The organism is Corallincola holothuriorum, assembly GCF_003336225.1.
Classification (GTDB): Bacteria; Pseudomonadota; Gammaproteobacteria; order Enterobacterales; family Neiellaceae; genus Corallincola; species Corallincola holothuriorum.
The window spans coordinates 57,672-113,532 of sequence record NZ_QPID01000007.1 but is presented as its reverse complement, the minus strand read 5'-3'; the positions used below and the strand labels follow the sequence as shown (position 1 = coordinate 113,532).

Below are 55,861 nucleotides of genomic sequence, written 5' to 3'. Positions count from 1 at the left end.
TCTTGGCAGAAGAGACGTTCGGTGGTCTTGGCTTCTCAGTGGTCAGCTTTTGCTACATGGCGGTCGCTTTTTGGTTGTTAAGGCGGTTTGCCGCAGAGCAACAGTCTACTGCCGCTGGTATTTGTGGCGCCTTTATCGTGGTGGTGACGCCGATGGTTTTTTATGGTTTGCAGCAAGCTCTAGGCTTGTGGCCAGACCATACGCTTTATCGTGAACATCAGTGGTCGACAGAGTGGCTTTTTCTTTCTTTGTCACTCTCAGCTTTGGTGATGGGGCTGGTGTTGGTATGGCGCTTTCGTTATCCATTTGTGGTCATGCCCATGACCGTGACGCTATGGTATTCGTTGGTGTATTTGGCGATTGTAAGTTCCGATAACTCAAATGATTGGGACTTCCGAGTACTGGCTTCATTATGGGCTGGTTTGATAATGCTGTTGCTGGCACTCGTCATAGATATCAAGAACCGCTCTCATCAGGATTACTCTTTCTGGTTGTATATGTTGGGCACCATTTCGTTTTGGTTGGGGCTCACCGCGCTCGGAGATGGGGAGCAGTGGGAGACCGTCACCTACCTGCTGATAAACTTAAGTATGATGGTGGTTGGTATAGTGTTGATGAGGCGTATCTTTGTTGTTTGTGGTGCGTTGGGGTGTTGCTTATATCTCGGGCATTTGGCCAGCGATGTATTTCAAGACAGTTGGCTTTTTCCGCTGGCATTAACTGGATTAGGGGGTTGTGTGGTTTACCTGGGGATCCTTTGGCAAAAACATGAAGCGGGAGTTATCGATTATTGTTGGCAGCACTTGCCTAACACGGTGACGAAATATTTAAGCCACTTACGACAGTGATAAAACAACTTTGGTTGGCAGGCCGCAGTTGTGGGAAGCGCAACTTCACAGCGCTACGCTGGTTGGGTAAATTAGACGGATAATGTCAGCCAAGTATTAGTTGAGCGATGTAATGACGAAGTATAAGAAAGGAGGGCCTTCCTCCGAGACTGTTCAAGAATCGGACGCGTTAGCAAAAGCGACCCAAAGGCCCGGACAAACCAAAGAACAGACAAAATTGATTGCTCAAGGGATCCAAAAAGGGATCGAGCTCTATAAGAAGCAACATAAAGCCAAGTTGAGAGAGCAGGACAAACGTAAGAAAAGGGCCAAACGCAGTGACGCCTCGGCCGACCAGGCAGATAGTGCAAGCCCAGATGAGGCTAAGTCAGGGTACCGTCAACACCCGCTACCTTGGATATTACTGTCGCTGTCTTGGTTAAGTATGGGCGCTTATCTGTTTCATTCGTTGGGAGCTAATGGATGAAGCATGCAACACAAGCGTTATTGGTTTCGGGCGTGGTTTTGCCTGGCTTGGCACAAGTGCAGCTCGGTAAGCCGATCCGTGGATACGTAGTAATGACGTTGGTGGTGGTGCTGGTGACAGCCGTGTGTATCAATGCGGTGTCATTGGCATTAGAAGCGCTGGAGCCTTTTACCCGTACAGGCATCATGCCGGATATGCAGCTGATCACCGAGTCGGTACGGCAGGCGATCTACGCCCCCGAAGAGGCTTGGATGAGCTGGGCATTGTGGCTGCTGCTGGCCTGCTGGATATTTGCTGCAGTTGATGGCTACCTGTTAGGGCGAGCGAAAGATAAACAACTGGCGCAGGGGGAGAAGGGATGACGGATACCGTCGCTGCGCACCCTCAGACAGGAGTTATTACCAAGGCCGTTGAGCATTGGCTGCAGCAGGTGGTTATTGGGCTTAACCTGTGCCCATTTGCTGCCGCGCCAAGTCGTCGTGGAGCTGTGCGGATCCAGGTGACAACAGCCACCTCCCACGCTGGGCTCTCGGACGCCTTGCTCGATGAGATGATCTTGCTGGATGAGTCTCCGGTGGAGCAGTTAGAAACGTCGCTTCTGGTTATCCCGGAGATGCTGCAACGTTTTGATGAATACAATCAATATCTGGATCTTGCTGAAGGTTTACTTGAACAATATGATCGTGACGGCATTTATCAGATCGCCAGCTTCCATCCTGATTACTGCTTTGCCGGCGCAGCCCCTGATGATGCCGAAAACCTCACCAACCGCGCACCGTATCCGATCTTACATCTGATCCGCGAAGAACAGATGGAAAGGGTGTTGCGTCACTATCCCAACCCCGAGCAGATCCCAGAGCGTAATATCCGTTGTGTCAGTGATCTCACAGAGCAGCAGAAGCGTGAGTTGTTTGCTTATCTCTACTAGCTCATGGTCGTTGTGTTGCTAACTATTTAAGCGTTGGCTAATTCCATCCCTGGTGCACCATTTTTTGACATGGGTACTAACTTGTCATTGGCGAGTTCCGCTATGCTGCGTGCAATCGTGAGCATCTGGCTCATATAGGAACTGCACAACTGCGGATGGAGAGGCCCTTGAAGAAGCTAAAAAATGAACAACAGTTGGTGAAGCTTGCTTTGAAGGTTGGCCAGAATTATGCGGTCAATCGCGGCTTTTCAGATTTTCCAGAAACGGCGCACGCGAAGGAAAAAATCGAGTGTATCTATCGCCTGTTAGTATCCGATGGCTTGGTGACGCCACTTCCTGAAGACCAAGAAGATGCCCAGTCTTTGCGTCATCGATTGGCCGTTTGGGTGATGAAAAAACTACCGCCAGAGCACCCCCTGCTGCAGTAATGCCAATTTTAATTTGATGATCAAGCCAACGACTTTAAGGACGACCATGGCATATTCAGACTGCTTTAATGACTTAATCCGGGAATTCTCCGAATTACCGCAAGTGGATGCTATTTTACTGGCGGGCTCCCGTGGCGCGGAGCGTGCGGATCCCGATTCAGATTATGATGTGTACGTTTACCTCAATCGCGCTCTGCCGGTAGAGCAACGTAAGGCGATTACCGATCGTCATTGTCAGATGATGGAGCTAAACAATCAGTTCTGGGAAACAGAAGATGATGGCGTGCTCAATGACGGCGTCGAGATCGAGCTTATATATCGCGGCCTGGAGTGGCTGGAAGGCGAGCTAAGTCGCGTGGTTGAACTTCATCAGGTCGGTGTTGGCTACACCACCTGTTTCTGGGCCAATTTACTCGATTCAAAGATCCTGTTTGATCGCACCGGTAAGGCGACTGAGTTACAGTCGCGTTTTAACGTGCCATACCCGCCACTGTTAAAGCAGGCTATTGTCGACAAGTGCTTTCCATTGATGAAAGCGCAGATCCCTGCTTACTATCATCAGTTGAAAAAAGCGCTGAAACGAGAAGACAGGATCAGTGTCAATCATCGTATCGCCGAGATGTTAGCTGCCTATTTTGACATGTTGTTTGCGGTCAATGAGATCCCCCACCCCGGCGAGAAGCGCATGTTGTCACTGCTGTTAGCCAAGGGGAACAAGTTCCCTGTCGGTCTACAAGATGATTTGCAGCAGTTGTTGGAAGGTGCAGCCACGGGAGGCGAGGAGCTACTCGCTGTGGTTGAGCGAATGACTATCGCGTTGCAAACCTTGTTAGAACAAGAAGGGTTGAAATAACTCGTAGCGCTGAGACGCCTTACTTTATGCGATAAGTCGCTCTCGCAATCAGCCCGACCATCTAGGCCGGGCTTTTTTGTTGTTGGTGTTTGCTGTGAACGCGAGAACTGCGTGACCAAAGCACAAACTTGTTGCTGCGTTTGAGCCGTCAACCCAAAGCCAATAAAAAAAGCTACCGTCGGCGTTGAGTTTCGTCTAACTTAAATCGTAACGGAATCGACCTAAGACACTTCTTTGGCAATCTTATGAAGATATTGCCAATGGGTTTGGGGAGCTGGCATGTACGGACAATGTTTATGTGGTGCTATTGCGTTTGAGGTGTCGTCGCCCACCAAGTGGAGCGCACATTGCCATTGTAGCCGCTGTCGTCAGGCGCATGGCGCAGCCTTTGTGACCTGGTTTGGCGTATCTGCGCAGCAAGTTAAGTTGATGCATGAAGACAATACGCTGCGTTGGTTTGATTCTTCCGAAAATGCCCAGCGCGGCTTCTGTAGTACCTGCGGTAGTACACTCTTTTTTCGTTCCGAACGTTGGCCCGGTGAGTTACACATCGCTCTGGCGGCAATGCAAGAGCCGATAGACCGCCCGGTCAGCGCCCATGTCTATTTTGATTCTCATGTTCCCTGGCTCACCGATACCGATGCGCTGCCAAAATATGGCGGTGACAGTGGTACTGAGCCCTTATCTCAATCAGAGGAGGAGAGACGCTGATATCACCTGAATAGTTGGTGGTATCAGACAATTCGCGCTAGTCAGTTTTATAACAATGCGATCTTCAACAGGAGGCTCCAGATGACTCGTAATGCCGACCAAGCGACATGCCCGCAGTTGCTTATGCAGTGTCCCTGCTGTGATTACTTTACTCTCGACCAACGTGATCGATATGAGATCTGCCCCGTCTGTTATTGGGAAGATGAACCATTACTTGATGAGCGTGAAGCGTCATCAGCTAATCTGGGAATGGCACTGGCTGATGCACGGATTAATTTTCTTGCCATCGGCGCCTGTTACCCGTCAATGAAAAAACATGTACTAGCGGAAAGCAAACGCAGCATGTTCCAGCATATACAGCGCCCAGTGGTGGTACCCAAAGAGCGATTTAGCAGCTAGCAAAAAGGAGCTTTAATTGGCAAACCTGGACCAACCGAAAGCGCTTCGCCAATACCTATTGGCGAAGCCAGATGTAACCGAGTCATTTCCATTTGGCGATGATGTCGCCGTGTTCAAAGTGCGCAACAAGATGTTTGCTCTGTTTGGCATCGAAGAGGGCGTGGTGAGATTAAATTTGAAATGCGATCCCGACGAAGCCTGCGCATTGCGGGATATCTACCCCTCGGTGATCCCGGGATACCATATGAATAAATGCATATAAACACAAAAACTATTATTTTTATTCGCTACTAATTGAAAAGCATAAAGGTATAAAAATGGACTTTAGTAAACTTCAAAACTACTTACTCAATAAGCCGGAAACAACAGAAGGTTTTCCATTTGGTGATGATGTCCATGTGTTCAAAGTAAAAAATAAGATGTTTGCATTGATTGGCTGGCGTGATGACTTAATGATGATAAATCTAAAATGTGACCCTGACGAAGCCGTGGCATTGAGAGATATTTTCCCCGCAATAACCGCAGGTTATCACATGGACAAAAAGCACTGGGTTTCAGTATATTTTGATGGAACAGTTCCAGATGGTGAGGTTGAACGATTAATTGATAATTCATTTAACCTTGTTGTTAGTAAAATGACAAAGAAAGACCAAGCATCTATCAATATACACTTATGAATAGTGATATTCGAAAAATTTTCGACTAAACACCCTTTTTTAGATAGGTAATTAATAATGCCAGACAGACATAATCTACAAGTAGATGACTCTGACCAAATCTTAGAATTACTTCGCTCATTTAATGCCAAAGTAGAAAGGCTTGAAAGGTCTGGTTTCACTGAGCGGTTTGGTGATAAAACGCCAGAGGTAATTGCCAAGTTTGACCAAGTTCATTTTGAAAACTTGGGGGATGGTAAGTTTAACCTTATGGGGCCTATGACTGCTTGGGTGCCAGATTACAATGAAGATGAAATTGATGCGGTAGTTTTAACTTACCGCATGCTCACACAAAACAATGATAGAGTTTGCTTAAGGCAATTATCCAAAATATATAATGCTCCTTGGTTTCCAGAAGGAGGAACCAAGCAATTCAATGATGCTAGAGAAGAAGTAAATAGATACCTTGATTCTGCGGCAACTGTTGGTATCGAAGATAAGTATTTTTCTATTCGTTCCATTATGGACGTTATTATATACGGCGGCTTAGCGCATTCTAAATTAGACAAAGAGCGAGTCTATAACTCTTGGGTAAATTCTGGCTTTATGGGATTGTTCCAAATTGAATTTGTCGCAGCACTCAAGTTTATGATTGTAATGTTTACGCATTTTAAAAACTTAAACAATGCGACGATTAAAATTGTTGAAGAACACATCGTTGAACATTACCCGGAATAATGTCTCTGTATTCTTTTTTACTCCTTCCTACCTTTACAATTAGGGCATACGGTAGCCCCGCGACAGGATAACTTGCTACAAGACACGGTAGAGCATCTAACGCATTGTTTTAATTGCCCCCACTTATTACAGCGTGGACAATTTCCCATGACTGCCATTACTTTGCTTTCCGTGCTGGTGCTTGGATAGCGTTAAGTTGTGCATCTAGTTCTGAGTTTTTAACTGCATTGATTACGGTAGCAATAACATCGGGTAGATTTTCTTTTTCACTGACAGTGATAGCCGTTTTACCTTTAGCCAGTTCAAGTGATTTGCTACCGTATTTTATTTCTAAAAAATAACTGTCTTTGATTTGATAAAACCAAGGACGAATGCGCTTAGGCACTTTTACTCTGTTTTTGATATGTGTTTCTGGGTCTGTGATGGACTTGAATTTATAAGCGGTAAACTCAACACCTTCTAACAGGCACTTTGCCATTTCCTGCTGTTCGGTAAGTTTCGCGATAAGTTTTTGTTGCCGCTTTTCGATTGGTGAAAGTTTAGTTTTTTCTGGTTTAGCGGTGATTGTGAGTTGGTTAAGTAGTTTTGTCATTTGGCTATACCTATTGTTCATAAAGTGAACACATGGTAAAGCCATGTGTCGAGGGTCGGCAACCTACTCGTTGAATTTTCAGAACATTATTCAAAAAGAAGTATCAAATTGATTTGATACATGGTACTTATAGTCCCTATTAAGTGCCAAATCCTCGCGTATGTGATTATGAATGACGCCCACACTTTAACTATCACTCAAGTATTCGGAATTAAACTTAAAACCCTTCGAAAATCTAGAGGTTTATCTCAACAAGAGTTAGCCAAACTAGCAAATCTAGATAGAAGTTATATCGGTGGTGTCGAGCGAGGAGACAGGAATATAAGCCTTGTAAATATAAGTAATTTGGCTAAGGCACTAAACATTAACATTGACGAATTATTTAAGGATATTTATGGCTAATCTTTCAGACGTATTTAAGTACATTTCTCATTTTAGGCACGCTGGACATCAAGTTGGAAGAAAAGTTGGTGACATGCTCGAAGTCTTAACATACGCAGCAATAGCAAGAGACAACAATATGCTTGCTAGGTTGCATGTTGAACCAAAGTTACACGGCCATTCTGATGCTGGGCATAAAGTAGAATTTATACTGTTGGAAAATGAATCTTTCGATGATGACGGCAACCCAAATGTCATTAATGGTGGTGCGATAACAAACCCAAGTGAGGTTATTAGTTTTATCGAGTGTAAGAAAGTTGGTGTAGAGCAAACTATAAACGGACCGTTCAAAAAGAAATTTAAAAAAAATGGTAGCAACAAGAATTACCTAATGCCATATAACGAAGACTACGTGATATCTTTTGCGCCAAGAGGACAAGAAAAGCATACTTATACCGTAAAATTCTCCAAAGATAATAAAATAAACATTACGAGGTTAGAGCGTCCAGACTTTCTTTTTTCAGAAGAAATAGGTGAAGATCACCGAATCATATTCGCCTTAAGTGATGATTATGAATCAACCGTCATTTCTAACAACAGCAGTCTAAGGATGTATGAACCAACCCTTCACAAATGTAAAATTTTAGAAATTTACGGTTCAACAGATGACAACGTAATTGCGCTTTTAAATGATTGCCTGTCAGGTCCTCAAACTCCAGAAAAAGCCAAGCAATCTTCTTTTGTAGCCTTAGATGTTAGGAAAAAAAGGTTTGATAGTTGCGATAAGCGTGGAGGTGAATCAGAAATGCCTAGCGTTTTAGTAATGACTGAGTTTGCTCACTGGGAAGAGAAAAGCCAAAACATGATTAGAGCATATATTGATATGAATTTTGTCGTTGGTGATTCAATCATTGTAGAGGCGTTTGAATTATTCGAAGAAAGGTTTGGTGCTGATTTTTACAACAAAATAACTAAAGAAAACTTTGAGAAATCTACAGAAGTACGAGAGTTGGCTATTGAAGTAGTAAACCGCCACGATGGATTGATTTTTAGAGATATAGAAGATGGCGAACTCAAAAAGTTCGCCATCCAAAACGATAAGTTTATTGCTACTTCTTAAATACTATAATCCCATCTCTTTTTTCTTCGTGAGCACCGTGATAATCAGCACGGTGCTTATAAGCGTACTTTCCTAAACCGTAGTGAGTTGTTCTGTAGTTTAATTCGTGTAGCGAATACCCAATACTTTCAACAATTTCTATCGTTTTATCCACCACAGGAATTAACTCACCTTTTCTGGTGCAATCTCCAATAACAACAGCAAGATATGCTCCTTTTTCTTGTATTTTATATGTTTCTTCGTAACATTTTTTAAGATGATTAAAGTATTTCTCTGTAATAGACTCATTCGCTGGGTGAGCCTTCATTTCTTGCTTATAAACCTTTTTGTTTCCTTGGCTATATTGCTCTTCGAACACGTCGCCCCAGTAAAACTCTAAACTAAACACTGGAGCATAATTAAAACTATTAAGGTATGGTGGATGACTGATAACTAAGTGACAATGTTTATCATTAAATCGTTCTGGTAAATTGAGATTATCACCTAAAACGGCTTCCGCCTTTGTTTCCTTATTAACACTTTGATTAAACAAATCATGGTCAACGCACATATCACTAACTTTTTTTGAGAAAGCAGAAATCACTTCTCTTTGTTTTTTGTCTTTATTGATATGGGGACGTACTTCACCGTCATATGCTTTGGATACTCTACGAACGATGCCTATGTAAGCCACCAACAAAAAGTCTTTAACATCTGAAGATGGAAGGTTAAAAATAAAAGTTTGAATGACTTTCAAATCTCTAGCGGCTTCGTTTGAAAACCATTTTTGTACAAAGTTATCATCAGGTGCAGTATATAACTCTTTGTTATTTTCAAACCAAGAGATTAAGTCCGATAAGCAAGTTCTAACTTCGCTTGTGCTTATTACGTTTGCTTTCACATTTGAAGCAATCATTGATAACCAACTGATATCTAGTCCATATGAGTCAATCCCTCTTAATTTTGCTTCCACCAAAGTTGTACCCGAACCACAAAAATTATCTAACACGTAGTGTTTGCTAGTTGGTGGCTTATACTGCTCTAAAAGTTGACCTGCAACTACCGAAGGGAATTTGCCGTAATAGCGATAGTCACTGTGCGTAAGGTAAGACAGATCTTTTATGGTAGAAGGAATATCCCATTCGTTAATTGGAGGAAAATCAGTTTTTATGTGGTTTATTTTAGGAAGAAATTTTTTGTAAACGTATTCGCGGTCGTCAAATAACTCCAGCGTTGGCGCTGCTTCATTCATTAATTTTTCACTCAGTTATATATGGTACTGATAGTAATCTTACTATCATGAGCGAGTGGTATAAACCAATTTTTCACAAGGTCATTGTGGTGTTCACACCTATCTCCACGAATCACCAATAAAATCAAAGGGTTTCAAGGATAAAGAGAACGGCATCCATCACCTCAAAACTGACGGACACCGAACAGGTTACATAGGTTTACCAAAAGCCCTTTGCTTGACACTGAAAGCGGTCAGCCCAAATTACTGTGGTGCTTTATATAATATAAAGGGTCACAGCAATTTTTAATGACCTGATTAATAGCAAAACAAATCCACTCGCTTACCATCTATTGTGCGTTTAGTTCGACTAAACACGTCACCAAATAAATACTTGGCTACGTCGTTGGCTTTAAATTGCTGCTTATTGCTCTTGTTAAAATCATCGACAACGGGCTTGATAAACTCTTGTCTAAAAAATGACTTGTTACCCTCAATAATCTCCTGATTTTTAATTTGCTTTTCTGCTTCAATTTTTGACTCGATAAGTTTTGCTACAAAAGCGGTATCCTTTGGTTCTTCAACAAGTTCAATTTTCACATCATGGTTTATAGTAACAACATCACTTTTTATTAATGGAGCAAGACCAATAGGAATTATTGCTAGGTGCTTTGAGTCACTGCGATTACGATAACCTGTATTTCTACCAGTGGTTTGGTTAAAGCAATTCGATATTAAAATGCTTACTGCATACTGCTCGTCACCGTCTTTTTTATTACTTTCATCAATACCCCAAGATAATAAGATTCGCTGTATTTGTGCTGGGTGTGGGTAGGTAAAGATACTAGCGAAGTTGTCATCCTGTTTGTCATTGTGACCTTTTAGCCCCTCATGGGTATGCAAACATAAGCCTTGCTTAATCGAGTCTTGTTTTTGATTCTCGTTCAAACCATCAACCGTTAATTTATAATCAGGCCAATGCTCTTTTACATTTGCGATATGTTCTAATTTGGCTGACGTACCATTTCTTAATTGTGCTGATGTTGATTTCACATAAGCAACGCTAAGGTCATTATCAAATAAAGGCTGGAAGCGGTCTAAAAATATATGTATTACGCCTCTTGCATTAAGTGCTTGGTCAATACCGCGCTCGGCACTTAACAACACAACAAACACGCCAGCCTTGTTATAAAGGTAATCCATTAAAACGGCTTGTTCTAAATCAGCATTAACAGGCTTATTGAAACTCGTGTCTTCTCCACCTTTGATATGCTCATAAACCGAAACAAAGCCTGATTGCGGGTTTGCTTTTACAGCATCCATTTCGTCAATAAAGACGATAACTGAGCCATACTCTTCCAACTGTTTGTTTATGCGTTTTTTGAAGTGCTTAAAGTCTGTTTTTGCTTTGGCTAAGGTAAGGATTTGATGCTGGCAATCACAGTCGGCTAACCACTTCATTTCAACAAAGCATTTTGATTTTATCCTAGATTTGGTTTGTTCTAGTTTTGCACTGCTCAGTTGTCTTGTTCGCTTTAGGCTTAAAAAACCGTGCTTGTAGTCAAACCAATGGTCTAGGCTTTCAAAGATTGAAACACCAAACTCCATTGGCGGCTCAAAATGACGCTTTACGTCTGCGTCATAATCAGCCTTGTCGCTTGCTTGATGTCCGTATTTATCAACCAGTAAATCCCACAGGATGTTAGTCATACTTTTAATTTGAACGATAGGACGCCCAAACATGATTTTATAATCATCAATGTTTTTATTGGTGTTGGTAACGTAGGTAACGGCTGATGATGTTTGATACGTGACTTTCTGCGCGGAATAACTTTTAGCAATTCCTGCATTGCCTCCAAAATACAAAACCTTTGGCGGTGCTTTTGTTAGGCTTTCTTTGTTGCCATTGTAATAGGCAAAATACCTATCAGCAGGGTTTAAAATGTCATCAGTATTTTGATTAACCCTTACCTCGACTGATTCAGTGTTTTGTTTGGCTCGTATCACATCAATCAATGTAGTAAAGCCGTTAAAGTGAACATGAAAGTTCACCCACTCATTATTAATTAAAGCCGCTTGTCGCCATGAGCAAATACCTTGAAACTCTTTGTTGATGCTTTCGAGGTACTTTTTTAATTGCGGCAGGATTTTGTTAATTTCGGCTTGGCTAACCTTTTCAGGCTCTTCGCCAAAAAAGTAATAACTGTCTGTCACGTAAGATTTCAATACAAAGCCGTATTTGGCGTAACTGGCAGGTAGAATTATGCACTTACATTGTTTGTCCGTGATCGGATCTGCACAATACTTCTTTTGGTACTTTTTTAAGTCCTCGGCAATTTCACCTACGGTTAATTCTTTTCCATCAACCTCAATAATTGTTGTGTCAGGCAATACGTCATATTGAAAATCTTGTTCAGACTTCTTTTTAGCGCGTTCGTGTATTTGCTCTGGTGAAAGAGTTTCTTTTCCTTCCTTAACGCGATCTGTAAGCCATGTAACAACATTATTGTAAACTTTTAACTTAGTGGCTTCTGTTTGCCTTTGTGCTGTAAATAACTGCTGTGTTTGTGCTGAATAAGGATTAAATGGAATAGCGTCAATTATATTTCCTGAGCGATAAACAGCATTCGGTTTATTTTCTTTAAGAAATCCCGTTTGGTCGTCAATGCTACCAATGTAATCCAGTCGTTCAGGTGAAAATACGGCTGTATCGACTAAGCAGCGTTCATAGATGGCACCGCTTTTTGATACAAATACATAGCCATGTTTATGATGCCAAGCAAAATCAATTAGATAACGTTTAAAGGCTGGGATTAAGTGCTTTTTAATACGAAAGTAAATATGCCATTTTTGATTTGAGTTGGCTTTAAGTGGCTGCTTGGTGCGAATGTCAATTAATCCATTACTGCTTGATGGTATCGCGAGAACTTCTTTGCCTTTTAAAAACGAATAAATCTTATATAGGTAATCCAGTAACCTCTCTATCGTGGTGAATTGATACTTAGCATTAATTAAATCATCAACATCAAGTAAAACAATAGTTTCGTCATTATAAATAAAGTTCTTTTTTGCTCTGGCGATATGTTTCGTTTTGATGTTTTCCTTAGCCAATGTGGTGATATTAAATGGCTTTTGGCGGCATCTAAGGTCATATTCGGGTATGCCATGCACTACGGCTATATCTTGGTTGGTGTAGTTGAGCAGTTCACAAAGTGAATCTAAGTTAATGACTTGTGCAGTGCCTTTGGATAGAGGCTGGCCGTCTGCTTCAATTTGGTTGTTTTTAAGCGTGTAGGCTTTGCGCGCCTGTGGACTTTTGATAGTTGTTATTCTTAACATTTTTTCCATTCCTTGGATTATTGGCTCTGACAAAGAGTTTTATCGCAGCCGGATAACTTTTATCTGGGTACTCTTGTCTGAGTATTGCTATTACGTCTTGTGGTAGTTCTGTTACAAATTTCATGAGTTCTTCCTTATTGACGTTGGTTGTTTAGCAACTGGTTTGTTGCTTATATGTATTTATCACTTGAGTGTTATTGGCGGTGTTTTTTTTTGTTTTTTTTCTGGTGGGGGTACATGAGATGTCATTAAAAATTACTGTGGTGCTTAATATAATATAAAGGGTCACAGTAATTTTTAATGACCCGATAAGCCAACTGCTGTCTTGCTTATTGAAATGACTAGCCCCATATCAATTTAGTAACACAATGCCAGTTCACAAAGAGAACACAATAAATTCGACTCACTATGAAAATCAAAGACAAAAAAATTCTCGATAATTTAACTGCACTTGAAAAATGGGTGTGGTGTTGGGTAAGTTACTTACGAATCAATGAAACCTACGGGGCGTATTGTCAGGCGGTAGAGCAAAATATCACTCACCTGAAAAATGAATTGGAAACCGAACAATTAAAAGCACTCTACGGTGATTTTGGTAATATATTAAACTTGGCAAAGGTAGAGGATATTTACGCCTTAGTAAATAAACTAACACCGTTATTTTCGGTTTATGGGGTTGAGTCAGTCACAGCAACGCCAAGCAATACATCACAGTACCAACCATTATGGATTGCCAAAAACGCCTCAAAATCTGATTTGAAAAAAGCATTTGAGGCGTACCTTAACAATCACCATGAACCAGTCACAACCAGCCAAGCCAAATATCAAATCACCTCAAGTAGAGCGTTAAACGATACAAACTTACTCGCCTTTCAAAAAAGTTTGCTGGTGTATTATGAAATCGAAATTCTCAATAAAAAACCAACTGAACTGGCATTTGACATAAGCAGGCAAGTATTAGATGAAAATCAATCTCCTTATTATCATTTCTTTGGTTGGGGGCAGAATAAAGTCAACGAGTTAAAGCAACTTACACAATCATTTATGGTTAAAAAGCAAAGTATTACGCTAAAAGCCAACTCCAAGTCTGATGTGTTAGAAAGTGAAATTAAGATGCTATCACCACTTTTGAAACAGGCTAAAAATCACATGAAACAAATACTTGCAGGTAATGTAATTATTGAATAATAGGCTTATATTCAGGAGGTTAACTGAGGAGTAACGAATAGATTTGCTTGTTCCGTGAGACTCATAACAACTCAGAGAATAATCATTGATGCCAACAGGTACTTAATTTTTATTCAAGGAGTCCGTTATGACTAACAGCAAAACTAATGCCCAAAAAAGCAATAACCCCACCAAACAAAGTAATACTCAATCTCGCAGTAAAAAAAGAAAAATCACCCAGAAAAGAAAACAAGCAATTGCTAAAACAGCCGCAATAAAAACCCAAAACACGACTAACAATAAGGCTTCTCTTAATGTGGTTAATTTGTTTAAGTCAAATAAAGGTAAAACGGTTAAGTTAAACAATGCTGATGCTTTTGGATTAATTCAAGCCGAAGCCTTAACTTCTTTTCATCTGGGTCAACAAGCCATCCGAAAAGCCGTGGTATTAACTTTTATTTGGTATGAATTAGCCAAACACGATACAAAGTATATTGACGATGCATTCAAGTCATTTAATAACGAGGACGAATTCAAATACGCCAATGCTGCTAAGTATTGTTTAGAACTTCATCAATACAAACAAAAGTCTACTATCACTAAATACTCGTTAGCGATGAAGCAGTTAGAGGAAAAATTCAGCCACCGCATTACCCCTAATATCACTGATAAACTGGTTGATGAAATCTTGGCGTATGTAAATACACATGGCGGCATAAGCGGTTGCGCGAGTCTGTTTAGAAAAAAAACACCACCTACACCAGCACCAAAAAAAGAACAAATTGATGCCAAGTTAAAAAAATATCAGTCAACAACGGATATTGATGGCAGGTACGCAATAACCAATACACCTAAAGTAACTCAATCCAACCTCTACTTGTTACTGGGTCGTATTATTAACGGTCAAATGGAGGTGGTTGAGCAAATTCCTGATGAAGATTTAATTCGATTAACTGTTAAAAAACAATTGTCTAATTAACCTCGTAGGAGAAATTTATGCCTTATTTTAAGCAGTTAAGTGATGCGATACACACACCAGCAACGACCATTGATTATTCTCAATTTGTTGTTGAAGATGTTGGTGATACGTTTTTACCATCAACGGTGACGAAAGAAGATTTGAATTTTATTAAACCCAACTCTCCGCTAGTTAGTGTGGATGCTGGTTTAATGTCAGTTGCTCAAATTAGTAATTTACAAAACCCCAAAGAGAATATGATAACTTGCCGTGATAAAAAGCAAAGTGCGCTGGTAATATCAGACAGTGGCGGATTCTCTGCTGCCAGAGATATTGTTGACATGAACAGGCAATTTATTGAGGAGTCATTTGCCTTTTCAAAAAACTATATTGATATTGCGATTGCTGGCGATATACCCACCTTTGCGGTAGAGCAGAAAACCAGCGTAATATACAAAACCTTTGATGATTGCCTGCAAACCACCGTTGGCGCATTAGAAATCATCAAAGAGTTGAATCAAGCACAACAGGAGCCTGTCAAATTCTTAAACGTAATACAAGGCGCAACACAAGCCGAAGGCGATATTTGGTATGAAGATATAAAGCAATACGATTGTTTTGGTTATGCCATCTCAGGTATTCAACGAGACTCGGTGAAATACCTTTTAATCCGAATGCTTGCCCTTATTGCAGGTGGTAAGTTTAATCGGGATGAAACTTGGCTTCATTTTTTAGGTGTAGGTAATTTAACTTACGCGGTATTACTCACTGTGTTATTGGATGCGCTACGAGCAAGGTTTCCCAAATTAGCACTGAATATCTCTTATGATAGTTCAACCGCTTTTACTATGAACCCTAAATCAGGTGATTTCTACACTGATATTGATTTGAGTGATAATTGGACGATTAACAAAGATAAAGTTGTGGTGAAGGACTGGGTGGATAGCAATAAAACCTTTCCAAGCCAATCATCTGCCGTTAGCAAAATCATCACTGAAGGTAACGTTGTTATTAGTGACCCTTACGGTAAGCCTACTATGTACGAATCAGGTAAATGCTTAATTGCTAATCATAACTTAGGTGTTCAAATGAACGCCATTAAACAAGCCAATGATAGACTTCGTAAGGGAGAGCATGAAAATAACTTGGCTAAATACCTTCCTGACACGTTAATCAAAGCACGGAAAGTTATTTGGGATGTCATTACGGAAAAAGACCCGAAGAAAGCCGAAGCATTGCTGTATAACCATAGTGATAATTTACGGGCGTTAGATGATGTGTCAAAGGTAGTAAATAAAACCAAAGCACCCAGAGCCAAAAAATAGCGATAGATTACTGGTTTCTTTTGTGAACAGATAAAAACGAAGGCTAATTACCTTCGTTTTTTTGTTTTACCAAAAGATCAGCATTGATCTTTTAGTGATTAAAGTAATTCTGCCGCATTCAATAATTTAGTTGGCGAGGTAGCCAAGTACCTAGCCGTAGTTTGGATATTTTGGTGTCCAGCCAACTCTTTCAAAATGTGAATGCCAACGCCTTTGTCGGCTAAGTTGGTTAAAAATGAACGTCTACCGCTATGACCAGACTTTTTCTCAAGTCCAGCGTCTTTATATAGTTTAATTAAGATACAAGTCATAGAGTTTGGCGTAATTGCTTTGCCTTTTTGACTGCGTAGTAGCGGCTCGCTGCTGTCATATTGTGCTAAGTCCATTTGCTCATGGTAAGTGCGTAATGCTACGGCTAATTTACTGTTAACGGCAAACGTGCGCGATTTAGAGCCTTTGGTTTGCTCTTTGGTTAAATTGGCAAGTGACACAACTTCTTGCTTATTGGTAAACACGTCACCAATTTTAATACTGCTAATTTCTTTAGCGCGAAGTCCAGCATAAAAAGATAAACAAAGCGCCATAGCGTTGCGCTCTCCGTGCTTACCAGCCTTTGCTACTGCCAAAGTACGCTTAAATTCTGCGTTAGTTAATATGCCTGCTTGTTTTGCCATGTTCACCTCTAAATCCCATCATTTACTGGTTTTTATTATATTTTCTGGGATTTAATCGGGCAGCCTTTTTAGGTCAGTTATTTTCATTAATGAAATCAAAGTCTTTAGTCATAATCCCATCTTTGTGTACTTTCATGTGATTTGTTACGCGCTTGAACTGCCTGATAAATAATGGAAAGGAGACAACTCATGAGACTATACGAAATAGACTTATCACCTAAACCATATACGTCAGGGCAACTTATTAATCAGTACACTAATGAAATTGAATACGACAATCAGAAGCCACAGGAATATGATTATCCAGACACTCGCAGGCCTAGGCTTACTTTGCGTGCGCTTAGAAAGATGCGCCATAAAAGCGATGCCCGTAAAGCAGAAATAGCAGACCATAAAAAGTTTGTTCACCTAATGTATGGCAACCAAGATGAAGCCGCCACACAAACAGCAATAGAAGCACAAAAGGATAAACTAGACCGTGACACTGAGTTAGAAAAAGAAAAGATTAAGCAACGCGGTGAATTAGAGCGAGAAAAACTAAAACAGCGCGGTGAATTGGAAAAAGAGAAAATGAAGCAGTTAGCCGACATTGAAAAAGAAAAGCGCCAACGTAATGCGGAGCGCGAGGAAGACTACTATAAGGCGCTGCATATGAATCGTCTAAAAGAAACATGTATGCGAATCCAAGACTCACTTGATAAAGGCTACGGCTAGTAAAATTATTAAAACAATCTTTTGTTTGAAGTGAGGCTTTTATTTGCCAACTTGCTGCTATTTTTTTCTTTAGGGGTTATTTCATAAGTAAGTCCATTTGATAGGTTCACTTTAAAGTGCTCTGGAAATACTATTACTTCTTCTACTACTGATAGAATTTGGTTTTGAACGCTTTCACGTAAATCAGCATTTTTTAAATCTTGAATTTCTACAATTTCATCTTGTTTATATGCCAAGTTTGGTGAAATAGACTTCTTATGGCGATATGTAAAAATATCCCACTTAATTTTAGATATTGCTTCTTCAATCTCTTTCGATTTTTTTGCCATTAATTCAGAGCCATTGCCTGCAATAATAAGGTCGACAAGGTTTTGGTTTTGTTGTTCTAATCTTTCAATTTCTGCCTTCATTGCAATGGTTTCATCAATTGTGCCGGCTTGTTTGTGATATTGGAGTTCTAACACAGAACTAAGCATTAATTTTTCAAAAGGGAAGTACCAAAGCCTCGGATTTTCACACTTTTCACCAAAAGTTTTACGGTTGCATTTTAGAAACCTCTGGCTTCCTTCAAATCGACCAGTTTTTGATGTGCCAAAAGAATAATGTGAACCACATTGGCATTTTAATACGCCGCTGAATAGGTTATTTGGAGAAGCACTTTTGACCTTATTTTTTCTACGTTTTTCTATAAGCCCTTGAACCGTCATAAAATCCGTTTTTGATATAACCTGTGGGTAGTAATTTTCTTTTTCTTGATAATCGCCTTCCGGTACAAATAGTCCGTAAGTGGCAGGGTTTTTTAATACTCGATGAACCTTCTGCATATTCCAGTTATGTTTCGATTTTCTAGCCCCAGTATAGCAAGGTACAGATTCTTCGTTCAGTTTTCTGGCAATAGTGATAGCCCCTTTTCCTTCGAGTGATAGTTCAAACATTCTTCTCACAGCTGCAGCGTGGTGATTTTCAATTACGGTGTTATTTTTAATTTCGCACCAAAAAGGAACTTGCCTAGTAATAATATGCTGACCCTGGTCAGCCTTATTGTGGCTGTTCTCTCTAGCAGACTTTATTCGTTGCCCTTTAAGTTTACTTTCATCATTACCTTTTACCATCATCGCAATACTTATAATTAACTCAGCCCAGTTATCTCCAACTGACTTTTTGGTAAAGTGCATACCGTCTGATAGAGTGACAATTTCTATATCATTGTCGAGAAGGTTAATGAACTGATTAAGTTGGGTAAGAATATCTTGCCTAGATAGTCTGTCTAATGCTTCAACTATTAAGATTGAGCCTGCAGGAATTTCGCCTGCACCTACTGCCGCAATAAACTTTCCAAGGTTTCCTTTTTGGGTATGCTTACCTGTATACGCACTTAAGCCTTTATCTGATATCTCTATCAACTCATGCCCATTACGCTCAGCCCATACTCGCGCTGCTTTGACCTGTCGAGTAATGCCATGTTTATCCACTTGGTGGCGGCTAGAAACACGAGCATATGAGTAGCAAAACATATTATAGTCACTTGTTGTATGTTAATTGCTCAACTATACAGTAATAGTGTTTGTGTTTATATGATTAAAAAGCATTGGAATACCGTGATATGCGACGGCAGTGTACCGCAAGGTGAGCTGTCTAGAATGATTGATAACTCATTCAGTTTAGTCGTCGCGACCTTGCCTAAGAAGCAGCAAATTGGGTTATTGGCTGACTGAAACCCTGAATCGACCAGCCTTATCTAGGCACTCAATTACATTACAATTGAACGTCCTGATGAGTAATCACTCCTTTTCATGTTCACGGCGCGTGCTGTTTTGAAAGGGCTGGGTTGGCGTTTGTTTTAATTTGAAACATTTTAGCCGGGGTTAGCCAGTGCAATCTGGGCGAGACCCTGTAATCTAAAATGGGAGACAGGTAATAGTTGCAGAGCGCAGTAAGGATGGCCATGAACAAAGACAATCGCATACTTGGAAAAATCGTCATTGCTGGCCTACTGGTTTACGGGCTGGGTGTGTATTCCTGGGATAAAGTGATGGGCAGTTATCCTGAAAATATGGATTGGGAAGACCGGCAGGTTTATAACCGTAATTATATAAACAGTCTCAGCCTAGACACACCAATACTACAATCCACAATCATTGAGGAGCTTGGCGCACCGGATATCGCAGAGGCGATCACGTTCGAAGACTATACCTATCAAGTTGTATTCTACCGTACCCAACATGTCAGCTCGGACGCCAAAACGACCAAGGATGAATGCACGCCTTTGTTGTTTAAAAATGGTGAGTTGGTCGCATTCGGTGAGGGGACTTATAAGCGTTATATCGATGCGTTGTAGTGAGAAAAGCTCCATCGATGATCACCGCACAATTTCGGCTCTTAAGCTGCAGCTCAGTTAACGGCGGCACAGCGACAGTTTCGTTACTGAGTGGACCTCTTTTGCCAAGAGTTAACAGTAACCAATCCCGCTGCGCCCAATAGACCAGCGTAGAGGCATGCCTGGTGTAAGGTTGACGCCGATATCATGCCCAATATCGGATTTTCGAGAGATATCGGCCACCAAGGTTGCAGATCACCATGCATCAGCGCATCTAGCAGTACGTGGCTGTAGCAGCCTATCGCTGCTGATATCGCAGCAACTGGCCAGCTAATGGGTAAATGGGGTGCAGAGCGCGAGCGCAAAGCGAGCAAACGGAGCCCCCACTCGCCAAGGTATTTACCGCTGACACAAGACAGGGTGGAGAGCAGGCTGGCGCCAATAAATGTATGGCTAAAACCGTGCAGGTGCCCCTCTCCCGTCAGTAAGACAATGAGGGGCTGGATATCCATAACAATCTGACTCCAGCCAAACACCATCAGGCTGAAGCTGCCTTGAAACAGAGCCTTGATAAGCAGCCCCGGCCCCAGATGAAATGGCGTAAAAGGCACTATTTTTCTGCGCAGTAAGGGTCTTCAGCTAACAGATAAGCACGTAGATCGGCTTTGTTAGGTTGTTCGCTGAGCCAGGCGCGGAGCTCTTTTGCTTTTTGGTAACCGGCTTCACCAAATTTTTCTCGATAAAGCTCGGCAAAGGTTTGCTGACTGCTTTGTTGCTGAATAGAGCGCTGCCATTGTTGGGTCAGTACGCTATTCAGTGAGCCTGCCAGCCCCTCTTTTTTCAGCAGTTCCCATTCGCCTTTATCTAGCCAAACACCACCAACAGCAGCGCTGTAGTCAATGCGGTGGGCAGTGTCAGCGGATAATTTGAACTTGCGCATGATGGTGCCCGAGACAGGGCAGAAGAGGGCTGTTTTACTGTCTTCCGCTTCTAAAGATGCATTAGATGCAAATGGGTGATCAGGATGTTGCTCTTTCCAGCTGACGTAGTCTTCGATGAGTAGCCAATTACCTTCGCAATGGTTACAGGTATGAGCGCGGAATAGGCCGTCGATAAAACTGGGCACTAAATTGCCTTGTTTACAGCTAGTACACTTCATGAACTGTCGTCCTTGTTATCAAATAGTGGGCGTTTAATCTCAACCATTTTGCAATAAAAACAGCTGATTAAACAATCGACTTGCGCAAAAATTGGCTTGGTTATTGCGTCTTATAGTCATAGCGATTGATGGTGAACCCTAACTTTTCATACTGCTCAGTATGTTTGAAGCCAAGGCGCATGAGAATCTTACTGGAAGCATGGTTCTCGGTAACGACCTCTCCTACGATGTGGTTGATGCCGAGTTGGTTTTTGGCGTAGGTGAGGGTGGCTGCAACCGCTTCTAAACCTATGCCTTGCCCCCAATATTCCGGCAGCATGCGATAGCCGATGTCTGGTGCATTGAACTGTGGCATATATTTCAGGCCACAGAAGCCGATAACTCGATTATCCGCCTTATGTACCAGGGCATAACGGGCGTAGCCATATTGTTGGTACTCTGCGAGCCAGACATCACGGATCACCTGCTCAGCATCCGCCAAGGTTGTCATATCTCCCGCATCGCCGGTATAGCGCGAGACTTCAGCATGAGTGCCAAACTCGAATACCGCCTCGACATCCTCAAGGGTGAACTCTCGCATGATTAACCGTGGTGTTTCGATCCGCGTGGTCATCAAAACGTTGCCTTTCTAGCTGAAAATTAGCTCTGCGGCGCCATGTAATGAGTGGATCACAGGGCGAAGAGCCTATTTTTAGCATGAAACCGATGTTTATAGCTTTTATTGCTGGTAAAAGGTGCCCAACATTGGCTTATTGCGAGCTATTTCTAGTCGTGGTTCACACACTTTTGCTCAGGCTATTGCCGCCGAATGCCACTTTCCTCTAAATTATCCTCTACAGAATTTAGTAATACACAATAGGATGTTGTTATGAGTTGGTTTCTTGCCGCACTTAAGAAGTATGCAACTTTTGCAGGACGTGCGCGTCGTTGTGAGTATTGGTACTTTGCCCTGTTTTATCTCCTGACTGTTATCGTGGCTGTTGTTATTGATGCCGTGATCGGGATTCCAATTTTCACTGTTGTGACTATGCTCGGTTTGATCATTCCTAGCATCTCAGTCACTGTGCGTCGTCTGCATGACACTGGTCGCTCCGGCTGGTGGTACTGGATTGTTTTGGTGCCTATGGTTGGCGGTATCATCCTGTTAATCTTCATGCTGATTGACAGCGCTGAAGGTGAGAATGATTTCGGTCCAAACCCTAAGGTAGCTACAGCGCCTTAAATTTAATTAGGCACTGAATAAAAGGACGCATTTGCGTCCTTTTTTTTTGTAAATTATTGGCTTTTATCGGCCCCTGTCTTATTTCTATCAAACGTATGCCATCACTACGTCATATCGGCAAAGTATGTTTAGCCGCAGTCAGTTTGCCGTCGATCACTTCCATTTAACTAAGCTTATTTAGGAGGCGTTATGCGTTTAGTGACAGTGGCTTCGGCCCTGCTCCTTGGTTTGGTCTCTATAACCGTAACATGTTGGGCCAATGCAGCTGTTAAGCCACAGATTGAGCCACCTATCGTCAAAGATCCTGATAACCCCATCGTTGTTAACGTGCCGCCGCAGTTCAGCCGCTTAAACGGCAACGTGCAGTTAGGGCCTCGTCCATTCTTTCTGCTGGATGATATGGCGCAGAGTCCATTGAAAGAGAAATTGAAGCGGTGTAAACGGGGTGTTTTTCACCCTTCTAAGTTTTCTATCGGCCACCGTGGTGCACCGATGCAGTTTCCCGAGCACACCCGAGAGTCTTATGTGGCCGCAGCAAAAATGGGAGCGGGGATCGTTGAGTGTGACGTGACCTTTACTCAAGACCGTGAGCTGGTATGTCGCCATTCTCAGTGTGATCTGCATAGCACCACCAATATTCTAGCGACACCGTTAGCCGATAAGTGTGCCGTACCGCCTCTGTTTGATGTTGATGGTAAGCTGGCGAACGCTGCGGATATTCAATGTTGTACCAGTGATATAACGCTTGCCGAGTTTAAATCTCTGCAGGGTAAAATGGATGCTGCCAACCTTGATGCCACCAGTATTGAGGAGTATATGAATGCCACCGCGGATTGGCGTACTGACATTTATACCGGTCCAGGCACGCTTCTAACCCATGCAGAAAGCATTGTATTGTTAGACTCACTGAATGTTGATTTCACTCCTGAGCTTAAGTCTCCCTCAGTGCCAATGCCATTTGAAGGTGATTATACGCAGCAGCAATATGCTTCACAGATGATCAACGAATATGTGGCTGCAGGGATTCATCCTAAGCGAGTCTGGCCACAGTCGTTTAACTACGCCGATGTGATCTATTGGATTAACCAACACAGTGAGTTTAGTCAGCAAGCGGTGCTGCTAGATGGCGTCTACGATACCCATGTTAGTCAAGCTAAGATGCAGCAATGGGTAGATCAGGGTGTGCGCGTGTTGGCACCGCCAATGTGGATGTTGCTTGATGTGAATGCTGAGGGAGCGATTGTACCGTCACAATACGCATTGAACGCGCAAGCCGTGGGGCTCAAGCTCATTACTTGGAAATTGGAGCGTTCGGGGTTGTTGAAAGACAATGGTGGTTGGTATTACCAATCCCTCAATGGTGACACGGGCGGGTTAGATGTGATCCATCGCGATGGCGATACTTTGGAAGTGTTGCACGTGTTGGCGAATGATGTAGGTGTGATAGGTGTCTTTTCTGACTGGCCAGCCACGACAACTTTCTACGCTAATTGTATGGGGAAATAGTGTTTCTCTCTTTGGGAGAGTAACCGCCGTTTTACCGGTTTTACATGGCCCGTGCTAATAGGTGCGGGCTTTATTTATATGCGATTGGTGTTATCTAATCAGTGCACCGCACAGTTAAGAAAAGGCTGAATAGCCTACTCGATAGTTGTCTCGCCTTTTTTGTAACGTTCTCTACCGTGTCGTTACCATGGAAGGGAATAACCACGGTTATTTGGTTTTATGTTGTCGTCAATGCTTAGAGCTGGGGAAAACTGCGAGTCGGCTGATAAGGAAGTGACAGTAGCCTCTTTAAATTAAGGGCGGCATTAGGCTAGATAGGCAGGGGATATTTGCCATTATGTCGGCCGAAATTGGTTCTGCGCTGACTGATACTGGTAACCGGCAGAAGAGAGCTTTGTTATGAGAGCCGCTTCGTTTATATCCATCGCTTGGCATAACCTGGCTAGCGAAGAATAATCATTCCTTAATTTCATATTGATCAAGCTATACAGCAGATCCGGGTCCATCTGTTGAAAATGGCTTATTTGCATTATATCCCCTCTACCGCTGGCAACATCTTGTTCGCTTGCTGACGCTTGATGCGTATCCAGATCTTTTCATGAAAGTAGTAAGCCACAGTGTTTACCGCTGGTTCCACTAAGGCGACTAAGCCGCCGACAATGATGTCACCTGTTAGTAAATAAGCTACGGCAAAAGCCACGCTAAAGTGCATTACAGCAAAAGTGATTGTTTTAATCATTCTTCATTCCTCTTGTTTATTTATGTAAATGATAATTATTATCATTTGGTGTGTCTAGTGGTTTTTATCTATGTCTGTAAGAGGCTGGAGCTATTAAAAAGGGGAGCTTCGAGCTCCCCTGAAAATGAAGAATGAAAAAATATTTGTTTATTCGGCGACGAAAGTCACCTGTGGGCTTGCCATCACGTATTGCTCACCATTGGCCAGTGTGTATTCAATGGTGAATTGATGGACCGGATCAACGCTTGGTGTTTCGATTAAATTTCTGCCGTATATTCGATTAACGCGTCTGCAAAAGAACTGCGTAAACTGTTATTCCAGCAGCAGCTCAATATTGCTCATAGAACTATCTAATAGGAACTTCACTTCTTCAAAGTCTGGTGCGCCCCAACTGGAACTTGCAGGTTGAAAAATTGCCCAGGGCTCTTGTGGGCCGAACATCCCCATGTCTAATTCACCATTTCCATTTTCATCAAGGAAGGTTTTGATGGCGTAGCTCCCTACCGCCACATTCTCAAAGCTGAATCTTATTGAACCGTGTGAACGCTGTGTTTTTGTCGGGGTGAGCTTTAGCTGATGTGATGCTTGGTTCGGTGCGTCAAAGTTGGTTCTATCTACCAGCGCGACATAAATATCACCTGCACCAGCAAACATTACTGTGCCTGACACAATGAATCCATCCGCTAAAGCTGGTTGGCAACAACAGATAGTGGTAGCGAAGAGAAAAGTTAGCCGTTTTTGGTACATGCTATGGGCCCCTTAAGATAAGAAGAATGCCAAGCTGTTCATTGGTGGCAGTGTTATTTAGAGTTTACTCGTAAATGGCGATGTTTAGCAGTAAGTTAGGGGGATTGCGACTACGGTTAGAAAGCAATATTAGTGGCGCGTTTACAAAGTGATTTCTGGGTAGATTTTTATGTTGCCATTGATTGTGGCAAGCTTGGGCGAAAATTCCAGAGCTCATGCCGGCGTTGGGGCAGTGTTCCTACCGCTTTGGTGTGAAATAAATAGAAAATTCAATAGAAGTAGATCTTTCCATGCACGCAGAAACCGCATTGATTACCAATGACGCAACTATCCTAGGGATCCTGGCCGTTATGCTAGGGGGTATTTTTTACACCGCTTACTCTTCTCACCCGTTTTGGCGCAAGTTCTATAAGTATGTGCCGGCCATTTTATTGTGTTATTTCCTACCCTCCTTTTTAAACACCTTTGGCGTGGTGGATGGTCATGATTCTAATCTCTATTTTGTTGCGTCCCGCTATCTGCTTCCTGCTTGTTTGGTATTGCTAACGCTGAGTGTTGATTTAAAAGCGATTGCGAAGCTGGGCAATAAGGCGGTGATTCTGTTTTTGACCGGTACTGTAGGCATCGTCATCGGTGGACCTATTGCCATTCTGCTGGTCTCTGTGTTTGCTCCAGAAGTGCTTGGTGGTAATGGCCCTGATGCCGTATGGCGGGGCATGACAACGGTTGCTGGTAGTTGGATCGGCGGTGGCGCCAATCAGGCAGCAATGAAAGAGGTCTATGATGTCGGCGGCCATATCTTCTCTGTGATGGCTACTGTGGATGTGGTCATGGCCAACATTTGGATGGCCATTCTGCTGCTGATGGCCGGTAATGCAAAGAAAATTGATGCAAGAACCGGTGCTGATACATCGGCTATCGAAGCACTGAAAGAACGGGTAGAAAAGTTCCACGCTGAGCATGGACGGATCCCACATATGAAGGATTTAATGGTGATGATCGCTATCGGCTTTGGTGTGACTGGTATTGGTCATGCGTTAGCCGATGTGTTGGCTCCCTGGTTTGCAGACAATGTCAGTTTTGCCGACCGGCTAAGCCTTAATAAGCACTTTTTCTGGCTGATCATTATCGCCACCACACTGGGGTTGATGCTGTCATTCACTAAAGCTAGAAAACTGGAAGCTGTGGGCGCGTCGAAAGTGGGCTCGGTGATGCTGTATATCTTGATCGCAACCATAGGCTTGCACATGGATATCACCGCTATTGTGGAAACGCCGCTTTATTTCCTGATCGGTGCTATCTGGATGGTCATTCATGCCCTGTTGATGCTGTTAGTGGCGAAGCTGATTAAAGCACCACTGTTCTATATGGCGGTGGGGAGCCAGGCTAATGTCGGTGGTGCCGCTTCTGCGCCAGTTGTTGCCTCGGCGTTTCATCCTGCATTAGCGCCGGTTGGTGTGTTGCTGGCTGTGCTTGGATATGTATTAGGGACTTATATGGCGTGGTTCTGTGGTCAGTTACTGCAGTTGGTTGCGGTTTAATCTCATGCGCTGGGGATAGGTCAACGGGTTTGATTGGCTGATATTTTGCTGTGATATGGCAGCTAGAATGTCATTTATTCACTTTCCGCTAGCAGTTCACTATTTGGCTAAGGAGTGTGCAGGTGGAGCCCCATGGGTATGTTGAGCTAAGCTGGCACGATCAGCTGTTGACGGTTATTGCCAACGAGTCGTTTAATTGTGAGGGCATCGAACAGGGTGTTGCGCAAAGTGTTACGGCGATAGAACACAGGGCATGCGATGAATTTGTCCGGCTTGAGGTGTTGGGCGAGCAAGTCATGACGACGAGGCAAGGGATTGAGCTGATCACAGCACATTACCGCTGGTGCTTGCAGCACGGGGCTAAGGCGATAGCGGTTGTTTCACCCAATGCCAATATGTTTGGTCACCTTTTCGAGTCACTGAGCGTAGAGCCGCGTTTTGGTATTTTTAAAAACCAACAACAGGCTCTTGTCTGGCTCGAGCAACACTTGTCTACGCCGTCAGCTTGAATTGCTTAGCCCTACTTGTTCTTTTTGCTATTAATTCTGTTAGTCTCAGCAGATGATTGTCAGCAACTGCAAGTGTATTCATGAGTGATAAAAATCAACATCCCCCTTCTCCTTTAACCAAAAAACATTACCGTCGACTTGGCTTGCTGGTGACGTTAATTATGGCGGGTGTGATTTGGTTGTTGTTGGATCTTCGCCCCCAGATATCAGTGAATAATGGCGGCGCTAAGCCATTATCTGCAGTGCAGTTTGATTTGTCGCATACCCATATCAGCTTCGGTGAAGTCGCGGCTTTCGACAGCCAAACCATTTACCACCTGCCACTATCTAACGCCGCTGTGGTGAGGTTCTCTTTGCAGTTTGCTGATGGTAGTTCGACGTTGGGGCGCTGTGGCAAACTTGGGGATTGGGCATTGGCCAGCCGAGTGAGTTTAGATATTGACGAATTAGGAGCTGTTCGTTGTGAAGTGCGTTAGATATTGTGCTGCGCCGCTGCTACTTATGCTAATCATGCATGCACCTTCCAGCTATGCGGATTCTGGCTGGTTAGTTGCGGCACCATTGCAAGGGTTGTCCGTTTCCAATAAAGGGCGTTACACCATTGAAATGGAAGTTGAAAAGAACATCAGCGGTTGCAGTAATCCGCGACTGTTCTATATCGACTTCGAAGCGATTGGGGCAGAACAAGCCTATCAACTGTTGCTTCGGAGTATGCTGGCTGAACGTGCGGTGCAACTCTATGTTACCGGACGCTGCGCGTTAAAAGGTGTTGCAGAGGTCAGTGCGGTACGTTTACCGGCAAAACCCTAAGGCGCATTTTTCGCCGGTTACTCGATGGCTAGGCATAAGGGAGCTGCAGTGAGTTTACGTTTATCTGCACCGGCGAGTATCTCTATCAACGTCAGTGCAAACGTCATTGCCGTACCTGGTCCCTGACTGGTAACCAGCCTGTTGTCATGGTCAATGACCACGGGCTGATCAGACATTAAATTCGCTGCTGGTAATTGCGCCTGGAAAGCCGGATGGCAGGTGGCAGACCCCTTGATTAAGCCATGGGAGTGCAGAACCACCGCAGGAGCGGCACAGATAGCGGCGATCCAGCCGTTGCCTTGTTGTTGTGTCAACAGAGTTAAAAGCGGGGCACTGTCGCGTAATAACTCTGCGCCCGGCATGCCGCCAGGCAGTGCGATCATGGCATACCGTTCATCTGTCAGTGTGGATATATGATGATCGGCGACCAGCTTGACGCCTCTCGATGCGCAGATCTCTAAGCCACCATCAGTTGTGCAGCTGGCGACAGTGACATCGATACCTGCGCGTCTTAACAGATCAATCATGGTGACGGCTTCTAGCTCTTCACTGCCGTCTGCGATCGGGACTAACACCTTGATGGTCATAACACATGGCTCCTGTCGACAGAGCTTCAAGCTTTAGCGGTCGCTAGAAGAATGTCAATAACAGGCCGGTGACAGTTGGTGACTATTCTCTACAGTAAGCTGGTACTGTTTTGTCTGCGTTCAAGCCGGCAAAGGGTCTCAAATAACTTGCTGTGGGTAGGAACAGCGATGCCAAAATGGGCCGCCCGAGAGACCACATAACCGGATATTTGATTGTTTTCCGTGGGGCGTCTCGCAGAGATATCTCTATTCATCGAGGAGTAGTTGGCCGCGGTCTTATCTATCACTTGATAAACCGTTTGCTGAATAAACTCAGGACTCAGATCAAGCCCCTCTGCGAGACTTAAGAGGGAGAACTCCTCACACAATGCTTGGATCTGTGGCGCAAAGCGTTGCGAGTTGAGATCGCCATTACGGCATTGATGCAGTGCGGTTAGCGGGTTGATGACACTGTTGATAGCTAATTTTAGCCATAGCTTGTGGTTAATGCTGTCGCTAAATTGACAGGGCGTTAATGCTTGATTGAGCAGCTCGGCGAACGCTGATTCTTGCTCACTGTTACGATCACCATAGCCAAATCCTAGCCAGGTTTCTCCTGCGCCTGTGTGCTTGAGTATGCCGTGCTCTAGCAGGGCACCGTGGCTACTGGTTCCCAACCAGATGGTGCAGTCTGGAAAACGCTTCTTCAACGGTGCCAGGGTACCCATGCCATTGTGTAACAACACAATCGTGGTACTCGGGCCAATCGCTCTGGCATGGGACTGTACCGCATCAACGGCTTGGTATGCCTTGGTCGTGACAAGCAAAATGTCATATAGCTCAGGCAGCTCTGTCGACAGGGCGACTTTCTGCAACCCTTGTGGCGTCATAAAACTAACGGACTCCACTGTGCCTGCGCGGCTTAAGCCCGTCACCTGTGCGCCTAGTTTTGCTAAAGAGCCAGCATAAAGCTGACCAAGCGCACCCATGCCGAGTACGGTGATATGTGGGTTAACTGGCATGGTTGGTCTCCTGCTGGAAAAAATGTCGATAGATTAAGCTGATGATGGCTGCAATCAGATAATAGGTGAGGGCACCAGCCATATCCGCTGCAAAATCCGCAATACTGGCGGTGCGATAAGGAAGATAGCTCTGCACCCATTCAATGAGCAGCCCGTAACTTCCCAACAGCACCAGTTGATAACGGATCTTCAGTAACAGGCCATGGGAGATAAGCAATGCCAGGGCAAAAAAAGCCAGATAATGACTGATTTTATCGTTGGGCATCGAGGCTTGTTTTGGAGGGTCGTTAAATGCCAGAACTGAGATAACAATAACGCAGATAACCAGCGTTATTATGTAGATCCAGCGGTTTTGTAGCAAAGACTTCAACAGAGCCATGGGTCTGATATCGGAAAAATGGTGAACTCAATCAGCATGTTAACAGAGGTGTATCTTGGGGTCACATAATAGTCCCTCATGGCGAAGGTAAATTTAGTTTTTGCACGTTAAACATAAAAAAGGCGCCTATGGTAGGCGCCTAACTGAATCTTACGTAGATAATTACGCTTTTCTACGCTTAAGCATCAAGCATACCAGACCCAGCCCAAGTAAGGCTAACGGCGCAGGCGCAGGCACATTAGTAGTATTCAGATAGTTGTTTATCCAGTCGCTGTAAGCGCCGTAAACGATGCCACCAAAGATGTCACCACCCGCACCATCATAGATTGGAATACCGAACGTGTTGTTTGCCGCTAACAGGTACTTGCCGGTTGCTTCATCATAAATAAATGATGGGCCACCAGAGTCGCCGCCACCAATGTTGGCTTCACCCCAAACCATGTTGTCCCAGTCATTGGCATTTGGCAGTTGTTCGCTACAGATACCGTAGTAGAAGCAATGTGCATCTTCGTCGCCGGTTACGACGCCATCACTGTCACGATCACCGTCGAAGTCGGCGTACCAAACTTCTGCTAAACCTTCGCTATTATCAGGGCCGAAAACGAAATCACCTTCGTCATCGGTTTCAAATAGGTCGACGACGTTTGCGCCGACACGCTTAACATCAAAGTCTGGAGACACGTAATAGCCATCGACGGCATCACCAGAGGTACCGTAGCCGACCATGACAAACTGGTCGTTGGCCATCACAGGGCGATCAAGAAATTCATAAATTGGAATGTCGTCGCCGACAGGCTTGCTCAATTCAATCAGTGCGATGTCATCATTAACACAACCAAACGAACCATCTGGACAGATCCCAAAGCCTTCATAGTCAGGATGGATGGTGGCATTGCGTGCTGAAATAATGCTACCCGCGCGGTCATCACGATATGAACCATCATTATTTAATTGAATGGACAGGTTGTTATTTGGATTGGTGAGATCGATAGCAACGCCTGTGTCAGTCTCGTCGACACAGTGTGCCGCGGTGGCGACATGCCATTTATCGATCATCGCGCCAGTACAGATATAACCACCATCTTCATATTGAATATAGATGCTTACAACACCAGCAAAAGGCGAGCTTGCTACGTTTGGATCAACGCGGTCACCCGGTGAGTCTGGATTAACCGGGTCGTTTGGATTACCCGCTACAACCATGGGAGCAACGTTACTGGAGTGCAGGTTGCTTAGCGGCCCGGCATAGACATGGCCGGAGATCGCGAGTGTCGACGCCGCTACAGCGAGTGCGATTAGCTTTTTCATCTGGATTCCACCTTTTATTTTTTATGTAGTACTACTTCCGTGAATGTTGTAGCTAAGAAAGCCACGTAAGGTGTTAAGCAATATTTAATCCAAGTTATAGCTTTTTGATATAATTGAGTTTTTGCTCTGTTGAACTTTTGGGTTGTAAATAAATGTGACGCACATCTATAACTGACTGTCTAAATTAGTAAAAATTAATTTAATTTGGTTTCGGGATGGTTTATGCGGGTATCTACTTACTTCTACTTCGTATGAAAAGTGAGCGTTTATTGGGTTCTGAGAAAGGTTAGTTGTAGCACGTGGGCATCCGCGCTGGCACGGTGACGGATGGTTTGCTGTTCTTGCTCGATCTTCTCTCTGGTTGCATCCCATAGAGAGAGTTGCTTTTCCGTTAGCAGTTTTCTTAACGTCTCAATTTTAAATTTTGGGTAGATCTCTGCTTCGTCGAACAGTTTGTATACCCAGCTACTATCGTGGCTCCAGGCATCTGAATAGACGGTCAATCCGGCTAGAATTTCATTTAGTTGATAAGCAACATCTTGTATCTCTAGGCCATGCTCATGCAGCGCCTGCCGCGATATTTTGTGTATTTTTTCTGCCTCCTCGGACCAATGCTGCCAGTGTTCTGCTGGCCTGATTAGAAAACAGTGACGCTCATTTGCCGGCATGGCTAAGCCTATCTCTATGGGATAACTGCCTGAGCCAAATCCTGAGGCTTCGACATCGATGATGATAGGCGCTTGTTGATTGTCGGCAGGGCGAACTAGGGTCACGGACGACAGCCCCTTTTAGTTAATTAACAGATAGTGATAGATAAATAGTAGCTGAATCAAACGGCTAGCGGTTGTTAATGATTAAAACTGAGATACAAATCAGCAATCTACTCGGACAGTTTACTGTTGTTTTCCGCATTAACGGGGGCAAGCTGGGTTTGTTTTGTTAGCCAGATAAGTAAAAGTACCGGTAAACCGATCAGCGATGCGATGGTAAAGAACCAAACATACCCCATGTCGTCGACGAGTACCCCAGAAAAGCCAGCGAGAAATTTCGGGAACAACACCATTAATGAGCTGAACAGGGCGTATTGCGTTGCTGAATAGGCGACGTTAGTGAGTGAGGAAAGAAAAGCGATGAACGCTGCTGTGGCGATGCCAGCGCTGATGTTATCTGCTGATATGACAGCCATTAGCCAATAGATGGAAGGGGCTTCACACGCGATATTGGCGCATTCAGGCGTAAGCGCTGCCGCCAGCCAAGCCATGACAGCGAATAGCTGATTAGTGGCGACGACGAGAATTGCACCCAAGGTAAGAATTGGGCGACAACCAAACCGCGTAACCAGTAAGCCGCCTATGCCTGTGCCGATGAGGGTCATGATGACCCCAAACACCTTGGCGACCGATGCGACCTGCTCTTTGCTGTAACCTAAATCGACATAAAACGGGTTGGCCATCACCCCCATAAAGATATCAGAGATACGATAAGTGCCGATTAGCAGGAGTAGCCAGAACGCTTGCCAACGATAACGGCGGAAGAAATCAATAAATGGGCAAAGCAGGGCTCCATAGCACCAGGAGAGCATACGCTGTATCGGCAATGGTAGATGGGCTGTGCGTTCTAATGCGAGGGCTGCATCTTCTTCATCTTTTTCTATGCTGGCCGAGGATTGCACCGGCTCTTGGGAGAGCAGGGTATTCAGCAGACATAGCCCCATGATCCCAGCCATAACGATATAAGCGTGTGACCAGCCGACAGGGTCATAACCTTCGCCCGTTGAAAACCAAGCGGCTAAATAGAGTGCACCGGCACCACTGAGGATCATGGCTAAGCGGTATCCCAGCATATAGGCGGCCGCTAGAGAGCCTTGCTCTTCCTGAGGGGCTATCTCAATTCGGTAGGCATCAATTGCGATGTCCTGTGTCGCTGAAAACCAGGCGACCAGTAGCGTGCAGAGTGCAAAATTCTGCAGTGATAGCGCTGGATCAAGCCAAGCCAATCCAAGTAGCGAAAGTGCGATGGCCGTTTGTGCCAGGCCTATCCATGATCGCCTCCGCCCTAGCAGTCGGTGCAGTAGTGGCAGTTTTAGGCGGTCTACTAATGGTGCCCATAACCACTTCATGCCATAAACCACTAGGATCCAACTGAAGTAACCAATCGCCGAGCGACTGACTTCTGCTTCTCTGAGCCAAAAAGAGAGGGTAGCGAAAACCAGCATGTAAGGCAGGCCGCAGCTAAAACCAAAGATCAGCATATGCAGCATGCTGCGTTGGCCATAGACTGCCACCGCCGCACGCCAACGCGTGAGATTAGCTTTCATTTGCCAGCGCCGTTTTGTAGAAGGAGCAACGGCGGGCGAGGGGCGTGAACTGCTGGTTTGATTCATTTTACTCTTCTGGCAGTAGCGTTGCTTTTTCCAAAATCACCGGCGCAACGGGGACATCGGGCCAGCCAAGCTTATCGCTGTATTCGGTCTGTACACTATTGAATTTCAGTAAAATATCGTGACCTTCAACCACTTCACCAAACACTGTATAGCCCCAGCCGCGTCGGCTAGGATTTAATGAATCATTCTCTGCCAGATTAAAAAAGAATTGGCGGGTTGCAGAATGCGGAGCGTTTTGGCGCGCCATGGCAATGGTGCCTTCACTATTTTTTAGGCCATTGCCTGATTCATTCGCCAGCCTCTTTTTCTCATTTTTGGGCGAATATCTGGTATCTATTCCTCCGCCTTGGGCAACGAAGCCTGGAATGATGCGATGAAATAATGTTTGGTCATAATCGCCGTCCACCACATAGGCGAGAAAGGCATCCACGGTGAGCGGCGCTCTTGTACGATCAAGCTCAATAACGATAGTGCCTAAGGTGGTTTTCATTGCCACTTTGGGAAACGGGTTAGAGGGTTGCAGTTGACCCTTATGTGCCGCTTGTGCTGAACCAATAAACAGGGTCAACAATAGCCAGATAATACGCATGCAAGCCCCCTGTTAATGAACAATATCAGTCGGTTGACGAGCAATGAACTGATGTATCTCACCGTCGTTCACTAGCTCGTTAAGTACTTTGCCGAGCAGTGCGTTTAGCTCTTCTTCTAGCTTTGCCGTATCGGGTTTGATGGCGATGATGGTTTGCCGTTTGCCACGAAACAACTTGGTAAATTGCCCGGTTGATTTTTTGATGTTGACTTCGATTTTTATGTGCGTGTCGATATCGTAGTCAAAGTGCCCCGGTTTAGTGACGTCCACTAATGCGCTGTGCAGTTCAATATTGAACTCAATCGGTGACAATGGGTTCACATCGATGCCATGCTCATTAAAGGCCGCAGCAACTCGTACATTAACCACTTCACTCAGACTATTGTTGCCGGGTACCAGGGTGACTTTTTCACCGCTGCCTTGGATTTTTGCCAGGTACTGTGCCGGGCGCATATCTTCAACTTTGAGTGCGATAGGTTGGGCATCAGGCCAGACATCATCGGCAAAAACAACCGGGGGGCTGATAATAATAGGGCTGTACTGACTGCTACAACCAGCGATGAGTACACCGCAGAATGCGAACAAAAGTGCTTTCAAAGAGAGAGTCTTCAACATTATTTTACCGCTTCCAAAATAACAAACTTCTTATTGCTGGCTAGGGTCTCACAGTTCCCAAACAAACGCTGCAGCTTGATGTGATAAGCGAGATGTTGGTTACCAACGATCATTAGCTTACCACCTCGTTTCAGGACACGCTTCGCATCTCTAAACATCTGCCAGGCGATATCGTCAGTGATCGCGTTGTTCTGATGAAACGGCGGGTTACACACTACCAGATCAGACCGCGCGCCTTCGAAGCCATCTAAGCAGTTGTTTGCTTGGAACTGGCAATGCACCAGCTGTGCAGGCAAGTTCTCTTTGATGGTTTGTTCGGTGGAAGCGAGCGCCATGTAGCTTTCGTCGATGGCGATCAATTTGTCGATTTTGTTTTGTGCTAACAGCATCAGGCTGAGAACACCGTTGCCGCAACCCAGATCGATCACTTCATGGTATTGCTGCTCTTTCGGTAAGTATTGCAGGAAGAATCGTGCACCGATATCCAAATACTGGCGGGCAAATACGTTAGCGTGATTTACCAGGTTATATTCGGTGTTTTCAAGTGGCCACACATTCAGATCTGGCACTTGCAGGTCGGATGTTGGCTCTATCTGGCAATCGACCACTCGACATTTTTTCCATGCCAGAGACGGGTTGGCTGCGCCTAGTTGGTTAAACATGTCGATCACGTTACGGGTTAATGCCTTGGCTTTGGCGGCGGCTAGCATTTTGGTGTGTTCAGTGGCTGTGGCTTTGACCTGTGCCAGTTGTTGCTGCAATAGAGTATGGTTTTTCGGCACCTTCAACAGCACAAGATCAGCGGCTTCTGCGACGTCCTGCAAGCTATCAACGTAGACGACTCTGTCATCGGCTAGCCGATTATCCTGCAAATTGTTACGGCATCCCTGGTGGCTAAGAAAGCTGTCGCCACGATTGATGATATTGTAATCGCTACAGTTTTGCTCCGCGAACCAACTGACTAAGGCGGTCGTTAGCGCGCCGAAGGTGTCGTTGTAAATATGGATAGTCCCTCCCTGTTGCAGCCAACCTCTTTCTCGTAGTTGATTTAAAAGGTATTCGTCGGCTGCATCCCACGCCTGCAGATTTGGATCCTGACTGAACGGGAAGCGTTCGAGGGTCAGTGCTTGGTCGATGAGTTCAACATATCTGTTCATTGGCAGCGGCTGTTTTCGCAGAGGTAGCGGTAAGATGGGGGGATTGTACGTCAGAGATTAAAAAAAGGCACCGCATAAGCGGTGCCAATCGGCCTGTATGGGAAAGGACATACTCAGGCGGCCGATGCCTTTGTCGGTGCTGGCAATGTACTGTTTTGCGGACAGATACGTTGCTCTGTAGATTTGTCGAAGTAGACCGCTTTGTTGCAATCAAACATCAGCTCTATTGGTTGGCCTATCTCTAACGGGTGTTCAGGATCGATACGGCAGCTTATCTCCTGGTCATTGGCCTGTACTTCAACGATAACGTCAGGGCCGGTTGGCTCAGTCACTAACACCTCGAATTGGCCACGGGTCACTTGTTTATCGGTCTGCTTATGGGGCTGTGGGGTGGTGATCTGCTCAGGTCTTAATCCCAATACGACCGACTTGCCGAGGTAGTCGATCATATAGTCTGGCGCAGGTAGCCGTGTGATCTGTTGTTGTGAATTGGCTAACTCAGTGAACAGACCGTTTTCATCCTTCTTGATCAGACAGTCGATAAAGTTCATGGAAGGGGAGCCGATAAAGCCGGCAACAAACATATTGGCGGGGGTTTCGTATACTTGTTTTGGTGTCCCCAGTTGCAGTAGTTCACCATCTTTCATCACGGCGATCCGGTCTGCTAATGTCATCGCTTCGATCTGATCATGGGTAACGTAAACAATGGTAGTGCCTAGGCGTTGGTGTAGCTTCTTCACTTCGGTACGCATCTCTACCCGCAGTTTGGCATCGAGGTTAGAAAGCGGTTCATCAAACAGGTAGATTTTTGGCCGCCGAGAGAGTGCTCGCCCCATGGCCACGCGTTGTTGTTGGCCACCAGAGAGTTGTGACGGCTTGCGGTCAAGCAAGTGGTCAATCTGTAACAGATTGGCGACCCGCTCAACTTCCGCTTCGATCTCGGCTGCTGGCATCTTGCGGATCTCCAGACCAAACTGAATGTTTTGACGGACAGTCATGTTGGGATAGAGGGCGTATGACTGGAACACCATGGCGATATCCCGATCTTTAGGCGCCACGTGGGTGACATCCTGATTATCAATCAAGATCTGGCCACCACTGACCTCCTCCAATCCAGCGATCATATTCATTAAGGTTGATTTGCCACAACCTGAAGGGCCGACGAGGATCAGAAATTCACCGTTGTCGATACTGATATCGATCCCTTTAAGGATCTCCTGGGTTGATTTACCGTAGCGTTTACGTATCTGCTTGATATTTAGCGTTGCCATCTTAAATTCCTAATTCAGTAAGCGCGGTGCGCTTTATCCTTTAACCACACCGGCCGTGAGGCCACGCACGAAGTATTTTCCGGCAAAGAAGTAGACCAGCAGCGTAGGTAACGCAGCAAGGATCGCTGCGGCCATATCCACGTTGTACTCTTTGACGCCAGTGGAGGTGTTGACCAGATTGTTGAGGGCTACCGTCATCGGCTGGGTATCGCCAGCGGAGTACACCACACCAAACAGAAAGTCATTCCAGATCGCGGTGAATTGCCAAATCACGCAAACCATAAAGATCGGCTTGGAGATAGGCAGCAGAATGCGAAAGAAGATAGTAAAGAAACCTGCACCATCGAGTTTTGCTGCTTTAACTAGCTCGTCAGGAATGCTGACGTAATAGTTACGGAAAAACATGGTGGTGAATGCAACACCGTAAATCACATGTACAGTGACTAATCCCGCGGTGGTGTTGGCTAAGCCGACGTAGCCGAGACTTTGCGCCATTGGTAACAAGATCACCTGAAACGGGATAAAGCAACCGAACAGCATCAGACTGAAAAACAGATCTGATCCTCGGAAACGCCATTTGGCCAGCACGTAGCCGTTAAAAGCGCCCATCATGGTTGAGATAAGTACCGCAGGGATCACCATCTGCATCGAGTTCCAGAAGTAGCCCTTGATGCCATCACAGTTGACACCGGTACAAGCACTTCCCCATGCTTTTATCCAGCCGTCGAAGACCCACTCAGTGGGTAACGACATCAGGTTACCGGAACGGATATCAGCCGAGGTTTTGAAAGAGGTTAGTAGCATCACGATTAAGGGCATTAGATAGATCAACGCGAACAGAATAAGGATGCCGTAGATCAACCAGCGACCTGGCTGTAGAGGTTTTTTCATCACCTCGGTGTTTACCGTCGTACTAGTCATGGCGTTGCCCTCTTAGCTCTGAATAGAGGTAGGGCACTAAGATCGCGAGCACCCCTGCCAGCATCATCATTGCCGATGCGGCACCTAAGCCCATTTGGCCACGCGTAAAGGCGTGAGAGTACATAAACAGTGCTGGTAGGTCGGAGCTGTATCCGGGGCCACCAGAAGTCAATGCCGTCACTAGGTCGAAGCTCTTAATCGCAATGTGCGACAACACGATAATGGCGGAGAAAAATACTGGGCGCAGACACGGGAGGACTATTCTGCGATAGATGGTCGGTTTACTTGCGCCATCAATCTGTGCAGCTTTGACAATGGCAGGGTCAATGCCACGCAGCCCAGCTAAAAACAGTGCCATAACGAAACCGGAACTTTGCCACACCGCGGCGATCACCAGCGTGTAGATTGACATCTGAGGGTCGACTAGCCAGTCAAATTGAAAGCTACTCCAGCCCCAATCGTTGAGCATTTTTTCGAGACCCAGGCCTGGGTTAAGGATCCATTTCCAGGCGGTGCCGGTGACGATAAAACTGATTGCCATGGGGTAAAGAAAGATGGTTCTAATGGCACCTTCTTGCTGTATCTGTTGGTCTAGGAGGATGGCAAGAAATATCCCCAAGACTAAACAGATAGCGATAAATAGCAGCCCAAAAATGAGTAAGTTTGTGCTGGAAACCAACCAGCGATCGTTATCCAGTAACTTGATGTATTGTTTAAACCCAACCAGCTTATAACTGGGCAGAAAACTCGAATTGGAGAAGGAGATCAGCGTTGTCCAAGCCATGTAACCATAGATACAAACAATGGTGATCAACATGGTCGGTGCCAGCACCAGTTTCGGTAGCCATTTTTGCAGGCCATCCAAGGAAAAGCGCTTGGACTGTGGCCGGATCACTGGCTCTGATAGCACGTGTGAAGTCGACATCGGGGTTGGGCTCTCTTTAGGCATAATTTGGTTCGAAAAGCGGGCGGCGAAGCGCCCGCTATATCGAATTACATCGCAGATTTAACGGCGCGAACCAGCTTATCAACCGTCTCGGTTGCACTGACTTTGTCGTCGTTAAAGTAATTGGTGACCACGTCGTAGATCGCGCCCTGGATCTGGCTGGTGGTTGCCAATCCATGAGACCAACTGGGCACTAATTTGCCTGAGGTATTCGCGGCTTTGAATGTCGCCATGGAATCGAGTGCGCATTGATCGAAGGCACTCATGTCTTGATCCAGACGCACCGGGATAGACCCTTTATTGAGGTTAAACACCTCTTGGAATTTGGGGCTAAGAATGGTTTTCGCCAGAGCTTGTTGCGCCGCTGCATCATTAGCATCTTTCAGATTAAAGAAAGCGAAGCTATCGATATTGAAAGTAAACATGCCTGCGGTACCTGGGGCGGGTGCGCAGATATAATCGACGCCAGGCTTCTTACCTGCAGCGGCGAATTCACCTTTGGCCCAGTCACCCATGATTTGCATACCGGCTTTTCCTTCGATCACCATGTTGGTAGCGATATTCCAGTCTCGGCCAGGGCTATCTTTATCTATGTACTGCTTAAGTGTGCGGAATTTTTCGAACGTTTCGACCATTTTGACAGAGCCTAGCGCGTCAGGATCATGCATCTTGAACGCTTTCATATAAAGCTCTGCGCCCATGGTTTCTAAAGCGATCGCTTCGAACACAGTCGCGTCTTGCCAAGCTTGGCCACCGTGAGCCAGTGGGATCAGACCGGCCGCTTTAATTTTGTCTGCAGCCACTATGAATTCGTCCCATGTGGTTGGGATCTTGGCGCCAGCTTTTTCAAATACGGCAGGGTTGGCCCATAGCCAGTTCACGCGGTGAACATTGACCGGAACAGCGACATATTTATCATCATATTTCATGACGCTACTGACCACTTTGGGCAGCACCTGCTCCCACTTTTCAGCGCTGGCGGTGCCGTCAAGGGTGGTTAGAAATCCCAGATCAGCCCACTCTTGAATATCGTGTCCTTTGATCTGAGCAGCGGCAGGTGGGTTTCCAGATACAGCGCGGGTTTTTAGTACGGTCATCGCACTTTCACCACCGCCACCGGCGACGGCGAAATCTTTCCAGCCATAGCCCTGTTTTTCCAGCATCTCTTTGAGTACTGCAGCTGATTTAGCTTCACCACCCGATGTCCACCAATGCAGCACTTCCACTTCGCCTTTATCGGCAGCATGGGCTAAGCCGGCGCTGGTTGCTAGCGCGACTGCAGAGATAACAGAGGTCAGAGTCTTGCGTTTCATTAGCCTTTCCTTAGTTTTTATTAGTATGAGTTGTTGCTGTGCTAATCAAAGCGTACTGCAAGCGCCTTGATTAACCCCTGAAAGTGTATGAAGAGAAGCGTTACTGTGCGGTAACAAATGGACAGGTATTGTAACAAGGCTGTTACAATACCTGTATTTGCTAATGTTGCGGTGCTTTTCGGGGTGAAAAATAGACACTGCTTGGTGCCTGTATTTTATAAAAATGTGATCTGTGTACGGGTCGGTATCACGCTGATTTGATTGAGATCATGGTTGTCGGGCTGAAAAACTGACTGATTTTTGCTCGCGCAGTGGTGGCTTTCGTCTAGCCTTTGAATATAGGCAAAGCGAGGGGGTGATAGATGCAACAACCATGGACGTTCTATCTCTACTTGGTATTAAGTGGGTTGCGAGAATGGATCCCGTTACCTTCTCACGGTTATCTGTCGCCTAAGCAGCAGCGTATTTGGTCGCATAAGCGCCGGGTGATTCGGCGAGTCTGGTTGGCGAGTATGGGCGTCGTTCTGTTGCACCCGGCGCTTTACATGTTGCTCGCGGTCAGCTTATTTGCCACCTTTCTGTCGTTTGCGATCATTGACGAATTTCCGGGCTCTTAAGCATCAGGCCAATAATGACGAGTTTATTGCCGCGGTAGGGTCAGCTTCACCAGTAGCCCGCCTTGTGGGTGATTCATCAGGTCCAGGTTGCCACCGTGCGCCCGCACAATGTTGCGCGCAATGCCCATGCCTAAACCACTGCCACTGGCGTTACGGTTGCGGGTGCTATCCAAGCGAACATAAGGTTCAAAGATCTTCTTCTGATCGTAAAGTGATACCCCAGGACCGTAATCACGAAACAGGATATACAGGCGCTGTTCGTAATCGAGTAGGGTGACTTTCACTTTGTCGCCGTATTTAATCGCGTTGTCGATCAAATTGGTTAGACATCGTTTTAGCGCCAGTGGTTTACCACGAAACGGTGCTTTGATTGAGCCACTGATACTCATCGTTTCTGGCTCGGCGAGTTCTTCCTGGATCGATTGCAGCAGCTCCATGATATCCACTGACTCAATATTTTCATGGATATCAGTATCTTTAACGCACTGCAGTGCGCCTTTTACCATCATCTCCAGTTCATCAAGGTTCTTAATAAACTTGTCTGTGTGCTCATCATCATCGAGCAGCTCTGCCCGCAGGCGCAGGCGGGTGATGGGGGTTTTTAGATCATGACTAATGGCAGAAAAAAGCTCCTCCCTGTCGTCTAAGTAACGCTTTAGCTGCTCCTGCATGGCGTTCATTGCCTTTGCCGCTTCAGCAATTTCGGCGGGGCCCGTTTCTTCCAATGGTGGGCGGTGAATGTCCTGCCCAAGCTGTTTTGCTGCGGTAGAAAACCGTTTCAGTGGTGCACTCAACCAGCGCACGATGACCGCGATGGTCAGCAATAAGACGGTGGAAACCACAAGCAGGAACACCAATTGGCTGCGAGGCAGGTATTTGGTTTCCAGCGTCATCAGCGGTTCGGGTAAAAGCGCCGCCATATAGATCCATTCGCCATCATCTAATGGGAACTGCATGACCAAAATGGGAGGGTTATAGGGCTCGAGTACCAGGGTGTGTTGTGCCCAACTCGGGGGAAGGTCGGCTAACAAAGTGTCGTTATTAAGCACGTGAAGGTTGTTCGGTGCGCTGAATTCGACCTTTACGCCAGCGTCTGCGCCAAATTGATGCTGCATTACTCTGGATACCTCGTTTATCACCATATGTTTGCGGCGAGAATCGGGGATTGGGTGAATATCGATAAGCTCGTGATTGAGGGAGACAAAAAACCGTGTGCCGCCCATATTACGTAACTGGTTTAGGACGATGTGGCGATATTCAAAGGGCAGAGAGCGAAAGAAACGTATCGTTGACGCCATCGACAGGGCCAGAGAGTTGGATACATCGGTGAGCGATTCTTCGTCTCTGTGTTCAAACTGAGTACTCCAGATCACTGACACAATCAGTTGTGACATCAGGATCGCGGTCAACAGCATAAGTACCATGCGTGACATCATGGTTCTTGGTGTCAGCCGCTCTGGCCACTTAAGATTCATAGGCTACTTCTGCAGCAAGGACATAGCCTGAACCGCGGATCGTCTTAATTAGTTTCGGTTGTTTACCACTGTCTCTGAGGCGTTGGCGCAAACGGCTGATCTGTACATCGATACTACGATCAAAGGGGGATGCCTCGCGGCCTCGGATCGTATCTGAGATGGTATCCCGATCGAGCACTTCGTTTGGATGTTTGAGAAACAGCTGCAGCAGGTTGAAGTCGGCGCCCGATAACTCCAACACTTCGCCATCCAAGTGGGTTACTTGGCGGGTGGTGATATCCAGTTGCCAATTGGCAAAATTGAGCAAACGAGGTTGCTGCCGTTGTGTGTATCGAACGCGGCGTAACAAGGCTTTGATCCGGGCTAGCAGTTCCCTTGGGCTGAATGGCTTGGCGATATAGTCGTCGGCGCCAATCTCTAAACCGATGACTCTGTCTGTTTCGTCGGACGAAGCGGTGAGCATAATCACTGGCACATCAGATTGCTTGCGCAGGCGCTGACAAAGGGTAAAGCCGTCATCTCCAGGTAGCATAACGTCGAGGATCACCAGATGATGATGTCCCTCTTGATAGGTATTAAACATCTCTATGCCATCGCCTACCGTATCTACGTCATAACCGTTTTTACTGAGATGGGCTGCTAGTAGATCTCGAATTTCAAGATCATCATCAACCACCAGAATTCTGCCTTTATCGGGAGCCGTCATATGTTTGGTAATTTTTATCTGAGTAAAATCCGTTAAAGTGATACCTCTGCCGCCTTTCATTTGCAACTGAGATAAAGGTTTATCTGTGAATTCCTCGGTCGAACGCACGAATTATCCGCAAATTATTCAGTTACCTGATGCAGAAATGCATTTTTATCGCTGTTGGTTGGAAAACCCAGAGGCAAATCGTTTATTGCATCACTTTCAGCAGCGGTTGCGCTGGCAGCAACCGCAGATCCGTATGTTTGGCAAACTTATTAAGATTCCGCGGATGCAGGCTTGGTATGGGGAGGCCGAAGCACGATATCGCTATTCAGGCTTATGGCTGGAACCGATACCTTGGGAGCCTGAGTTGTTAGCGCTTCAGCAGCGGCTGAGAGTCGATACCGGCAGCTGTTTTAATGCGGTGTTAGCGAATTGGTACAGGAACGGAAACGACAGTATGGGTTGGCATAGCGATGATGAACCTGAACTTGGCGTGGAACCGGCTATTGCATCGATTAATTTGGGCGCGAGCCGTCGTTTTCAGATGCGCCATCGCAACGGTGCTTATAAGTTTGAATTAGAGCTAAGTCACGGCAGTTTGTTGTTGATGACCGGTTCGACGCAGCACCATTGGCAGCATGCCATTCCGAAACAGAAAAAAGTAACTGATCCTCGTATTAATCTAACTTTTCGTTCTATACGTGGTGATGAAAACCATGGAAAATAGCAGGGGTCATCTCTCTGATGCGCCATAGCCGCATTAAGATAATCGCACTTACTGCACAAGGAATAGATTATGTCGGTGCAAAATACGATAGAAAAAAAATTACTGCAGAGATTTGCCCCTGTGCACTTGGAGGTGATTAATGAAAGTGGCAATCATAATGTCCCTGCAGGGGCAGAATCTCACTTTAAAGTCGTTATTGTCTCTGCGCAGTTTGAGGGCAATCGGCTGTTAGCTCGCCACCGCTCAGTCAATGAAACTCTGGCTCAGGAGCTCAACGGGCAGATACATGCATTAGCCATGCACACCTATACGCAAAGTGAGTGGGAATCTAATTTCGGTGATATTCCTAACTCTCCTAAATGCATGGGTGGCAGTAGTACGGCTTAGGTATAAAAGGTGAGTGTTTACTTTTCTCTGCGACCTGGTTAGACCTCTATCTGTTTCAAAATCTTTAAATATTTGTTATCAATGCCTGCACTTATGTAACATGTGTGGGCAACTTCTTGCAGCCATCCTATGCTCCTTCGCCATCAGCACTGTTTAGTGCGCTGAATAATATTCGCCGTATTATCGATCGTGGTATCCGTTACGCTGGCGATTTAGTGGCTTGGTGCGGCGGCATCATGATGTTACTGATTATGCTGATCGTGGTGTTGCGCTACCTGTTTAATCTGGGGTGGATCGCCCTGCAAGAGAGCGTCATGTATCTACATGCTACCGCTATCTGTTTCGGCGCGGCTTATACCTTGCAACAGGATAAGCATGTGCGCGTGGATATCTTTTATCGCCGCTTCAACGCGCGGCAGCGAGCCTGGTTGAGTATTGGCGGCACCCTTTGCTTGCTCATGCCGATGTGCAGCATGATCTTTTCCGTTAGCTGGCCCTATGTGATGGATAGCTGGCTTCACCATGAAAGCTCGCAAGAAACTGGCGGGTTATCGGGGCTTTATCTGTTTAAATCTTTGCTATTAGTGTTGCCAACCTTGTTATACCTGCAAGGCGTTTCCTGGATCATTTCCGCGCTGGAATGTTTGTTTGGGCCGTCGCAGGGGAGAGCGCAATGATCGCTTACCTTCCCGCCTTACTGTTTGCTTTTCTTTGTTGTGTCTTAATGCTTGGCTATCCCGTCGCTTTTTCTCTCGCGGGATCGGCGTTGATATTTGCTTATATAGGCGCCTGGTTTGGCGTCATTGATGCCAGCTTTTTGTGGCTTCTGCCGAATCGGCTGTTTGGCATTTTGAATAATCAGACGTTATTGGCAGTGCCCTTATTTGTATATATGGGGGTGATGTTAGAGAAGTCGCAATTGGCCGAGCAGCTCTTAGCGGCGATGAATCACCTGCTTAAACATGTCAACGGCGGGTTGGGTATGGCTGTCGTATTGGTTGGTATGTTGCTGGCGGCCAGTACCGGTATTGTTGGGGCTACTGTGGTAACCCTCGCCGTCCTTGCGTTACCAGGGATGCTAAATCGCGGTTATGGCCCCGCGCGTGCTGCTGGGATTGTGGCTGCAACCGGAACCTTGGGTCAGATCTTGCCACCGTCGATAGCCTTAGTGTTACTTGGCGACATGCTGTCATCTGCTTACCAGCAGGCACAATTAAAGCTAGGAGTGTTTAGCCCTAAAACAGTATCCGTTGGTGAGTTGTTTGCTGGCGCGCTGGTACCGGGTTTGATTCTGGTACTGTTGTATTTGGCGTATGTGCTTTTTGTGCCATGTAAGCAGGAGGCTCAAGAGGATCTCGAGCAACAGGAAACTGACAAGGTACTGGATTTAGCGACAGGTGCGGCGCTTGGTTGGCTTCTGTTCCGAGCTTTGGTGCCCACACTGTCACTGATTTTTGTGGTGTTAGGGTCAATATTGTTTGGCTTTGCAACACCGACAGAAGCTGCCGCCGTTGGCGCCTTTGGCGCTACCGTGTTAGCCGCGGTGCAGGGGCGATTAAATCTACATACCCTAAGAGAGGTGGGGCGCAGTAGTCTGCATGTCACCTCCATGGTGTTTATGATATTGATCGGTGCAGCCCTTTTTTCATTGGTGTTTTACGCCTTGGGTGGTGAAACCCTAGTTCATCAATGGTTCCACTCTTTGCCCGGTGGCCCGATAGCCGCCATGGCAGTGGTGATGTTGCTGATCTTCTTACTCGGTTTCATTCTCGATTTCATTGAGATCACATTTGTTGTTGTGCCGATCGTGGGTCCTGTGTTGTTGGCAATGGGGATTGATCCCGTTTGGCTCGGAGTGATGATAGCGGTGAATTTGCAAACATCGTTTCTAACCCCGCCCTTCGGTTTTGCTCTTTTTTACCTCCGTGGCGCGGCCCCTGACAGCATCAAGACATCTGATATCTATCGCGGGGTGGTGCCATTCATCGGCTTGCAGTTGTTGATGTTACTGCTGTTGGCTTGTTGGCCAGCTTTAGCGACTTGGCTCCCTAGTGTTCTTTACTCTTAATTTGAGGCAATTCATGACATCTCGCTGGTTGATTTCTGTGACAGCTTTTTCTCTGTTGTTAAGTGGCTGTTTTCCGCCCAGTTCACAGCAGCACCTTGTTGCTCGCGAGAGTGATGACGGGACTGTGGTTGCGGCAACCCAATATGAATGGAAGTTGGTGACATCCTGGCCAAAGAACTTTCCGGGTTTAGGTATGGCACCGGAGAAATTTGCTGTGCTGGTGAATGAGATGAGCCAAGGGCGTTTGCAAGTGACTGTGTACGGAGCTAATCAGCTAGTGCCGGGCTTTCAAGTGTTTGATGCGGTCTCTTCTGGCAGTGTCGAGATGGGGCACAGCGCCGCTTATTATTGGAAGGGTAAGGTACCCGCAGCGCAGTTTTTTACCAGCATACCATTTGGTCTTACAGCCCAAGAGATGAATGGCTATCTCCATCATGGTGGTGGATTGGCGTTATGGGAGGAGCTATATGCGCCGTTTGATTTACTGCCTATGGCCGGCGGGAATACGGGTGTGCAGATGGGGGGCTGGTTTAACAAAGAGATCAACAGTGTTGATGATCTGAAAGGGTTAAAGATGCGCCTGCCAGGCATTGGCGGTGAGGTATTGCAGCGACTAGGCGGCGTGCCGGTTAGCTTGCCTGGTGGAGAGCTGTTTACTGCTCTGCAGACGGGCGCTATTGATGCCACCGAGTGGGTCGGCCCGTCGAATGATCTCGCATTTGGCTTTAATGAAGCTGCTGAATATTATTACTATCCGGGTTGGCATGAGCCGGGATCGAGCCTGGAGTTTTTGATTAATAAAGCAGCTTTCGATGCCTTACCTAATGATCTACAGGTGATCGTTCGCGCAGCGGCTCGTGTTGTGAATCACGATATGCTGGATGAATATACCGTCAGAAATATCATTGCGTTGCAAACGTTGCAGGAAAAAGGCGTAAAGATCCGTCGATTTCCTGACGAAGTGCTGAATGCACTACAACAAGTCACTGATCAGGTGATGGCTGAACAGGCAGCTGCCGACGCTGATATAGCACGTATCTATACTCACTTTCAGCACTACACTCAAGGCGTTCGTGCTTACCACGCAATTACCGAGAAGGCCTATTTAGAAGTCCACTATCCATAGGTTTATATGCGTTAATGATTTGAAAGTGAGCAGGCGATGGTTTTTTTATCGCTAAATATCCCAATTTCTTGCTGGATACTTTTTAACCAATTGTTTTCTCGTCTAAACTCTGCAGTTAATCACCAATTCGCCATAGCTTGCGGTGTATGAATGATGTTAAAATCCGCCGGATTTACTGTTTGCCATGTGCAAGCCGACAGGATCTGGGTAGGTTTTCCTACCTTGTCTGTGGTGGGTGCAGGCAGGTAGTTCTATACGCTCAGTTATAAATCCCGTTAAACTTTAGTGTGTTAAGGCTATGATAAAAATTAAAAAAGGACTAAATGTTCCTATAGCCGGCGTTCCTTCGCAGGAAATCCATGACGGTCCTGGTATTACCAGGGTCGCCGTGCTCGGGGAGGAGTACGTCGGTATGCGTCCTACTATGCGTGTTCGCGTTGGCGATCAGGTAAAGAAAGGCGATGCTCTGTTTGAAGATAAAAAGAACCCAGGTGTAATCTTTACCGCCCCGGCAACGGGTGAAGTGGTAGAGGTGAACCGGGGAGCGCAACGTGTGCTGCAATCCGTCGTGATCCGAGTCGAAGGTGATGAAGCGGTGCAGTTTGCCAGTTATCCTGTCAATGATTTGGCCACCCTGGCGCGTGACAAAGTGGTCGAAAACCTGGTTCAATCAGGTCTTTGGACGGCACTACGTACGCGTCCGTTTAGTAAGGCTCCTGCCATAGATAGTGCACCTCGCTCTATTTTTGTCACCGCCATAGACACTAATCCGCTGGCAGCTGATCCCAGTTTGGTGATCGCTGAAGCCGCTGATGATTTCGCTAACGGGTTAAAAGTGCTCAGCCGCCTTACTGAAGGTAAGCTGTTCCTTTGTAAGAAATCTGATGCATCTATCCCCGCAGTGGATGTTGAGCGTTTAGAACAGCATGATTTTGCTGGACCACATCCTGCGGGACTCGTGGGTACGCATATCCACATGCTAGATCCTGTTGGCCCAACTAAGATGGTTTGGCATATTGGCTATCAAGATGTGATTGCGATTGGTCAGTTATTTACCAGCGGAGAGCTCCCTGTTGACCGAGTGGTCGCCTTGGCTGGTCCGCAGGCAAAACAGCCTCGTTTGGTGCGCACACGTATGGGTGCCGCGATGGATGAGCTCGTTGCTGGCGAAACCAAAGAGGGTTACAACCGCGTTATATCTGGCTCTGTGCTAAGTGGCACTCATGCCCACGGCCCACAAGGTTACTTGGGACGTTTCCACAACCAAGTCACAATCTTGCTTGAAGGCTACGAAAAAGAGTTTATCGGCTGGTTACTGCCGGGCTCTGATAAGTTCTCGCTCACTCGCGCGTTTCTTGGCCATTTAGCGCCGAAGAAGCTGTTTAATTTCACCACCTCTACTGGAGGAAGTGATCGCGCCATGGTGCCAATCGGTAACTATGAGAGAGTGATGCCGCTAGATATCCTTCCAACACTGTTGTTACGAGATCTGATCTCCGGCGATACAGACAGTGCCCAGCAGTTAGGCTGCTTAGAGTTGGATGAAGAAGATCTGGCGCTTTGTACTGTGGTTTGTCCTGGTAAGTATGAGTACGGCTCAATCTTACGTGAGTGTCTGACCACCATTGAGCGGGAGGGCTGATCTGATGGGCCTTAAGAGTTTCTTCGAAAGTATCGAACCGTCGTTTGAGAAAGGCGGCAAGTATGAGAAGTATTACGCCCTGTTTGAAGCGGCGTATACCATCTTTTATACACCAGGTCTGGTGACCAAAAAGAACACCCATGTTCGTGACAATATTGATTTGAAGCGAATGATGATCACGGTTTACTTGGCACTTTGGCCAGCGCTGTTTTACGGCATGTTTAATATTGGCGACCAAGCCTCTGCGGCACTGGCTGCCGGTTACGCGTTGCCTGACTCTTGGCAAGTGGGCATTTTCCACATGTTGGGTGGCGATTTAGGCGCTGCTGCAGGTTGGGGCAGCAAGATGCTGTATGGCGCTTGTTATTTCCTACCTATTTATGCTGTCGCTTTTGGTGTTGGTGGCTTCTGGGAAGTTTTGTTTGCCAGTATCCGTAAACACGAAATTAACGAAGGGTTCTTCGTTACTTCTATCTTATTTGCGTTGATCGTTCCGCCTAGCTTGCCACTCTGGCAGGCAGCCTTAGGTATCACCTTTGGTGTGGTGATTGCGAAAGAGGTGTTTGGTGGTACCGGTCGCAACTTCCTCAACCCAGCGTTAGCTGGTCGAGCGTTTTTATTCTTTGCTTATCCGGCGCAGATATCTGGCGATGCGGTTTGGACCGCTGTTGATGGTTTTTCTGGTGCAACCGCCCTTAGCCAGTGGGCTGCTGGTGGTCAGGAAGCGTTGCAACATGTAACCACGGGAGAAGCGTTGACCTGGTTGGATGCTTTCTTCGGTAACCTTCAGGGCTCTATTGGTGAAGTATCAACAGCCATGCTACTGATTGGTGGCGCCATTATCATCTATGCTCGCATTGCTTCTTGGCGCATTGTCGGCGGTGTCATGATAGGCATGGTCGCAACGGCTTACCTGTTCAATTTCATCGGCAGTGAAAGCAACCCTTTATTTAACATGCCTTGGTACTGGCACTTGGTTGTTGGCGGATTTGCTATCGGTATGCTGTTTATGGCGACCGATCCTGTATCGGCTTCATTCACTAATCAGGGGCGCTGGGCATACGGCATCTTGATTGGTGTGATGGTGGTGATGATCCGCGTGGTCAATCCTGCTTTCCCTGAAGGTATGATGCTGGCGATTTTGTTCGCTAACCTGTTCGCTCCTTTGTTCGACCACTTTGTGGTGCAGGCAAATATCAAACGGAGGCTTGCGCGTAATGTCTAAAGGTAACGATTCCATTGGCAAAACGTTGTTTGTCGTTATTGCTTTGTGTTTGGTCTGTAGTTTGGTGGTGTCGACTGCTGCGGTAGGTTTAAAGCCTAAGCAGGAAGAGAATCGAGCACTGGACAAACAGCGCAATATTTTACGTGCTGCGGGCTTGTTGACTCCAGGTGCAAATGTCGGCGAGGTATTTGCTCGCTCCATCGAAGCTCGTGTCATCAACCTCGATACCGGTGAGTATCTGTCTGATATCGATGGCAACAGCTTTGATCAACGTAAAGCAGCTAAAGATCCTACTGCTAGCATCAAGCTGACAGCTGAGGATGACCTTGCGTCGATCCGGCGTCGTGCCAATGATGCCAGTGTTTACTTAGCCAAGAATGAACAAGGTGAAGTAACGTCGGTGATATTACCTGTTCATGGTTATGGCTTATGGTCGACTATGTATGCGTTTGTCGCTATCGCCCCTGACGCTAATACCATTGAATCTCTGGTTTATTACGATCATGGTGAAACTCCAGGCTTGGGTGGCGAAATTGAGAACCCTGCTTGGGCTGGTCAATGGCAAGGTAAAAAGTTGTTTGACGACCAATGGCAACCGGCGATCAAGATCGTTAAAGGCGGCGCTGCCCCAGGTAGCGAATATCAGGTAGACGGTCTGTCTGGTGCAACCTTAACCAGCAACGGCGTCCAGCACACATTTGATTTTTGGTTGGGTCAAAAAGGCTTCGGTCCTTATCTGGCCAAGCTTCGTCAAGGAGGCCTGAACAATGGCTAACGTTAAAGAGATGAAGCAGGTTCTGTTTGGTCCTGTCTTTGCTAATAACCCGATTGCATTGCAAGTATTGGGTGTTTGCTCCGCCTTAGCGGTGACCAGTAAGCTGGAAACTGCGCTTATTATGTCTCTGGCATTGACTGCGGTAACTGCATTCTCCAACTTGTTTGTATCCGTTATTCGGAATCACATTCCATCAAGTGTGCGGATCATCGTACAGATGACCATCATTGCTTCACTGGTGATTGTTGTTGACCAAATTCTCAAGGCATATGCTTATGATGTGGCGAAACAGTTATCGGTGTTTGTTGGTTTGATCATCACCAACTGTATTGTGATGGGACGTGCTGAAGCCTACGCCATGAAGAGTCCGCCATTGATGAGCTTCCTTGATGGTATCGGTAATGGTTTGGGGTACTCCTTCATTTTGATTGCCGTTGGTGGGGTCCGTGAATTGCTGGGCTCCGGTAGCTTGTTGGGCTTTGAGATCATGCCGTTAATCAACAATGGTGGCTGGTATCAGGCGAACGGTTTATTACTGTTGCCACCTTCCGCGTTCTTCATTATCGGTTTGATCATCTGGGCTATCCGGGTATTCAAACCTGAACAGGTCGAAGCGAAGGACTGAGGTAAGCAAAATGGAACATTATATTAGTTTAATGGTTCGTGCCGTATTCGTTGAAAATATGGCACTCGCATTCTTCTTGGGAATGTGTACTTTCCTCGCCGTCTCGAAAAAGGTGAAAACTTCATTGGGCCTTGGCGTGGCAGTGATTGTGGTGCTGACCATCGCAGTTCCTGTAAATAATCTGATTTATAACTTTGTGTTGGCTGAAGGGGCGCTCGCATGGGCTGGTCTACCTGAAGCAGACTTGAGCTTTTTGGGTTTTATCACCTATATCGGTGTGATTGCAGCCCTGGTTCAGATCTTGGAGATGTTGCTGGATAAATACTTCCCGCCACTCTACAACGCACTAGGGATCTTCCTGCCGTTGATTACTGTGAACTGTGCCATTTTTGGTGGCGTGATGTTCATGGTAGAGCGCGATTACAACTTCACTGAATCTGTGGTTTACGGCTTCGGTAGTGGTGTAGGTTGGGCGCTGGCTATTACTGCGCTTGCTGGCATTCGTGAAAAAATGAAGTATTCGGACGTACCCGATGGGTTACGTGGGTTGGGGATCACCTTTATCACTGTTGGCTTGATGGCGTTGGGCTTTATGTCCTTCTCTGGTGTTCAACTCTAAGTCACATAGCGTGACGGTGATAAGTTACTAAGGAAAAGACGATGGAAATTGTTCTTGGCGTAAGTATGTTCACGCTAATCGTCTTGGCGCTGGTGTTTGTGATCCTGTTTGCCAAGTCGAAACTGGTTAGTTCTGGGGATGTGGTCATCTCCATTAATGACGACCCAGATAAAAGTATTACCGCTGCCGCTGGCGGCAAGTTGCTCAATGTGCTGGCTGATTCCGGCATCTTCATCTCATCTGCTTGTGGTGGTGGTGGCTCATGTGGTCAGTGCCGAGTGGATATTCATGATGGTGGTGGAGATATCTTGCCAACAGAGCTTGACCATATCACTAAGCGGGAAGCCAAACATGGTTGTCGTTTGGCTTGTCAGGTCAATGTGAAGCAGGACATGAAGATTGAGCTGGAAGAGGAAGTTTTCGGTATTAAGAAGTGGGAGTGCGAGGTTATCTCTAATGATAACAAAGCGACTTTCATTAAAGAGCTGAAGCTAAAAATTCCTGATGGTGAAAGCGTACCTTTCCGTGCCGGTGGTTATATTCAGATCGAAGCCCCTGCACACCACGTGAAGTACAAAGACTTCGAAGTGGATGAAGAGTATCGTGGTGACTGGGAGCGTTTTGGCTTCTTCAACCTCGAATCTAAGGTTGATGAAGAGACCATCCGCGCCTATTCAATGGCGAACTATCCGGAAGAGTTTGGCATCATTATGCTAAACGTGCGTATTGCTACGCCACCGCCAAATAACCCAAGTGCGCCGTGCGGTAAGATGTCATCATTCATCTTTAACTTGAAAGCGGGTGATAAGGTCACTATTTCAGGTCCATTTGGTGAGTTCTTCGCTAAAGAGACTGAGAACGAAATGGTATTTGTTGGTGGTGGTGCGGGTATGGCACCTATGCGCAGCCATATCTTCGATCAGCTACGTCGCCTTGATTCAAAGCGCAAGATGAGCTTCTGGTATGGTGCTCGCTCTAAGCGCGAAATGTTCTATGTGGAAGATTTCGATATGCTGCAGAAAGAGCATCCGAATTTCCAGTGGCATGTCGCTCTGTCAGATCCGCAGCCTGAAGATAATTGGGATGGGTATACAGGTTTTATTCATAACGTATTGTTTGAAAATTACCTGCGAGACCATGAAGCCCCTGAAGATTGTGAGTATTACATGTGTGGTCCTCCAGTGATGAATGCTGCTGTGATTAACATGCTCAAAGATCTGGGTGTTGAGGATGAAAATATCCTGCTTGATGATTTTGGTGGTTAAATAGGAATGCCTATTCAATCACTAACAAAATGGCTGGCCCTGTTTGGGCTGGCCTTTTTTATCTCAGCTTGCGGTCCAAGTCATACGCCACCTGAAGCGGTGCGTTTGGCTGGCAGTACCATGGGCACCTTTTACCACATCACTTTGGTCGTGGATAACCCGCTCCAGGATACCGCTGCGTTACAGAAGCAGATCGATCAGCGCCTTGAGTTAGTTAACGATCAGATGTCGACCTATCGGCAAGACTCTGAGCTGAGTCGATTCAATCAGTACCGGGGACTCCAGCCATTCACTGTATCTGCAGCCACAAGCGAGGTGGTGAAGGAAGCATTGCGCCTTGGTGAACAGACCAAGGGAGCGCTAGACGTCACCATTGGTCCGTTGGTCAATCTGTGGGGGTTTGGCCCCCAGGCCAGACCCGAAGAGACGCCAACTGCTGCTGAAATCGCAGAGGCGAAAGCGCGAATGGGTTATCAGCAGTTAACCGTGACCGCAGCACTCTCACTGCAAAAATCGGCAGTGGATCTCTATGTTGATCTATCCGCTATCGCTAAAGGCTATGGTGTGGATAGCGTTGCTGACCTGCTTGATAGCTTGGGTTATAGAAACTACTTGGTTGAGGTGGGTGGCGAGTTACGTACCCGTGGCCATAATCTGCAAGGTAACAAGTGGCGTATTGCCGTTGAAAAGCCTGATACCCAGTCACGTATGGTACAACGTATCATCGAGCCGGGTGATAATGCGGTTGCTACGTCTGGTGACTATCGAAACTATTTTGAAGACGGTGGTATCCGTTATTCTCATACCATCGATCCCGAAACTGGCCACCCGATTAATCATCGTTTGGTCTCGGCGACAGTGATCGCTTCAAGTTGTATGACCGCAGATGGGTTGGCTACGGCTTTGATGGTGATGGGGCCAGAAAAAGGTCGTTTGTTTGCCGAGCAGCATCAGTTACCCGTATTGATGATCGTAAAGACGGATGATGGCTTTGTGGAGTACACTAGCCCAAATTTTGAGCAGTACTTGGCGTCCCAAGGATCTTAGTATTATGACTGTGTTTTTACTTACCTTTGGCTTGTTATTAACCGTTGTTGCAGCAATGGCCATTGGTTACCTATTGCAACGTAAGAAGATCGCTGGCAGTTGTGGTGGTATCGCAGCTTTGGGGATGGATAAAGTCTGTGATTGCCCTGAGCCCTGTGAGAAGCGCAGGAAGCGGGAAGCGAAAGAGGAACGACGTCGCGAAATGCTCGAGAAGCACCGGATTATCTAATAGCGATTAATAGCTGTTCGATTAAAGCACCTGCGGGTGCTTTTTTATTTTTAATAGTTTTTATATTGCGCACTGGAGTAAACCTAGACTAACCATTATACTGTTTTTATATACAGTGCTCAGTGTTTAAATGAGATGGCGAAGTCAACACTGCAAAGAAAGATCATTCATATCGATATGGATTGTTTTTATGCCGCCGTTGAGATGCGAGATAATCCGCAATGGCGAGATAAGCCGATAGCGGTTGGTGGTCAATCTGATCGCCGAGGGGTGATCGCCACTTGTAACTATAGCGCCCGTCGCTTTGGTGTGCGCTCTGCGATGGCCACGGCGACGGCATTACGTCAGTGTCCTAATCTGATTCTGGTAAAGCCTCGTTTTGATGCCTATAAGTCGGTTTCCCGGCATATCCAGAGTATCTTTCAACGTTATACCAACCTTATCGAGCCTTTATCTCTGGATGAGGCTTATTTAGATGTGACTCATTGCCAAGCACACCATGGCAGTGCGACGCTGATTGCTGAAGCTATCCGCACTGAGATCGTCAATGAAACGGGGTTAACAGCCTCGGCCGGAGTTGCTCCTAATAAATTTATTGCCAAAATAGCCAGCGACGAGAACAAGCCCAATGGCATCTGTATTGTTCCACCTGATGGGGTGGAGGCGTTTGTTGCAGCGTTGCCGTTGCGCAAGATCCCTGGAGTCGGGCCGGTAACCGAGCAACGGTTGGCAGATATGGGGTTGAGAACCACGGCGGATTGTCGAGAAAAAAGCGTGGATGAAATAGTGCAGCTAGTCGGTCGATTTGGCGAAGCT

General features: G+C 45.9%; 66 protein-coding genes (2 of these 66 only partly in view). 40 read left to right on the top strand and 26 right to left on the bottom strand.

Features of this window, described 5'->3' with window-relative positions; translation table 11 throughout:
• The 11 genes from DU002_RS12565 to DU002_RS12515 form a co-directional block, all read left to right on the top strand.
• A protein-coding gene (locus DU002_RS12565) for a DUF2157 domain-containing protein (protein ID WP_114338740.1) crosses the window boundary here: on the top strand, positions 1 to 848 show its 3' portion. It extends 184 nt beyond the left edge of the window; only the last 848 of its 1,032 coding nucleotides appear in the window; its start codon lies beyond the left edge, outside the window; it ends in the stop codon at positions 846 to 848.
• Positions 849 to 960: 112 nt separating this feature from the next.
• Positions 961 to 1,314, top strand: coding sequence for a DUF2956 domain-containing protein (locus DU002_RS12560; protein WP_114338739.1), 354 nt, complete (start codon positions 961 to 963; stop codon positions 1,312 to 1,314).
• Positions 1,311 to 1,676 (top strand): hypothetical protein, encoded by a 366-nt coding sequence (locus tag DU002_RS12555; RefSeq protein ID WP_114338738.1) that lies wholly within the window; start codon positions 1,311 to 1,313, stop codon positions 1,674 to 1,676. The genes DU002_RS12560 and DU002_RS12555 overlap by 4 nt, the downstream gene beginning before the upstream one ends.
• Complete coding sequence (locus DU002_RS12550; protein WP_114338737.1) at positions 1,673 to 2,242, top strand: DUF1415 domain-containing protein; 570 nt, start codon at positions 1,673 to 1,675, stop codon at positions 2,240 to 2,242. The genes DU002_RS12555 and DU002_RS12550 overlap by 4 nt, the downstream gene beginning before the upstream one ends.
• Positions 2,243 to 2,409: 167 nt before the next feature.
• A complete protein-coding gene (locus DU002_RS12545; RefSeq protein WP_114338736.1) occupies positions 2,410 to 2,670 on the top strand; it encodes a DUF5062 family protein in 261 nt (86 codons plus the stop codon).
• 46 nt (positions 2,671 to 2,716) lie between these two features.
• The gene (locus DU002_RS12540; protein ID WP_114338735.1) at positions 2,717 to 3,523 is read left to right on the top strand and encodes a nucleotidyltransferase domain-containing protein; all 807 of its coding nucleotides are present in this window, start codon (positions 2,717 to 2,719) and stop codon (positions 3,521 to 3,523) included.
• Positions 3,524 to 3,802: 279 nt separating this feature from the next.
• The gene (locus DU002_RS12535) at positions 3,803 to 4,234 is read left to right on the top strand and encodes a GFA family protein (protein ID WP_114338734.1); all 432 of its coding nucleotides are present in this window, start codon (positions 3,803 to 3,805) and stop codon (positions 4,232 to 4,234) included.
• Positions 4,235 to 4,315: 81 nt separating this feature from the next.
• Complete coding sequence (locus DU002_RS12530) at positions 4,316 to 4,633, top strand: CPCC family cysteine-rich protein (protein WP_199405237.1); 318 nt, start codon at positions 4,316 to 4,318, stop codon at positions 4,631 to 4,633.
• A gap of 16 nt (positions 4,634 to 4,649) precedes the next feature.
• Positions 4,650 to 4,895, top strand: coding sequence for an MmcQ/YjbR family DNA-binding protein (locus DU002_RS12525; protein ID WP_325048495.1), 246 nt, complete (start codon positions 4,650 to 4,652; stop codon positions 4,893 to 4,895).
• A gap of 55 nt (positions 4,896 to 4,950) precedes the next feature.
• Positions 4,951 to 5,310 (top strand): MmcQ/YjbR family DNA-binding protein, encoded by a 360-nt coding sequence (locus DU002_RS12520; RefSeq protein WP_114338733.1) that lies wholly within the window; start codon positions 4,951 to 4,953, stop codon positions 5,308 to 5,310.
• A 57-nt stretch (positions 5,311 to 5,367) separates the two neighbouring features.
• Positions 5,368 to 6,027: a hypothetical protein gene (locus tag DU002_RS12515; RefSeq protein ID WP_114338732.1), complete on the top strand. Its 660-nt coding sequence runs from the start codon at positions 5,368 to 5,370 to the stop codon at positions 6,025 to 6,027.
• A 157-nt stretch (positions 6,028 to 6,184) separates the two neighbouring features.
• On the opposite strand, the gene DU002_RS12510 is transcribed toward DU002_RS12515, so the two are convergent.
• The gene (locus DU002_RS12510; RefSeq protein ID WP_114338731.1) at positions 6,185 to 6,619 is read right to left on the bottom strand and encodes a DUF6641 family protein; all 435 of its coding nucleotides are present in this window, start codon (positions 6,617 to 6,619) and stop codon (positions 6,185 to 6,187) included.
• A 120-nt stretch (positions 6,620 to 6,739) separates the two neighbouring features.
• Between DU002_RS12510 and DU002_RS12505 the strand changes: the two genes are divergently transcribed.
• Complete coding sequence (locus tag DU002_RS12505) at positions 6,740 to 7,021, top strand: helix-turn-helix domain-containing protein (protein WP_325048494.1); 282 nt, start codon at positions 6,740 to 6,742, stop codon at positions 7,019 to 7,021.
• On the top strand, positions 7,014 to 8,120 hold the full coding sequence (locus tag DU002_RS12500; RefSeq protein WP_114338730.1) for a hypothetical protein: 1,107 nt from the start codon (positions 7,014 to 7,016) through the stop codon (positions 8,118 to 8,120). The genes DU002_RS12505 and DU002_RS12500 overlap by 8 nt, the downstream gene beginning before the upstream one ends.
• On the opposite strand, the gene DU002_RS12495 is transcribed toward DU002_RS12500, so the two are convergent.
• Positions 8,110 to 9,351 carry a DNA methyltransferase gene (locus DU002_RS12495; protein ID WP_114338729.1) on the bottom strand — a complete coding sequence of 414 codons (1,242 nt, stop codon included), beginning with the start codon at positions 9,349 to 9,351 and terminating at the stop codon, positions 8,110 to 8,112. The two genes, DU002_RS12500 and DU002_RS12495, sit on opposite strands and share 11 nt — an antisense overlap.
• A gap of 297 nt (positions 9,352 to 9,648) precedes the next feature.
• A complete protein-coding gene (locus tag DU002_RS12490) occupies positions 9,649 to 12,669 on the bottom strand; it encodes a hypothetical protein (protein WP_114338728.1) in 3,021 nt (1,006 codons plus the stop codon).
• Between the two features lie 408 nt (positions 12,670 to 13,077).
• On the opposite strand from DU002_RS12490, the gene DU002_RS12485 reads away from it, so the two are divergent.
• From DU002_RS12485 to DU002_RS12475, 3 genes are all read left to right on the top strand, one after another.
• On the top strand, positions 13,078 to 13,857 hold the full coding sequence (locus tag DU002_RS12485; protein ID WP_114338727.1) for a hypothetical protein: 780 nt from the start codon (positions 13,078 to 13,080) through the stop codon (positions 13,855 to 13,857).
• Between the two features lie 127 nt (positions 13,858 to 13,984).
• A complete protein-coding gene (locus DU002_RS12480) occupies positions 13,985 to 14,815 on the top strand; it encodes a hypothetical protein (protein WP_114338726.1) in 831 nt (276 codons plus the stop codon).
• Positions 14,816 to 14,832: 17 nt separating this feature from the next.
• Positions 14,833 to 16,119: a hypothetical protein gene (locus DU002_RS12475; RefSeq protein WP_114338725.1), complete on the top strand. Its 1,287-nt coding sequence runs from the start codon at positions 14,833 to 14,835 to the stop codon at positions 16,117 to 16,119.
• A gap of 98 nt (positions 16,120 to 16,217) precedes the next feature.
• Here DU002_RS12475 and DU002_RS12470 read toward each other — a convergent pair whose 3' ends face one another.
• Entirely contained in the window at positions 16,218 to 16,793 is a 576-nt protein-coding gene (locus DU002_RS12470; RefSeq protein ID WP_114338724.1) for a tyrosine-type recombinase/integrase, read from the bottom strand.
• A gap of 189 nt (positions 16,794 to 16,982) precedes the next feature.
• Here DU002_RS12470 and DU002_RS12465 point away from each other — a divergent pair, with 189 nt between their 5' ends.
• On the top strand, positions 16,983 to 17,507 hold the full coding sequence (locus DU002_RS12465; protein WP_114338723.1) for a hypothetical protein: 525 nt from the start codon (positions 16,983 to 16,985) through the stop codon (positions 17,505 to 17,507).
• An 8-nt stretch (positions 17,508 to 17,515) separates the two neighbouring features.
• Here DU002_RS12465 and DU002_RS12460 read toward each other — a convergent pair whose 3' ends face one another.
• Positions 17,516 to 19,021, bottom strand: a complete 1,506-nt coding sequence (locus DU002_RS12460; protein ID WP_114338722.1) for a recombinase family protein — start codon at positions 19,019 to 19,021, stop codon at positions 17,516 to 17,518.
• Between the two features lie 60 nt (positions 19,022 to 19,081).
• On the opposite strand from DU002_RS12460, the gene DU002_RS12455 reads away from it, so the two are divergent.
• Positions 19,082 to 19,222 (top strand): MmcQ/YjbR family DNA-binding protein, encoded by a 141-nt coding sequence (locus DU002_RS12455; RefSeq protein ID WP_199405236.1) that lies wholly within the window; start codon positions 19,082 to 19,084, stop codon positions 19,220 to 19,222.
• A 230-nt stretch (positions 19,223 to 19,452) separates the two neighbouring features.
• The gene (locus DU002_RS12450) at positions 19,453 to 19,845 is read left to right on the top strand and encodes a DUF3192 domain-containing protein (protein ID WP_114338720.1); all 393 of its coding nucleotides are present in this window, start codon (positions 19,453 to 19,455) and stop codon (positions 19,843 to 19,845) included.
• A gap of 83 nt (positions 19,846 to 19,928) precedes the next feature.
• Here DU002_RS12450 and DU002_RS12445 read toward each other — a convergent pair whose 3' ends face one another.
• The 3 genes from DU002_RS12445 to DU002_RS12435 form a co-directional block, all read right to left on the bottom strand.
• Complete coding sequence (locus DU002_RS12445; RefSeq protein WP_114338719.1) at positions 19,929 to 20,435, bottom strand: hypothetical protein; 507 nt, start codon at positions 20,433 to 20,435, stop codon at positions 19,929 to 19,931.
• On the bottom strand, positions 20,435 to 20,983 hold the full coding sequence (locus DU002_RS12440; protein WP_114338718.1) for a zf-TFIIB domain-containing protein: 549 nt from the start codon (positions 20,981 to 20,983) through the stop codon (positions 20,435 to 20,437). The genes DU002_RS12445 and DU002_RS12440 overlap by 1 nt, the downstream gene beginning before the upstream one ends.
• Positions 20,984 to 21,083: 100 nt before the next feature.
• Positions 21,084 to 21,596 carry a GNAT family N-acetyltransferase gene (locus tag DU002_RS12435; RefSeq protein WP_114338717.1) on the bottom strand — a complete coding sequence of 171 codons (513 nt, stop codon included), beginning with the start codon at positions 21,594 to 21,596 and terminating at the stop codon, positions 21,084 to 21,086.
• Positions 21,597 to 21,851: 255 nt separating this feature from the next.
• On the opposite strand from DU002_RS12435, the gene DU002_RS12430 reads away from it, so the two are divergent.
• Entirely contained in the window at positions 21,852 to 22,205 is a 354-nt protein-coding gene (locus DU002_RS12430; protein WP_114338716.1) for a DUF805 domain-containing protein, read from the top strand.
• 189 nt (positions 22,206 to 22,394) lie between these two features.
• Complete coding sequence (locus DU002_RS12425) at positions 22,395 to 23,711, top strand: glycerophosphodiester phosphodiesterase family protein (RefSeq protein ID WP_114338715.1); 1,317 nt, start codon at positions 22,395 to 22,397, stop codon at positions 23,709 to 23,711.
• Between the two features lie 335 nt (positions 23,712 to 24,046).
• Here DU002_RS12425 and DU002_RS19640 read toward each other — a convergent pair whose 3' ends face one another.
• The 3 genes from DU002_RS19640 to DU002_RS12410 all read right to left on the bottom strand — a co-directional run bounded on the left by DU002_RS19640 (position 24,047) and on the right by DU002_RS12410 (position 25,104).
• Positions 24,047 to 24,217, bottom strand: a complete 171-nt coding sequence (locus DU002_RS19640) for a DUF4250 domain-containing protein (RefSeq protein WP_407642947.1) — start codon at positions 24,215 to 24,217, stop codon at positions 24,047 to 24,049.
• A 23-nt stretch (positions 24,218 to 24,240) separates the two neighbouring features.
• The gene (locus DU002_RS12415; protein WP_114338713.1) at positions 24,241 to 24,450 is read right to left on the bottom strand and encodes a DUF2061 domain-containing protein; all 210 of its coding nucleotides are present in this window, start codon (positions 24,448 to 24,450) and stop codon (positions 24,241 to 24,243) included.
• Between the two features lie 312 nt (positions 24,451 to 24,762).
• Positions 24,763 to 25,104, bottom strand: coding sequence for a DUF2141 domain-containing protein (locus tag DU002_RS12410; protein WP_158538046.1), 342 nt, complete (start codon positions 25,102 to 25,104; stop codon positions 24,763 to 24,765).
• A gap of 383 nt (positions 25,105 to 25,487) precedes the next feature.
• Between DU002_RS12410 and DU002_RS12405 the strand changes: the two genes are divergently transcribed.
• The 4 genes from DU002_RS12405 (at position 25,488) to DU002_RS12390 (ending at position 28,057) form a co-directional block, all read left to right on the top strand.
• Positions 25,488 to 26,738 (top strand): DUF819 family protein, encoded by a 1,251-nt coding sequence (locus tag DU002_RS12405; protein WP_114338711.1) that lies wholly within the window; start codon positions 25,488 to 25,490, stop codon positions 26,736 to 26,738.
• A 122-nt stretch (positions 26,739 to 26,860) separates the two neighbouring features.
• Positions 26,861 to 27,247: a hypothetical protein gene (locus DU002_RS12400; RefSeq protein ID WP_114338710.1), complete on the top strand. Its 387-nt coding sequence runs from the start codon at positions 26,861 to 26,863 to the stop codon at positions 27,245 to 27,247.
• 80 nt (positions 27,248 to 27,327) lie between these two features.
• Positions 27,328 to 27,723: a hypothetical protein gene (locus DU002_RS12395; protein ID WP_114338709.1), complete on the top strand. Its 396-nt coding sequence runs from the start codon at positions 27,328 to 27,330 to the stop codon at positions 27,721 to 27,723.
• Entirely contained in the window at positions 27,710 to 28,057 is a 348-nt protein-coding gene (locus DU002_RS12390) for a hypothetical protein (protein ID WP_114338708.1), read from the top strand. The genes DU002_RS12395 and DU002_RS12390 overlap by 14 nt, the downstream gene beginning before the upstream one ends.
• A 17-nt stretch (positions 28,058 to 28,074) precedes the next feature.
• On the opposite strand, the gene DU002_RS12385 is transcribed toward DU002_RS12390, so the two are convergent.
• The 13 genes from DU002_RS12385 to DU002_RS12325 form a co-directional block, all read right to left on the bottom strand.
• Positions 28,075 to 28,644 (bottom strand): DJ-1 family glyoxalase III, encoded by a 570-nt coding sequence (locus tag DU002_RS12385; RefSeq protein ID WP_199405235.1) that lies wholly within the window; start codon positions 28,642 to 28,644, stop codon positions 28,075 to 28,077.
• Between the two features lie 89 nt (positions 28,645 to 28,733).
• The gene (locus DU002_RS12380; RefSeq protein ID WP_114338707.1) at positions 28,734 to 29,645 is read right to left on the bottom strand and encodes a ketopantoate reductase family protein; all 912 of its coding nucleotides are present in this window, start codon (positions 29,643 to 29,645) and stop codon (positions 28,734 to 28,736) included.
• Complete coding sequence (locus DU002_RS12375) at positions 29,635 to 29,910, bottom strand: VanZ family protein (protein ID WP_114338837.1); 276 nt, start codon at positions 29,908 to 29,910, stop codon at positions 29,635 to 29,637. The genes DU002_RS12380 and DU002_RS12375 overlap by 11 nt, the downstream gene beginning before the upstream one ends.
• Positions 29,911 to 30,186: 276 nt before the next feature.
• Positions 30,187 to 31,332, bottom strand: a complete 1,146-nt coding sequence (locus tag DU002_RS12370; protein ID WP_114338706.1) for a trypsin-like serine protease — start codon at positions 31,330 to 31,332, stop codon at positions 30,187 to 30,189.
• 266 nt (positions 31,333 to 31,598) lie between these two features.
• Positions 31,599 to 32,105: a 3'-5' exonuclease gene (locus tag DU002_RS12365; protein WP_114338705.1), complete on the bottom strand. Its 507-nt coding sequence runs from the start codon at positions 32,103 to 32,105 to the stop codon at positions 31,599 to 31,601.
• Between the two features lie 107 nt (positions 32,106 to 32,212).
• Positions 32,213 to 33,649 carry an AmpG family muropeptide MFS transporter gene (locus tag DU002_RS12360; RefSeq protein ID WP_114338836.1) on the bottom strand — a complete coding sequence of 479 codons (1,437 nt, stop codon included), beginning with the start codon at positions 33,647 to 33,649 and terminating at the stop codon, positions 32,213 to 32,215.
• 67 nt (positions 33,650 to 33,716) lie between these two features.
• Positions 33,717 to 34,304 (bottom strand): peptidylprolyl isomerase, encoded by a 588-nt coding sequence (locus DU002_RS12355; protein WP_114338704.1) that lies wholly within the window; start codon positions 34,302 to 34,304, stop codon positions 33,717 to 33,719.
• Between the two features lie 12 nt (positions 34,305 to 34,316).
• Positions 34,317 to 34,919: a YajG family lipoprotein gene (locus DU002_RS12350; RefSeq protein WP_114338703.1), complete on the bottom strand. Its 603-nt coding sequence runs from the start codon at positions 34,917 to 34,919 to the stop codon at positions 34,317 to 34,319.
• Positions 34,919 to 36,076 carry a methyltransferase gene (locus DU002_RS12345; protein WP_114338702.1) on the bottom strand — a complete coding sequence of 386 codons (1,158 nt, stop codon included), beginning with the start codon at positions 36,074 to 36,076 and terminating at the stop codon, positions 34,919 to 34,921. Before DU002_RS12345 ends, DU002_RS12350 begins: the two co-directional genes overlap by 1 nt.
• A 113-nt stretch (positions 36,077 to 36,189) precedes the next feature.
• Positions 36,190 to 37,347 carry an ABC transporter ATP-binding protein gene (locus DU002_RS12340; RefSeq protein ID WP_114338701.1) on the bottom strand — a complete coding sequence of 386 codons (1,158 nt, stop codon included), beginning with the start codon at positions 37,345 to 37,347 and terminating at the stop codon, positions 36,190 to 36,192.
• A 33-nt stretch (positions 37,348 to 37,380) separates the two neighbouring features.
• Positions 37,381 to 38,268 (bottom strand): carbohydrate ABC transporter permease, encoded by an 888-nt coding sequence (locus DU002_RS12335; RefSeq protein ID WP_199405234.1) that lies wholly within the window; start codon positions 38,266 to 38,268, stop codon positions 37,381 to 37,383.
• Positions 38,261 to 39,193, bottom strand: a complete 933-nt coding sequence (locus tag DU002_RS12330; protein ID WP_114338700.1) for a carbohydrate ABC transporter permease — start codon at positions 39,191 to 39,193, stop codon at positions 38,261 to 38,263. The genes DU002_RS12335 and DU002_RS12330 overlap by 8 nt, the downstream gene beginning before the upstream one ends.
• Before the next feature lie 68 nt (positions 39,194 to 39,261).
• Complete coding sequence (locus tag DU002_RS12325; RefSeq protein WP_114338699.1) at positions 39,262 to 40,527, bottom strand: ABC transporter substrate-binding protein; 1,266 nt, start codon at positions 40,525 to 40,527, stop codon at positions 39,262 to 39,264.
• A 362-nt stretch (positions 40,528 to 40,889) separates the two neighbouring features.
• On the opposite strand from DU002_RS12325, the gene DU002_RS12320 reads away from it, so the two are divergent.
• Complete coding sequence (locus tag DU002_RS12320) at positions 40,890 to 41,144, top strand: hypothetical protein (protein ID WP_114338698.1); 255 nt, start codon at positions 40,890 to 40,892, stop codon at positions 41,142 to 41,144.
• Positions 41,145 to 41,167: 23 nt separating this feature from the next.
• Here the strand turns inward: DU002_RS12320 and DU002_RS12315 are convergent, their stop codons facing one another.
• Positions 41,168 to 42,619 (bottom strand): ATP-binding protein, encoded by a 1,452-nt coding sequence (locus tag DU002_RS12315; RefSeq protein WP_114338697.1) that lies wholly within the window; start codon positions 42,617 to 42,619, stop codon positions 41,168 to 41,170.
• Positions 42,609 to 43,433 (bottom strand): response regulator, encoded by an 825-nt coding sequence (locus DU002_RS12310; protein WP_425455763.1) that lies wholly within the window; start codon positions 43,431 to 43,433, stop codon positions 42,609 to 42,611. The genes DU002_RS12315 and DU002_RS12310 overlap by 11 nt, the downstream gene beginning before the upstream one ends.
• Between DU002_RS12310 and DU002_RS12305 the strand changes: the two genes are divergently transcribed.
• From DU002_RS12305 to dinB, 14 genes are all read left to right on the top strand, one after another.
• Positions 43,411 to 44,037: an alpha-ketoglutarate-dependent dioxygenase AlkB family protein gene (locus tag DU002_RS12305; protein WP_233496493.1), complete on the top strand. Its 627-nt coding sequence runs from the start codon at positions 43,411 to 43,413 to the stop codon at positions 44,035 to 44,037. The genes DU002_RS12310 and DU002_RS12305 overlap by 23 nt on opposite strands.
• A 69-nt stretch (positions 44,038 to 44,106) precedes the next feature.
• On the top strand, positions 44,107 to 44,424 hold the full coding sequence (gene bolA, locus DU002_RS12300; protein WP_114338696.1) for a transcriptional regulator BolA: 318 nt from the start codon (positions 44,107 to 44,109) through the stop codon (positions 44,422 to 44,424).
• Positions 44,425 to 44,540: 116 nt separating this feature from the next.
• Positions 44,541 to 45,101 (top strand): TRAP transporter small permease subunit, encoded by a 561-nt coding sequence (locus DU002_RS12295; protein WP_147271857.1) that lies wholly within the window; start codon positions 44,541 to 44,543, stop codon positions 45,099 to 45,101.
• Positions 45,101 to 46,492: a TRAP transporter large permease gene (locus DU002_RS12290; RefSeq protein WP_199405242.1), complete on the top strand. Its 1,392-nt coding sequence runs from the start codon at positions 45,101 to 45,103 to the stop codon at positions 46,490 to 46,492. The genes DU002_RS12295 and DU002_RS12290 overlap by 1 nt, the downstream gene beginning before the upstream one ends.
• A gap of 13 nt (positions 46,493 to 46,505) precedes the next feature.
• Positions 46,506 to 47,618, top strand: coding sequence for a TRAP transporter substrate-binding protein (locus DU002_RS12285; RefSeq protein WP_114338693.1), 1,113 nt, complete (start codon positions 46,506 to 46,508; stop codon positions 47,616 to 47,618).
• Between the two features lie 298 nt (positions 47,619 to 47,916).
• Positions 47,917 to 49,260 (top strand): Na(+)-translocating NADH-quinone reductase subunit A, encoded by a 1,344-nt coding sequence (locus DU002_RS12280; RefSeq protein ID WP_114338692.1) that lies wholly within the window; start codon positions 47,917 to 47,919, stop codon positions 49,258 to 49,260.
• Between the two features lie 4 nt (positions 49,261 to 49,264).
• Positions 49,265 to 50,485 carry an NADH:ubiquinone reductase (Na(+)-transporting) subunit B gene (locus DU002_RS12275; protein WP_114338691.1) on the top strand — a complete coding sequence of 407 codons (1,221 nt, stop codon included), beginning with the start codon at positions 49,265 to 49,267 and terminating at the stop codon, positions 50,483 to 50,485.
• A complete protein-coding gene (locus DU002_RS12270; protein WP_114338690.1) occupies positions 50,478 to 51,260 on the top strand; it encodes a Na(+)-translocating NADH-quinone reductase subunit C in 783 nt (260 codons plus the stop codon). Before DU002_RS12275 ends, DU002_RS12270 begins: the two co-directional genes overlap by 8 nt.
• Positions 51,253 to 51,885, top strand: coding sequence for an NADH:ubiquinone reductase (Na(+)-transporting) subunit D (locus DU002_RS12265; protein ID WP_114338689.1), 633 nt, complete (start codon positions 51,253 to 51,255; stop codon positions 51,883 to 51,885). The genes DU002_RS12270 and DU002_RS12265 overlap by 8 nt, the downstream gene beginning before the upstream one ends.
• A 10-nt stretch (positions 51,886 to 51,895) precedes the next feature.
• Complete coding sequence (nqrE, locus tag DU002_RS12260; protein ID WP_114338688.1) at positions 51,896 to 52,504, top strand: NADH:ubiquinone reductase (Na(+)-transporting) subunit E; 609 nt, start codon at positions 51,896 to 51,898, stop codon at positions 52,502 to 52,504.
• Positions 52,505 to 52,545: 41 nt separating this feature from the next.
• A complete protein-coding gene (nqrF, locus tag DU002_RS12255; RefSeq protein WP_114338687.1) occupies positions 52,546 to 53,769 on the top strand; it encodes an NADH:ubiquinone reductase (Na(+)-transporting) subunit F in 1,224 nt (407 codons plus the stop codon).
• Positions 53,770 to 53,775: 6 nt separating this feature from the next.
• Positions 53,776 to 54,816: an FAD:protein FMN transferase gene (locus DU002_RS12250; RefSeq protein WP_114338686.1), complete on the top strand. Its 1,041-nt coding sequence runs from the start codon at positions 53,776 to 53,778 to the stop codon at positions 54,814 to 54,816.
• A 4-nt stretch (positions 54,817 to 54,820) separates the two neighbouring features.
• Positions 54,821 to 55,045: a (Na+)-NQR maturation NqrM gene (nqrM, locus tag DU002_RS12245; protein WP_114338685.1), complete on the top strand. Its 225-nt coding sequence runs from the start codon at positions 54,821 to 54,823 to the stop codon at positions 55,043 to 55,045.
• Between the two features lie 135 nt (positions 55,046 to 55,180).
• Positions 55,181 to 55,861, top strand: partial view of a DNA polymerase IV gene (gene dinB / locus DU002_RS12240; RefSeq protein ID WP_114338684.1) — the 5' portion only. Its footprint extends 393 nt past the window's final position; only the first 681 of its 1,074 coding nucleotides appear in the window; its start codon is at positions 55,181 to 55,183; the stop codon falls past the right edge of the window.

Coding starts and splice junctions, on each gene's coding strand:
- DU002_RS12560 (WP_114338739.1), top strand. CDS start 961: ATGACGAAGTATAAGAAAGGAGGGCCTTCCTCCGAGACTGTTCAAGAA.
- DU002_RS12555 (WP_114338738.1), top strand. CDS start 1,311: ATGAAGCATGCAACACAAGCGTTATTGGTTTCGGGCGTGGTTTTGCCT.
- DU002_RS12550 (WP_114338737.1), top strand. CDS start 1,673: ATGACGGATACCGTCGCTGCGCACCCTCAGACAGGAGTTATTACCAAG.
- DU002_RS12540 (WP_114338735.1), top strand. CDS start 2,717: ATGGCATATTCAGACTGCTTTAATGACTTAATCCGGGAATTCTCCGAA.
- DU002_RS12535 (WP_114338734.1), top strand. CDS start 3,803: ATGTACGGACAATGTTTATGTGGTGCTATTGCGTTTGAGGTGTCGTCG.
- DU002_RS12530 (WP_199405237.1), top strand. CDS start 4,316: ATGACTCGTAATGCCGACCAAGCGACATGCCCGCAGTTGCTTATGCAG.
- DU002_RS12520 (WP_114338733.1), top strand. CDS start 4,951: ATGGACTTTAGTAAACTTCAAAACTACTTACTCAATAAGCCGGAAACA.
- DU002_RS12515 (WP_114338732.1), top strand. CDS start 5,368: ATGCCAGACAGACATAATCTACAAGTAGATGACTCTGACCAAATCTTA.
- DU002_RS12510 (WP_114338731.1), bottom strand. CDS start 6,619: ATGACAAAACTACTTAACCAACTCACAATCACCGCTAAACCAGAAAAA.
- DU002_RS12505 (WP_325048494.1), top strand. CDS start 6,740: ATGGTACTTATAGTCCCTATTAAGTGCCAAATCCTCGCGTATGTGATT.
- DU002_RS12500 (WP_114338730.1), top strand. CDS start 7,014: ATGGCTAATCTTTCAGACGTATTTAAGTACATTTCTCATTTTAGGCAC.
- DU002_RS12495 (WP_114338729.1), bottom strand. CDS start 9,351: ATGAATGAAGCAGCGCCAACGCTGGAGTTATTTGACGACCGCGAATAC.
- DU002_RS12490 (WP_114338728.1), bottom strand. CDS start 12,669: ATGTTAAGAATAACAACTATCAAAAGTCCACAGGCGCGCAAAGCCTAC.
- DU002_RS12485 (WP_114338727.1), top strand. CDS start 13,078: ATGAAAATCAAAGACAAAAAAATTCTCGATAATTTAACTGCACTTGAA.
- DU002_RS12480 (WP_114338726.1), top strand. CDS start 13,985: ATGACTAACAGCAAAACTAATGCCCAAAAAAGCAATAACCCCACCAAA.
- DU002_RS12475 (WP_114338725.1), top strand. CDS start 14,833: ATGCCTTATTTTAAGCAGTTAAGTGATGCGATACACACACCAGCAACG.
- DU002_RS12470 (WP_114338724.1), bottom strand. CDS start 16,793: ATGGCAAAACAAGCAGGCATATTAACTAACGCAGAATTTAAGCGTACT.
- DU002_RS12465 (WP_114338723.1), top strand. CDS start 16,983: ATGAGACTATACGAAATAGACTTATCACCTAAACCATATACGTCAGGG.
- DU002_RS12460 (WP_114338722.1), bottom strand. CDS start 19,021: ATGTTTTGCTACTCATATGCTCGTGTTTCTAGCCGCCACCAAGTGGAT.
- DU002_RS12455 (WP_199405236.1), top strand. CDS start 19,082: ATGATTAAAAAGCATTGGAATACCGTGATATGCGACGGCAGTGTACCG.
- DU002_RS12450 (WP_114338720.1), top strand. CDS start 19,453: ATGAACAAAGACAATCGCATACTTGGAAAAATCGTCATTGCTGGCCTA.
- DU002_RS12440 (WP_114338718.1), bottom strand. CDS start 20,983: ATGAAGTGTACTAGCTGTAAACAAGGCAATTTAGTGCCCAGTTTTATC.
- DU002_RS12435 (WP_114338717.1), bottom strand. CDS start 21,596: ATGACCACGCGGATCGAAACACCACGGTTAATCATGCGAGAGTTCACC.
- DU002_RS12430 (WP_114338716.1), top strand. CDS start 21,852: ATGAGTTGGTTTCTTGCCGCACTTAAGAAGTATGCAACTTTTGCAGGA.
- DU002_RS12425 (WP_114338715.1), top strand. CDS start 22,395: ATGCGTTTAGTGACAGTGGCTTCGGCCCTGCTCCTTGGTTTGGTCTCT.
- DU002_RS19640 (WP_407642947.1), bottom strand. CDS start 24,217: ATGGACCCGGATCTGCTGTATAGCTTGATCAATATGAAATTAAGGAAT.
- DU002_RS12415 (WP_114338713.1), bottom strand. CDS start 24,450: ATGATTAAAACAATCACTTTTGCTGTAATGCACTTTAGCGTGGCTTTT.
- DU002_RS12410 (WP_158538046.1), bottom strand. CDS start 25,104: ATGTTTGCTGGTGCAGGTGATATTTATGTCGCGCTGGTAGATAGAACC.
- DU002_RS12405 (WP_114338711.1), top strand. CDS start 25,488: ATGCACGCAGAAACCGCATTGATTACCAATGACGCAACTATCCTAGGG.
- DU002_RS12395 (WP_114338709.1), top strand. CDS start 27,328: ATGAGTGATAAAAATCAACATCCCCCTTCTCCTTTAACCAAAAAACAT.
- DU002_RS12385 (WP_199405235.1), bottom strand. CDS start 28,644: ATGACCATCAAGGTGTTAGTCCCGATCGCAGACGGCAGTGAAGAGCTA.
- DU002_RS12380 (WP_114338707.1), bottom strand. CDS start 29,645: ATGCCAGTTAACCCACATATCACCGTACTCGGCATGGGTGCGCTTGGT.
- DU002_RS12375 (WP_114338837.1), bottom strand. CDS start 29,910: ATGCCCAACGATAAAATCAGTCATTATCTGGCTTTTTTTGCCCTGGCA.
- DU002_RS12370 (WP_114338706.1), bottom strand. CDS start 31,332: ATGAAAAAGCTAATCGCACTCGCTGTAGCGGCGTCGACACTCGCGATC.
- DU002_RS12360 (WP_114338836.1), bottom strand. CDS start 33,649: ATGAAAGCTAATCTCACGCGTTGGCGTGCGGCGGTGGCAGTCTATGGC.
- DU002_RS12355 (WP_114338704.1), bottom strand. CDS start 34,304: ATGCGTATTATCTGGCTATTGTTGACCCTGTTTATTGGTTCAGCACAA.
- DU002_RS12350 (WP_114338703.1), bottom strand. CDS start 34,919: ATGTTGAAGACTCTCTCTTTGAAAGCACTTTTGTTCGCATTCTGCGGT.
- DU002_RS12345 (WP_114338702.1), bottom strand. CDS start 36,076: ATGAACAGATATGTTGAACTCATCGACCAAGCACTGACCCTCGAACGC.
- DU002_RS12340 (WP_114338701.1), bottom strand. CDS start 37,347: ATGGCAACGCTAAATATCAAGCAGATACGTAAACGCTACGGTAAATCA.
- DU002_RS12335 (WP_199405234.1), bottom strand. CDS start 38,268: ATGACTAGTACGACGGTAAACACCGAGGTGATGAAAAAACCTCTACAG.
- DU002_RS12330 (WP_114338700.1), bottom strand. CDS start 39,193: ATGTCGACTTCACACGTGCTATCAGAGCCAGTGATCCGGCCACAGTCC.
- DU002_RS12325 (WP_114338699.1), bottom strand. CDS start 40,527: ATGAAACGCAAGACTCTGACCTCTGTTATCTCTGCAGTCGCGCTAGCA.
- DU002_RS12320 (WP_114338698.1), top strand. CDS start 40,890: ATGCAACAACCATGGACGTTCTATCTCTACTTGGTATTAAGTGGGTTG.
- DU002_RS12315 (WP_114338697.1), bottom strand. CDS start 42,619: ATGAATCTTAAGTGGCCAGAGCGGCTGACACCAAGAACCATGATGTCA.
- bolA (WP_114338696.1), top strand. CDS start 44,107: ATGTCGGTGCAAAATACGATAGAAAAAAAATTACTGCAGAGATTTGCC.
- DU002_RS12285 (WP_114338693.1), top strand. CDS start 46,506: ATGACATCTCGCTGGTTGATTTCTGTGACAGCTTTTTCTCTGTTGTTA.
- DU002_RS12280 (WP_114338692.1), top strand. CDS start 47,917: ATGATAAAAATTAAAAAAGGACTAAATGTTCCTATAGCCGGCGTTCCT.
- DU002_RS12275 (WP_114338691.1), top strand. CDS start 49,265: ATGGGCCTTAAGAGTTTCTTCGAAAGTATCGAACCGTCGTTTGAGAAA.
- DU002_RS12270 (WP_114338690.1), top strand. CDS start 50,478: ATGTCTAAAGGTAACGATTCCATTGGCAAAACGTTGTTTGTCGTTATT.
- DU002_RS12265 (WP_114338689.1), top strand. CDS start 51,253: ATGGCTAACGTTAAAGAGATGAAGCAGGTTCTGTTTGGTCCTGTCTTT.
- nqrE (WP_114338688.1), top strand. CDS start 51,896: ATGGAACATTATATTAGTTTAATGGTTCGTGCCGTATTCGTTGAAAAT.
- nqrF (WP_114338687.1), top strand. CDS start 52,546: ATGGAAATTGTTCTTGGCGTAAGTATGTTCACGCTAATCGTCTTGGCG.
- DU002_RS12250 (WP_114338686.1), top strand. CDS start 53,776: ATGCCTATTCAATCACTAACAAAATGGCTGGCCCTGTTTGGGCTGGCC.
- nqrM (WP_114338685.1), top strand. CDS start 54,821: ATGACTGTGTTTTTACTTACCTTTGGCTTGTTATTAACCGTTGTTGCA.